At 46.5% G+C, this 56921-nt stretch carries 67 protein-coding genes (2 of these 67 only partly in view); 63 read left to right on the top strand and 4 right to left on the bottom strand.

Going from position 1 to position 56921, the window contains the following annotated elements:
• Positions 1 to 383 carry the 3' portion of a metallophosphoesterase gene (locus PTQ21_RS25680; RefSeq protein WP_090807405.1) on the top strand. 442 nt of this gene lie to the left of the window's left edge, so only the last 383 of its 825 coding nucleotides appear in the window; its start codon lies off the left edge, out of view; the stop codon is at positions 381 to 383.
• A 107-nt stretch (positions 384 to 490) separates the two neighbouring features.
• Here the strand turns inward: PTQ21_RS25680 and PTQ21_RS25675 are convergent, their stop codons facing one another.
• Complete coding sequence (locus PTQ21_RS25675) at positions 491 to 1399, bottom strand: polysaccharide deacetylase family protein (RefSeq protein WP_420800345.1); 909 nt, start codon at positions 1397 to 1399, stop codon at positions 491 to 493.
• Between the two features lie 121 nt (positions 1400 to 1520).
• Here PTQ21_RS25675 and PTQ21_RS25670 point away from each other — a divergent pair, with 121 nt between their 5' ends.
• From PTQ21_RS25670 to PTQ21_RS25590, 17 genes are all read left to right on the top strand, one after another.
• A complete protein-coding gene (locus PTQ21_RS25670; protein ID WP_053780665.1) occupies positions 1521 to 1877 on the top strand; it encodes a hypothetical protein in 357 nt (118 codons plus the stop codon).
• A gap of 187 nt (positions 1878 to 2064) precedes the next feature.
• Positions 2065 to 2679, top strand: coding sequence for a genetic competence negative regulator (locus PTQ21_RS25665; protein WP_063566746.1), 615 nt, complete (start codon positions 2065 to 2067; stop codon positions 2677 to 2679).
• A 43-nt stretch (positions 2680 to 2722) separates the two neighbouring features.
• Complete coding sequence (gene prsW, locus PTQ21_RS25660) at positions 2723 to 3418, top strand: glutamic-type intramembrane protease PrsW (RefSeq protein ID WP_063566747.1); 696 nt, start codon at positions 2723 to 2725, stop codon at positions 3416 to 3418.
• Between the two features lie 410 nt (positions 3419 to 3828).
• A complete protein-coding gene (gene ypeB, locus PTQ21_RS25655) occupies positions 3829 to 5175 on the top strand; it encodes a germination protein YpeB (protein ID WP_063566748.1) in 1347 nt (448 codons plus the stop codon).
• 154 nt (positions 5176 to 5329) lie between these two features.
• Complete coding sequence (locus PTQ21_RS25650) at positions 5330 to 5983, top strand: flagellar brake protein (protein ID WP_063566749.1); 654 nt, start codon at positions 5330 to 5332, stop codon at positions 5981 to 5983.
• A gap of 69 nt (positions 5984 to 6052) precedes the next feature.
• Positions 6053 to 6268, top strand: a complete 216-nt coding sequence (locus tag PTQ21_RS25645) for a hypothetical protein (protein WP_072735236.1) — start codon at positions 6053 to 6055, stop codon at positions 6266 to 6268.
• A 112-nt stretch (positions 6269 to 6380) separates the two neighbouring features.
• Positions 6381 to 7085: a (d)CMP kinase gene (cmk, locus tag PTQ21_RS25640; RefSeq protein WP_063566751.1), complete on the top strand. Its 705-nt coding sequence runs from the start codon at positions 6381 to 6383 to the stop codon at positions 7083 to 7085.
• Positions 7082 to 7669 carry a lysophospholipid acyltransferase family protein gene (locus tag PTQ21_RS25635; RefSeq protein WP_063566752.1) on the top strand — a complete coding sequence of 196 codons (588 nt, stop codon included), beginning with the start codon at positions 7082 to 7084 and terminating at the stop codon, positions 7667 to 7669. Before cmk ends, PTQ21_RS25635 begins: the two co-directional genes overlap by 4 nt.
• Positions 7670 to 7811: 142 nt before the next feature.
• Positions 7812 to 9026: a 30S ribosomal protein S1 gene (gene rpsA / locus PTQ21_RS25630; protein WP_063566753.1), complete on the top strand. Its 1215-nt coding sequence runs from the start codon at positions 7812 to 7814 to the stop codon at positions 9024 to 9026.
• Between the two features lie 184 nt (positions 9027 to 9210).
• A complete protein-coding gene (gene der, locus PTQ21_RS25625; RefSeq protein ID WP_063566754.1) occupies positions 9211 to 10533 on the top strand; it encodes a ribosome biogenesis GTPase Der in 1323 nt (440 codons plus the stop codon).
• A gap of 11 nt (positions 10534 to 10544) precedes the next feature.
• Positions 10545 to 11168, top strand: a complete 624-nt coding sequence (plsY, locus tag PTQ21_RS25620; protein ID WP_063566755.1) for a glycerol-3-phosphate 1-O-acyltransferase PlsY — start codon at positions 10545 to 10547, stop codon at positions 11166 to 11168.
• Positions 11161 to 12201 (top strand): NAD(P)H-dependent glycerol-3-phosphate dehydrogenase, encoded by a 1041-nt coding sequence (locus PTQ21_RS25615; RefSeq protein ID WP_063566756.1) that lies wholly within the window; start codon positions 11161 to 11163, stop codon positions 12199 to 12201. The genes plsY and PTQ21_RS25615 overlap by 8 nt, the downstream gene beginning before the upstream one ends.
• 99 nt (positions 12202 to 12300) lie before the next feature.
• Positions 12301 to 12576 (top strand): stage VI sporulation protein F, encoded by a 276-nt coding sequence (locus PTQ21_RS25610; protein ID WP_024630680.1) that lies wholly within the window; start codon positions 12301 to 12303, stop codon positions 12574 to 12576.
• A 169-nt stretch (positions 12577 to 12745) separates the two neighbouring features.
• Positions 12746 to 12925, top strand: a complete 180-nt coding sequence (locus tag PTQ21_RS25605) for a DUF2768 family protein (RefSeq protein WP_274567590.1) — start codon at positions 12746 to 12748, stop codon at positions 12923 to 12925.
• A gap of 83 nt (positions 12926 to 13008) precedes the next feature.
• A complete protein-coding gene (locus PTQ21_RS25600) occupies positions 13009 to 13626 on the top strand; it encodes a hypothetical protein (protein WP_274567589.1) in 618 nt (205 codons plus the stop codon).
• Positions 13627 to 13642: 16 nt separating this feature from the next.
• Complete coding sequence (locus PTQ21_RS25595; protein ID WP_063566759.1) at positions 13643 to 13996, top strand: 2Fe-2S iron-sulfur cluster-binding protein; 354 nt, start codon at positions 13643 to 13645, stop codon at positions 13994 to 13996.
• A 35-nt stretch (positions 13997 to 14031) separates the two neighbouring features.
• Positions 14032 to 14805, top strand: coding sequence for a hypothetical protein (locus PTQ21_RS25590; RefSeq protein WP_274567587.1), 774 nt, complete (start codon positions 14032 to 14034; stop codon positions 14803 to 14805).
• A gap of 153 nt (positions 14806 to 14958) precedes the next feature.
• Here the strand turns inward: PTQ21_RS25590 and PTQ21_RS25585 are convergent, their stop codons facing one another.
• Complete coding sequence (locus PTQ21_RS25585; protein WP_274567585.1) at positions 14959 to 15348, bottom strand: tautomerase family protein; 390 nt, start codon at positions 15346 to 15348, stop codon at positions 14959 to 14961.
• Between the two features lie 455 nt (positions 15349 to 15803).
• Here PTQ21_RS25585 and spoIVA point away from each other — a divergent pair, with 455 nt between their 5' ends.
• The 5 genes from spoIVA to PTQ21_RS25560 all read left to right on the top strand — a co-directional run bounded on the left by spoIVA (position 15804) and on the right by PTQ21_RS25560 (position 21702).
• On the top strand, positions 15804 to 17282 hold the full coding sequence (spoIVA, locus tag PTQ21_RS25580; protein ID WP_024630674.1) for a stage IV sporulation protein A: 1479 nt from the start codon (positions 15804 to 15806) through the stop codon (positions 17280 to 17282).
• Positions 17283 to 17501: 219 nt separating this feature from the next.
• The gene (locus tag PTQ21_RS25575; protein WP_063566761.1) at positions 17502 to 18599 is read left to right on the top strand and encodes a sugar ABC transporter substrate-binding protein; all 1098 of its coding nucleotides are present in this window, start codon (positions 17502 to 17504) and stop codon (positions 18597 to 18599) included.
• A gap of 109 nt (positions 18600 to 18708) precedes the next feature.
• Complete coding sequence (locus PTQ21_RS25570) at positions 18709 to 20226, top strand: sugar ABC transporter ATP-binding protein (protein WP_090951463.1); 1518 nt, start codon at positions 18709 to 18711, stop codon at positions 20224 to 20226.
• Positions 20223 to 21209 carry an ABC transporter permease gene (locus PTQ21_RS25565; protein ID WP_063566763.1) on the top strand — a complete coding sequence of 329 codons (987 nt, stop codon included), beginning with the start codon at positions 20223 to 20225 and terminating at the stop codon, positions 21207 to 21209. Before PTQ21_RS25570 ends, PTQ21_RS25565 begins: the two co-directional genes overlap by 4 nt.
• A 220-nt stretch (positions 21210 to 21429) precedes the next feature.
• Complete coding sequence (locus tag PTQ21_RS25560; protein WP_024630670.1) at positions 21430 to 21702, top strand: HU family DNA-binding protein; 273 nt, start codon at positions 21430 to 21432, stop codon at positions 21700 to 21702.
• A gap of 66 nt (positions 21703 to 21768) precedes the next feature.
• On the opposite strand, the gene PTQ21_RS25555 is transcribed toward PTQ21_RS25560, so the two are convergent.
• Positions 21769 to 21930 carry a hypothetical protein gene (locus PTQ21_RS25555; protein WP_157258423.1) on the bottom strand — a complete coding sequence of 54 codons (162 nt, stop codon included), beginning with the start codon at positions 21928 to 21930 and terminating at the stop codon, positions 21769 to 21771.
• 147 nt (positions 21931 to 22077) lie between these two features.
• Between PTQ21_RS25555 and mtrB the strand changes: the two genes are divergently transcribed.
• The 33 genes from mtrB to PTQ21_RS25390 all read left to right on the top strand — a co-directional run bounded on the left by mtrB (position 22078) and on the right by PTQ21_RS25390 (position 50228).
• Positions 22078 to 22299, top strand: a complete 222-nt coding sequence (gene mtrB / locus PTQ21_RS25550) for a trp RNA-binding attenuation protein MtrB (RefSeq protein WP_024630669.1) — start codon at positions 22078 to 22080, stop codon at positions 22297 to 22299.
• 98 nt (positions 22300 to 22397) lie between these two features.
• On the top strand, positions 22398 to 22949 hold the full coding sequence (locus PTQ21_RS25545; protein ID WP_063566764.1) for a hypothetical protein: 552 nt from the start codon (positions 22398 to 22400) through the stop codon (positions 22947 to 22949).
• Positions 22950 to 23050: 101 nt separating this feature from the next.
• Positions 23051 to 23914, top strand: a complete 864-nt coding sequence (locus PTQ21_RS25540) for a heptaprenyl diphosphate synthase component 1 (RefSeq protein WP_063566765.1) — start codon at positions 23051 to 23053, stop codon at positions 23912 to 23914.
• A 14-nt stretch (positions 23915 to 23928) separates the two neighbouring features.
• Positions 23929 to 24657 (top strand): demethylmenaquinone methyltransferase, encoded by a 729-nt coding sequence (locus PTQ21_RS25535; RefSeq protein WP_053780684.1) that lies wholly within the window; start codon positions 23929 to 23931, stop codon positions 24655 to 24657.
• A complete protein-coding gene (locus tag PTQ21_RS25530) occupies positions 24650 to 25516 on the top strand; it encodes a UbiA-like polyprenyltransferase (RefSeq protein ID WP_063566766.1) in 867 nt (288 codons plus the stop codon). Before PTQ21_RS25535 ends, PTQ21_RS25530 begins: the two co-directional genes overlap by 8 nt.
• A gap of 2 nt (positions 25517 to 25518) precedes the next feature.
• Positions 25519 to 26136 (top strand): UbiX family flavin prenyltransferase, encoded by a 618-nt coding sequence (locus PTQ21_RS25525; protein ID WP_063566767.1) that lies wholly within the window; start codon positions 25519 to 25521, stop codon positions 26134 to 26136.
• A gap of 339 nt (positions 26137 to 26475) precedes the next feature.
• Positions 26476 to 27450 (top strand): polyprenyl synthetase family protein, encoded by a 975-nt coding sequence (locus PTQ21_RS25520; protein WP_063566768.1) that lies wholly within the window; start codon positions 26476 to 26478, stop codon positions 27448 to 27450.
• 189 nt (positions 27451 to 27639) lie between these two features.
• A complete protein-coding gene (ndk, locus tag PTQ21_RS25515; protein ID WP_063566769.1) occupies positions 27640 to 28083 on the top strand; it encodes a nucleoside-diphosphate kinase in 444 nt (147 codons plus the stop codon).
• Positions 28084 to 28108: 25 nt separating this feature from the next.
• Positions 28109 to 28903: a CheR family methyltransferase gene (locus tag PTQ21_RS25510; protein ID WP_064636850.1), complete on the top strand. Its 795-nt coding sequence runs from the start codon at positions 28109 to 28111 to the stop codon at positions 28901 to 28903.
• A 246-nt stretch (positions 28904 to 29149) separates the two neighbouring features.
• A complete protein-coding gene (aroC, locus tag PTQ21_RS25505; protein WP_063566771.1) occupies positions 29150 to 30319 on the top strand; it encodes a chorismate synthase in 1170 nt (389 codons plus the stop codon).
• Position 30320: 1 nt separating this feature from the next.
• A complete protein-coding gene (aroB, locus tag PTQ21_RS25500; protein WP_274567568.1) occupies positions 30321 to 31415 on the top strand; it encodes a 3-dehydroquinate synthase in 1095 nt (364 codons plus the stop codon).
• A 5-nt stretch (positions 31416 to 31420) separates the two neighbouring features.
• Positions 31421 to 31798, top strand: coding sequence for a chorismate mutase (gene aroH, locus PTQ21_RS25495; RefSeq protein WP_063566773.1), 378 nt, complete (start codon positions 31421 to 31423; stop codon positions 31796 to 31798).
• A 28-nt stretch (positions 31799 to 31826) separates the two neighbouring features.
• Positions 31827 to 32009, top strand: coding sequence for a hypothetical protein (locus PTQ21_RS25490; protein WP_143813571.1), 183 nt, complete (start codon positions 31827 to 31829; stop codon positions 32007 to 32009).
• Between the two features lie 488 nt (positions 32010 to 32497).
• The gene (trpE, locus tag PTQ21_RS25485; RefSeq protein ID WP_090951455.1) at positions 32498 to 34069 is read left to right on the top strand and encodes an anthranilate synthase component I; all 1572 of its coding nucleotides are present in this window, start codon (positions 32498 to 32500) and stop codon (positions 34067 to 34069) included.
• An 86-nt stretch (positions 34070 to 34155) separates the two neighbouring features.
• Positions 34156 to 35178: an anthranilate phosphoribosyltransferase gene (gene trpD / locus PTQ21_RS25480; RefSeq protein WP_371121629.1), complete on the top strand. Its 1023-nt coding sequence runs from the start codon at positions 34156 to 34158 to the stop codon at positions 35176 to 35178.
• Entirely contained in the window at positions 35168 to 35959 is a 792-nt protein-coding gene (trpC, locus tag PTQ21_RS25475; protein ID WP_063566775.1) for an indole-3-glycerol phosphate synthase TrpC, read from the top strand. Before trpD ends, trpC begins: the two co-directional genes overlap by 11 nt.
• Before the next feature lie 107 nt (positions 35960 to 36066).
• Positions 36067 to 36693: a phosphoribosylanthranilate isomerase gene (locus tag PTQ21_RS25470; protein ID WP_063566832.1), complete on the top strand. Its 627-nt coding sequence runs from the start codon at positions 36067 to 36069 to the stop codon at positions 36691 to 36693.
• On the top strand, positions 36690 to 37889 hold the full coding sequence (gene trpB / locus PTQ21_RS25465; RefSeq protein ID WP_063566776.1) for a tryptophan synthase subunit beta: 1200 nt from the start codon (positions 36690 to 36692) through the stop codon (positions 37887 to 37889). The genes PTQ21_RS25470 and trpB overlap by 4 nt, the downstream gene beginning before the upstream one ends.
• The gene (trpA, locus tag PTQ21_RS25460) at positions 37886 to 38692 is read left to right on the top strand and encodes a tryptophan synthase subunit alpha (RefSeq protein ID WP_063566777.1); all 807 of its coding nucleotides are present in this window, start codon (positions 37886 to 37888) and stop codon (positions 38690 to 38692) included. Before trpB ends, trpA begins: the two co-directional genes overlap by 4 nt.
• A gap of 86 nt (positions 38693 to 38778) precedes the next feature.
• Positions 38779 to 39879, top strand: coding sequence for a histidinol-phosphate transaminase (gene hisC / locus PTQ21_RS25455; protein WP_063566778.1), 1101 nt, complete (start codon positions 38779 to 38781; stop codon positions 39877 to 39879).
• A gap of 27 nt (positions 39880 to 39906) precedes the next feature.
• Positions 39907 to 41001, top strand: a complete 1095-nt coding sequence (locus PTQ21_RS25450; protein WP_063566779.1) for a prephenate dehydrogenase — start codon at positions 39907 to 39909, stop codon at positions 40999 to 41001.
• Positions 41002 to 41664: 663 nt separating this feature from the next.
• Positions 41665 to 42258 carry an RNA polymerase sigma factor gene (locus PTQ21_RS25445; RefSeq protein WP_053780698.1) on the top strand — a complete coding sequence of 198 codons (594 nt, stop codon included), beginning with the start codon at positions 41665 to 41667 and terminating at the stop codon, positions 42256 to 42258.
• The gene (locus PTQ21_RS25440) at positions 42255 to 42890 is read left to right on the top strand and encodes an anti-sigma factor family protein (RefSeq protein ID WP_063566780.1); all 636 of its coding nucleotides are present in this window, start codon (positions 42255 to 42257) and stop codon (positions 42888 to 42890) included. The genes PTQ21_RS25445 and PTQ21_RS25440 overlap by 4 nt, the downstream gene beginning before the upstream one ends.
• Before the next feature lie 40 nt (positions 42891 to 42930).
• The gene (locus PTQ21_RS25435) at positions 42931 to 43530 is read left to right on the top strand and encodes a histidine phosphatase family protein (RefSeq protein ID WP_274567557.1); all 600 of its coding nucleotides are present in this window, start codon (positions 42931 to 42933) and stop codon (positions 43528 to 43530) included.
• 236 nt (positions 43531 to 43766) lie between these two features.
• Positions 43767 to 44885 (top strand): hypothetical protein, encoded by a 1119-nt coding sequence (locus PTQ21_RS25430; protein ID WP_274567555.1) that lies wholly within the window; start codon positions 43767 to 43769, stop codon positions 44883 to 44885.
• Between the two features lie 44 nt (positions 44886 to 44929).
• Positions 44930 to 45436: a gamma carbonic anhydrase family protein gene (locus tag PTQ21_RS25425; protein ID WP_063566783.1), complete on the top strand. Its 507-nt coding sequence runs from the start codon at positions 44930 to 44932 to the stop codon at positions 45434 to 45436.
• Positions 45437 to 45459: 23 nt separating this feature from the next.
• The gene (locus tag PTQ21_RS25420; RefSeq protein ID WP_063566784.1) at positions 45460 to 45639 is read left to right on the top strand and encodes an IDEAL domain-containing protein; all 180 of its coding nucleotides are present in this window, start codon (positions 45460 to 45462) and stop codon (positions 45637 to 45639) included.
• Between the two features lie 179 nt (positions 45640 to 45818).
• Positions 45819 to 46226 carry a DUF2487 family protein gene (locus PTQ21_RS25415; protein ID WP_274567553.1) on the top strand — a complete coding sequence of 136 codons (408 nt, stop codon included), beginning with the start codon at positions 45819 to 45821 and terminating at the stop codon, positions 46224 to 46226.
• Between the two features lie 193 nt (positions 46227 to 46419).
• Positions 46420 to 46962: a QcrA and Rieske domain-containing protein gene (locus PTQ21_RS25410; RefSeq protein WP_063566786.1), complete on the top strand. Its 543-nt coding sequence runs from the start codon at positions 46420 to 46422 to the stop codon at positions 46960 to 46962.
• A 15-nt stretch (positions 46963 to 46977) separates the two neighbouring features.
• Entirely contained in the window at positions 46978 to 47649 is a 672-nt protein-coding gene (gene qcrB, locus PTQ21_RS25405) for a menaquinol-cytochrome c reductase cytochrome b subunit (protein ID WP_017687726.1), read from the top strand.
• 21 nt (positions 47650 to 47670) lie between these two features.
• Entirely contained in the window at positions 47671 to 48552 is an 882-nt protein-coding gene (locus PTQ21_RS25400) for a menaquinol-cytochrome c reductase cytochrome b/c subunit (RefSeq protein ID WP_274567548.1), read from the top strand.
• 113 nt (positions 48553 to 48665) lie between these two features.
• Complete coding sequence (locus tag PTQ21_RS25395) at positions 48666 to 49292, top strand: DUF1405 domain-containing protein (protein WP_063566833.1); 627 nt, start codon at positions 48666 to 48668, stop codon at positions 49290 to 49292.
• A gap of 66 nt (positions 49293 to 49358) precedes the next feature.
• Complete coding sequence (locus PTQ21_RS25390; RefSeq protein WP_063566788.1) at positions 49359 to 50228, top strand: sporulation protein YpjB; 870 nt, start codon at positions 49359 to 49361, stop codon at positions 50226 to 50228.
• A 105-nt stretch (positions 50229 to 50333) separates the two neighbouring features.
• On the opposite strand, the gene PTQ21_RS25385 is transcribed toward PTQ21_RS25390, so the two are convergent.
• A complete protein-coding gene (locus PTQ21_RS25385) occupies positions 50334 to 51203 on the bottom strand; it encodes a YitT family protein (RefSeq protein WP_063566789.1) in 870 nt (289 codons plus the stop codon).
• A 173-nt stretch (positions 51204 to 51376) separates the two neighbouring features.
• Between PTQ21_RS25385 and PTQ21_RS25380 the strand changes: the two genes are divergently transcribed.
• From PTQ21_RS25380 to PTQ21_RS25350, 7 genes are all read left to right on the top strand, one after another.
• Entirely contained in the window at positions 51377 to 51706 is a 330-nt protein-coding gene (locus PTQ21_RS25380) for a nucleotide pyrophosphohydrolase (RefSeq protein ID WP_024630636.1), read from the top strand.
• 52 nt (positions 51707 to 51758) lie between these two features.
• Complete coding sequence (locus PTQ21_RS25375) at positions 51759 to 52283, top strand: tetratricopeptide repeat protein (RefSeq protein WP_236703321.1); 525 nt, start codon at positions 51759 to 51761, stop codon at positions 52281 to 52283.
• Positions 52284 to 52364: 81 nt separating this feature from the next.
• Positions 52365 to 53168 carry a 4-hydroxy-tetrahydrodipicolinate reductase gene (gene dapB, locus PTQ21_RS25370; protein ID WP_274567547.1) on the top strand — a complete coding sequence of 268 codons (804 nt, stop codon included), beginning with the start codon at positions 52365 to 52367 and terminating at the stop codon, positions 53166 to 53168.
• A 52-nt stretch (positions 53169 to 53220) separates the two neighbouring features.
• Complete coding sequence (gene mgsA / locus PTQ21_RS25365; protein ID WP_024630633.1) at positions 53221 to 53661, top strand: methylglyoxal synthase; 441 nt, start codon at positions 53221 to 53223, stop codon at positions 53659 to 53661.
• Positions 53658 to 54359, top strand: a complete 702-nt coding sequence (gene bshB1, locus PTQ21_RS25360) for a bacillithiol biosynthesis deacetylase BshB1 (RefSeq protein ID WP_063566791.1) — start codon at positions 53658 to 53660, stop codon at positions 54357 to 54359. The genes mgsA and bshB1 overlap by 4 nt, the downstream gene beginning before the upstream one ends.
• A 96-nt stretch (positions 54360 to 54455) precedes the next feature.
• Positions 54456 to 55616, top strand: coding sequence for an N-acetyl-alpha-D-glucosaminyl L-malate synthase BshA (bshA, locus tag PTQ21_RS25355; RefSeq protein ID WP_274567546.1), 1161 nt, complete (start codon positions 54456 to 54458; stop codon positions 55614 to 55616).
• 111 nt (positions 55617 to 55727) lie between these two features.
• Positions 55728 to 56921, top strand: the 5' portion of a protein-coding gene (locus PTQ21_RS25350; protein ID WP_274567545.1) for a CCA tRNA nucleotidyltransferase. 75 nt of this gene lie beyond the right edge of the window; only the first 1194 of its 1269 coding nucleotides appear in the window; the start codon lies at positions 55728 to 55730; its stop codon lies off the right edge, out of view.

Raw genomic sequence — 56921 nt, 5'->3', positions numbered from 1 at the left:
TGTGTCTGGTCGGAGTTGATTATCGTTCACAGCGAGGGGATTCGCTGCTTGCAGAATTGGACTCCAAAGAATGCAAGATTGCCATCGTGCACGATCCCCTAGAGGCTCTTCACTTGAATGGACCTGTTGATCTGATATTGAGTGGTCACACTCACGGTGGACAATTAGTATTTCCGGTCTTTGGCCCCGTCTTTCTTAACAAAGCGTACCGCTCTGTGTCTAGCGGGTGGTTCTCTTTGAAAAAGGATGGTAATGATACCGAGCAAGAAGGTAAAATGCTGGTTAGCAAAGGATACGGAACAAATCATTTGCCGTTCAGACTTTGTTGTCCCGCAGAAATGCATATCATTACTTTGCGAATGCTCTCAAACAAACAGCCTTGATCCGCATAGGACCAAGGCTGTTTGTTATAACTTTGTAAGTTCCTTCATGTCAATTCCAACTCATCAATTATTGATATTAAGCCGAATGCCGGGCAAATAATCGAAGCTCAGCGGGCTTCCAGTTCAATGGAGCGAGGATCGACAAAAGTGTAACCTTTCTGTTCAAGTTTGGTTAACAACTCATCCAACGCTTCAACTGTCCATGGCAACTCATGCATCAAAATATTACTGCCTGGATTTAATTGATCCAGCACATTCTGGATGACTTTATCCGGTTTGTTTTTGGTACTCTTATCCCAATCCAATGAGCCATTGGACCATGTCATATATAACATGCCGTTTTTCTTGACTGTGGCCTTTAATGCATCATTTCCAGAACCGAATGGCGGACGGAAGAACTGGGGTTCCACGCCAATCGTTTCTTTCACAATCTTTTGCACATCGGTGACTTGTTTGGCTGCTGCCGTAATGGACATTTTTTTCAGATCCTCATGATCCCACGCATGATTTCCTATTACCTGTCCACGTTCATGGATGATCTCGAGCAACTCGGGATGACTTTTCACTCGGTATCCGTTAACAAAAAATATCGCTTTCGTGTCATGTTTATCCAAGGTGTCGATTAATCTGTTTATCATTTTTTCTTCTTTGGGCCCATCATCAAATGTTAACAATACAACCTTGCTTTCGTTCGTTTTATCGTTGGGTTTGATGTAGTAATTGGCGTTCATATGATACGTTTTTTCAATATTAACTTCGGCTGCTTTTGTACCGAGGGCGTTATCAGTTTCTTCTTTTTCTGTCGAAGATGTTTCGTCATCACTTGGTGATTCTTGATCCGAATTTGAGTCCGTTGAGGACGGAGAATCCGTGGTTTGCTTTTCGCTTGTCCCAGTGGAAGTTGGCTCGTTCTGCTGCTCCTGCCTTGAAGTAACCGATTCATTGCTGGACTTTGTGGATTCAGGTGTTGTTTCGACCTTGGTTCCACAAGCTGACAACAGCATGCATGCGATCATAATTAAGGCGGTGGTGTGTCTAATCATGCTTTCAACTCGCTTTCCTGTATTTATGCGGAATGAGATGAGGCACTCCCGCAAACACTAGTTGTGATTTTAACATTAAAAGGAGGTTGGTGTAATGAAGGCGTCATCCTTTTTCTGGGGTGTTGTAATTGGCGTAGCAGCCAGTTCTTGGCTGTCCAAAGGTAAAATGTCAATGCTGTCTTCCGGTTCATCCCGCAACATGATGAATCAGGCCAAACACAAAATGATGGAGATGACGTTCCCAGGCATGGACGGATTCAGCTCCAAGCCAAACGAACAGAGCGGAGATTCCCACAAAAGCACGCATAAAAAAAGTGCAAAGCCGATCACTCCGCAGGAAAAAGAAGAGAACATGAACATGCTCAAAGATTTTATTCGCACCAATCCGGATGTTAAACATGAAGTTGAGCAAATTTTAACTCAAACAAACACAACAGTACCGGGTTTATAAACACAAACCTCCCATTAGAATCATCCACAGTCCTGTTTTGATGTGGAATGATTCTTTTTTTGTCGATTTTACTTCGTGCATTTGCAGGTATAAAATGATAACATAACTACATAGATTTATTTTCAGCACATATTGTTTTGTGCTTCATAATCTGTTATAAGACTTGCTTATAAAGGGGAGATCCTGTATGAAAATAGAACGATTAAGTCACGATAAGATACGGATTTTCCTGACCTTTGACGATCTGAGCGAGCGCGGAATACAAAAAGATGATATGTGGCAGGAAATACCTAAAGTTCATGAACTGTTCACTGAAATGATGGACCAGGCCTATTCCGAACTTGGATTTGATGCTACAGGTCCACTTGCTGTCGAAGTATTCGCACTTCCCGCTCAAGGGATGGTTGTCATTGTCACCCGGGGGAAATATGATCCGCAACAATATGGTTCAGGTAATGAGGATGATTTGCCTGAAGAAGTATATGAGATGGAAGTTACACTTGAGCAAAGCGATTCCATCGTCTATGCATTCAAAGATTTTGAAGTGCTGATTGAGGCTGCACATATGTTGCATCAGCACGTAACGGATGCTGGAAGACTTTATTCCTATAAAGACAAATGGTTTTTGCATTTTGAACCGGATGACTTGGATTCGACCAAACATGCAGCATTGATTGCATTGCTTGCTGAATTCGGTGAAGGATCTTCCGTTACCCCTGCCGTCATGGAAGAGTACGGAAAGGTTGTTATGCCTGAACAAGCGGTTGAGGTTATTTGCACCCACTTCAAGCGTCAGGAGTAAGCTCTAGTTGTAATCGCGTCTTTAGTCAGAGGAGGGAATTTCGGTGCTTTTGTTTTCGGTTTTAGCGGCAGCAGTAGCTCCGGGTCTCGCCTTGTTAACATACTTTTATCTGAAAGACCGTTATGACTCTGAACCTCTTCACATGGTATTTCGAGTCTTTCTCATGGGGATTCTGATGGTACTGCCTGTGATGATTATTCAGCGTGGCATGATGATCTGGCTTGGAGATAATCCTTATGTTGAATCCATCCTGATTTCAGGTGGGGTTGAAGAGTTCGTCAAATGGTTTGTGATATACCATATTATTTATAACCATACCGAATTTGACGAGCCTTATGATGGGATTCTATACTCCGTTGCTGTTTCACTCGGATTTGCTACAGTTGAGAATGTGTTGTATGCCTTTGCGGGGAATGCTTCCGTCTCAGCTATGTTCATTCGTGCATTGCTTCCTGTATCAGGTCACGCCATGTTTGCAGTAATTATGGGTTATTACATGGGGCGGGCCAAGTTTTCGGATGGCAAGAAAAAACGTTGGTTTCTTATGCTCTCACTGGTTCTACCGTTCTTCTGGCATGCGCTTTATGATGTCATTATGAATACCATGGTGAATCATTGGTTATGGTTCATTGCGCCATTGATGGCGGGATTATGGTACGGTGCGATGGGCAAAATTACAAGGGCCAACAATCGTTCTCCTTTTCGTTTTGTGAAGCGTGAGGAAGAGATTAAATTATAAAAATACGGACACACTGGTGGACATGGAGCGCAACCTGCGCCTGATGCCCCGGTGTGTTTTTTGTTGCAATAAAATAAAAATTCCCGGGGAAGACCAATAGAAACGGGGATAAGCGTGATGAGAATCAAAATTAAAATCAGATGCAAGCAATGTGGAGAACGTTTTACGCTGCGAGGTAAGAAAGAACGAGGAAGAATTGAGACCGGTTTTAAACAGTGTTTGTGTGATAATCGAGATCAGTTCGAAATTGAGGAAGATGGCGGCACAACCTGGGTACAATTGAATTAAATAGAACGTTTGAGACCATGCGTGACAAGCCCGTCATTGGACAGACTGGAAATCGCATGCATAAGAGGTCTTTCTTCGATCCACAATAGAGGTAGTGGCTTAGAAGAAAGGAGACTCTACCGATGTATAAACGTTTAAGTTCAGTTATGTTTCCGATATTTGCAGTTCTGTTAATCGGTGCTCTCGTATGGGGTTACCAAGAGAACCAGGAGAAAAATGCCATTCTGATCAAGGCAGAGAATCAATATCAGCGTGCTTTTCACGATTTATCTTTTCATATGGACAAATTGCACTCGGAGATTGGGAACACGCTGGCAGTCCATGCTACGTCCCAAGGGATGCATCGCAAAGGTCTAATGAACGTATGGCGACTCACTAGTGAAGCCCAGAATGAGATTAATCAATTGCCGCTTACAATGCTGCCTTTCAGTGAAACGGAGGAGTTTCTCTCCCGCATCTCCAACTTTGCTTATCAGGCGTCCATGCGTGATCTGACCAATGAACCATTAAGTGAAAAAGAAATGGGCAACTTGAAAAAACTGTATGCGAATTCATCCGAGATCACTAAAAATCTGCAGGATGTACAGCAGAAAGTCATTTCTGACCGTTTACGCTGGATGGATGCCGAGTCGGCTATGGCAACGGAAGAGCAAACGATGGACAACACCATCGTGGATGGATTCCGGACAGTCAACAAAAAGGTACAGGAGTATCCTGAACTTGACTGGGGTCCTTCAGTCTCCAGCATTTATGCCAAACGTTCGGTGAAGAAGCTGGATGGCTTACCGATGACCAAAGAGCAGATCCAAACTAAAGCTGCAAAGTTTTCCGATGCAGAACACGGTAAGATTCAAATACAGGAAAATGGTAAAGGTACAGATTGGGAATCGTATACAGCCACGATTGATCAGTCCAAAGACAGTAAATTAAGTATGGACTTCACACGTAATGGCGGTCTGCTCATCTCTTACAGTGATACTCGCCCAATCGGGACGAAGAAAGTAACACGTAAAGAAGCTATGTCAAAAGCAGATCATTTCCTTTCCAATAAGGGTTACAAAGATATGAAGGCAGTCAATTATGACGAGTTTGGCAATCTCGGTAACCTGACCTATGTGCGCAAACAAGGCGATACACTGATTTATCCAGAAAAAATGTCTGTTCGAGTTGGCCTTGATAATGGGAATGTTACCGGCTTCCAGGCAAGTGATTTTGTATATGAGCATCAGAAAAAGCGGGAGATTCCAAAAGCCACACTCACGGTAGAACAGGCCCGCAAAAAACTGAATCCGGAATTCAAGGAGAGCTATGCTCGCAAATCACTCATTAAGAATGATTACAGCAAAGAAGTTCTGTGTTACGAATTCGGTGGACGCATCAATGGTGCAAAATATAAAATTTACATCAACGCTGATACAGGTATGGAGGAAGCCGTTGAGGAGATCAAACCGGTGAATGAGACCACATAACACTAAGAAGCCGGCAGCCTGTTGAAGTGTAAATAGATTACGGAGCAGACCACGTGGTGGTCTGTTTTTTGTTGTTCACTATGAGAAAGGTCATGGTATAATAGTCCTTGTACATACGATACGAAGATAAAAAGCTAAGGTGGCGGTGAACAGCTTGTTTCCCAAAATAAATGAAGTTTTATACATCCAGATTGCCTCTGCAGATGAAAAAGAGGAAAGCAAAGAATATAAATCACGCATAGCGGATGTGGATGAAAACAGTTTTCTGATCGAAGTCCCGATGCAACAGGGAAGCAGTCGGTTGAAAAGGTTGTTTTTTGGTGAGGAATTGTCCATTTCTTATATTACGGAAGACGGGGTTCGTCATTATTTCAACACGTATGTGACTGGATTTGAAGAAGATGTAGTTCGGCTTGTACGAATTCGCAAGCCCTTGCCGGACGACATCACCAAAATCCAGCGTCGCAGTTTTCTGCGTGTTCATGCAAATCTTGAAATGGCTATTCAGGGTGAAGATCTTACCCGAGCCGTGGGCTTGACTGAAGATATTGGCGGCGGGGGATTGTCCATTTATGGGGAACCCAGTTTTGCTATTGCGGAAGGGCAAAAGCTGAAATGCTGGTTGCTTATTCCTTATCGGAATGCAGCGATTGAACATGCGAACTTTGAAGCTGAAGTGGTACGGATCAAAACACTGGAAACAGGCAGACAGCTATGCATGTTAAAGTTTGTGCAGATTACAGATTCGGAACGACAAAAGATCATCAAGTTTTGTTTTGAACGGCAATTGGATTATCGAACGAAATAAAGATGGTGATTGTCTGGGATAGAAAGGGACAGTGGTGGGCACTGTAATGGAAAAACGGAGGTTCAGCTTGTGAACAATCGCCATGCATCCCGCAGATACGAGCGCCTATATTATGTTTTATCCAAGCGAATGGAAAGAAGGGCTTTGATGCTGATTACAGCTCTTCTTGTTCTGCTTGTGATCTATCAGTTATTACTTCTTGTGCCTGATATGAAAAAGAATATGACCTCCATTGATCGGCTGGAAGGAACACCAATTCAGATGCAAACGGTACACGAACAATAGCATCACTGATTTGTCTGTTTTTGCATCCATGTGTATAGTGTGGTATAATTTTGACGATGCAGGCAATGCCTGTTTTTTTATTGAGGCTTATCGTTTGAGGAGGAATGCCCCGTTGGCAAGCCAGAACACATCAGAGAACGGGAAGATGAACGTTGCAATTGACGGACCTGCCGGTGCCGGGAAAAGCACGGTGGCCCGATTGGTTGCAGAGGCGCTCGCGTATATATACGTCGATACTGGCGCGATGTACCGTGCGGTAACCTTGCATATGCTTCGAAAAGGTATTTCACCGGAAGATGTGCCAGAGGTGCTTCAGGAAACCCAAAAGCTGGTCATTGATTTACAACCGGATCCCGACGGACAGAAAGTGTTCTGTAATGGGGAAGATGTAACCTCGGAAATCCGCTCCCGTGAAGTGACGGGAATCGTGTCCCGATATGCGCAAATCGAGGGGCTGCGTACGCAATTGGTGGATACACAGCGGCAAATGGCTTTGCGCAAGGGCGTCGTCATGGATGGACGCGATATCGGAACGACAGTATTGCCCGACGCGGAAGTGAAAATCTTCATGACTGCCAGTGTGGAAGAGCGTGCACTTCGCCGCTTCAAAGAACTGGACCCCTCAGAAGGACTGACGTTGCAGCAACTTGAGCGAGACATTGCCACCCGTGACAAATTGGATGAAAGTCGGGAAATATCCCCGCTTCGTTGTGCTGAGGACGCTACAGTGCTCGATACAACCGAGATGAGCATCCATGAAGTGGTTGACAAAATCGTGTCTTATTGCACAATGGTCAGAGGAGAGATCGGTCTATGATTTACACATTTTGCAGCACATTACTGCGGATCATTTACACCATTCTTTTCCGCCTAGAGGCAGTTGGACGGGAGAACATCCCGAAAGAAGGCGGCGTACTTTTATGTTCCAATCATATCAGTAACTTTGATCCTCCAACGGTTGGTATCAAGATTCGTCGTCAGGTGCGCTTCATGGCCAAAAGCGAATTGTTTGATATTCCGGTGTTTGGCCGAATTATCAAAGCCGTAGGCGCTTTCCCTGTTAAACGTGGAGGCGTCAGCAAGGAATCCATCAAGACCTCACTCAACATTTTGCGTGGTGGTGAAGTGCTTGGCATTTTCCCTTCGGGAAGCCGACACAATGATGGAGGCATCGGCAAAAAAGGGGCAGCGAGCTTCGCTCTCCGAAGTGGTGCTACAGTTATTCCTACTGCTATTATCGGTAACTACAAGGTTTTTCGTAAGATGAAAGTAGTTTATGGAGCACCAGTGAATTTGGACGAGTTCAAGGAAGATCCTTCCGGCGATGCGCTGGAAAGAGCGACGGAGAAGATTATGTCCAAAATTAACGAAATGGTGCAAACAGGCGTGCCGAGCAAATAACGGCATCGTCAGACTGCTGAGTGCATGTTTCCATATTTTTGAGGGAAGCTAAGGATGTTCATTCAGCGATGAAAGTGTTTTGAACTCTGCTACAGGCAGGTTTGAATATAATGGGGTTTTTGAATTGAGGAGGGTATTTGACATGTCGGAAGAAATGAAAAATCAAGAAGCAACCCAAGATGAGTTGGATCAATTCGTTTCCTTGAAAAAAGGAGATACCGTAAAAGGAACCATCGTCAAATTGGAAGATAACCAAGCCTATGTGAGCATTGGATATAAATATGACGGTGTAATTCCAATTCGTGAACTGTCTTCCCTACACGTAGACAGCGCGTCTGATGCAGTTGAAGTTGGACAAGAAGTTGAAGCTAAAGTACTTAGCATCGACGACGAGAAAGAAAAACTCGTTTTGTCCAAACGTGCAATCGACAGCGAAAACGCTTGGGATCAATTGCAAAAGCATTTTGAAGACCAAGACGTATTCGAAGTTGTTGTAGGTGACGTTGTTAAAGGCGGTCTGGTAGCAGACGTGGGCGTTCGCGGATTTATCCCTGCTTCCATGGTAGAGCGCCATTTCGTTGAAGATTTCAGCGATTACAAAGGACGCACATTGCGTGTTAAAGTGAAAGAGATCGACCGTGAGAACAACAAAGTGATCCTTTCCCAAAAAGACGTACTGGAGCAAGAATTCGAAGCAAACAAAGCTACTGTTATGGCTGGTTTGCAAGAAGGTCAAGTGATCGAAGGTACGGTACAACGCTTGACTCAATTCGGTGCTTTCGTTGATGTAGGCGGAGTAGACGGATTGGTTCACGTATCTGAGCTCGCTTGGACACACGTTGACAAACCATCGGACGTTCTGTCTGAAGGCGATAAAGTAAACGTAAAAGTGCTGAAAGTTGATCCTGAAAAAGGTAAAATCAGCCTGAGCATGAAAGCTGTTCAACCAGGTCCTTGGGAAACAGCTGGCGACAAATTCAACTCTAGCGATATCGTAACAGGTGTTGTAAAACGTCTGGTTGACTTCGGTGCTTTTGTTGAAATCGCTCCTGGTGTTGAGGGACTTGTGCATATTTCGCAAATCTCCCACAAACATATTGGCACTCCGCACGAAGTATTGAAAGAAGGACAAGAAGTTCAAGTTAAAATCTTGGACATGAATCCTTCTGAGCAACGTGTAAGCCTGAGCATCAAGGAAACTGAAGAAGCTCCTGCTCAAGCGCCAAAATCAGAAAGACCTGCAAGAAACAATGCTCCACGTGAAGAAATCAACAACCCGAACGTTTCCTTGAGCAATCAAGGTCTGAGCATCACGCTCGGCGAGCGCTTCGGTGACAAACTCAGCAAATTCAAATAAGTTATAAATGCATGGTTCTTAGTTATATACTGCATATTTTGCTGAACAATAAAAGCAAGATCGGCGAGCCCCAGCGGGTTCGCCGATTGTTTTTATTGCGAGTATAACGGCATGAAACGTTAGCCAAGACAGGCGTTTTTTGCTATGATGAGTATCGTAAGTATGGACAGGAGGAGTGGAATGTATGGCAAGACCCGTTGTGGCAATTGTCGGGCGACCGAATGTGGGCAAATCCACCATTTTTAATCGGATCATCGGCGACAGATTGGCCATTGTGGAAGACAAGCCGGGCATTACCCGTGACCGTATCTACGGAATCGGCGAATGGAACGGTAAACCATTTAGCATTATCGATACAGGTGGTATCGAAATCGACGGCGAGGACGTCATTTTAAAATCAATCCGGATGCAGGCAGAGCTCGCCATTGAAGAAGCGGATGTTATTGTATTCATGTGTGATGCAAAAGCAGGGATTACGCAATCTGATGAAGAAGTCGCAGAGATGTTGTACCGCTCAGGTAAGCCTATCGTTGTAGCCGTTAACAAAGTGGATAATATCGGGCGCAGTGAGCTCATTTATGAGTTTTATGGATTTGGATTTGGTGATCCAATCGGAGTATCGGGAAGTCATGGTACAGGTGTAGGTGATTTGCTCGATGCCATCGTAGAGAAATTGCCTGAACTTGAGGAAGAGACTTACGATGACGATGTCATTCGTGTAGCTCTGATCGGACGTCCTAACGTGGGTAAATCTTCATTGGTGAATGCCATTTTGGGCGAGGAACGTGTTATTGTCAGTGATGTTGCTGGTACGACGCGGGATGCAATCGATACACCGTTTGAAAAAGACGGTCAGCGCTATGTGCTGATTGATACAGCAGGTATGCGTAAACGTGGTAAAGTCTATGAAACCACGGAGAAATACAGCGTAATGCGTGCGATGCGTGCCATTGAGCGTGCAGATGTTGTTCTGATTGTAATTAATGGCGAAGAAGGCATTATTGAGCAGGACAAGCATATTGCAGGTTATGCATTCGAAGCAGGTAAAGCTTCCATGTTTGTTGTGAACAAATGGGACGTTGTAGAGAAGTCTGATAAAACAATGAATGAGTTTGAGAAAAAAATTCGGGATCATTTCCTGTTTATGACTTACGCTCCGGTTGTATTTTTGTCAGCCAAGACAAAACAACGCTTACAAAAATTGTTGCCTGTTGTGCAACGTGTAGCACAGCAGCATACTATGCGTGTTCAGACGCATCTGCTTAACGATGTAGTATCTGATGCAGTGGCTATTAATCCGCCACCAACAGATAAAGGACGCAGAATGAGAATCAACTATGTGACTCAGGTTGCAGTTAAACCTCCGACCATGGTTATTTTTGTGAACGATCCTGAATTGATGCACTTTTCTTACGAACGTTACCTGGAGAATAAAATTCGTGCAGCGTTTGATTTTGAAGGGACGCCAATTCGCATATTTACTCGGAGGAAGTCCGACGAAGGTTAGGGGAGAAGTTTGTGATTTTACAAATCGCAGCGATTGTACTGAGCTATCTGCTCGGTTCAATCAGCTTTAGTGTCCTCCTTGCAAAAGCACTACGGGGGATCGATATCCGTCAACACGGAAGCGGAAATGCAGGGGCTACCAATACTTTGCGGATATTGGGTAAAGGACCGGCAATTCTGGTACTGCTGTTGGATGTACTCAAAGGTATTGCGGCCGTTTGGATTGGGGTTTGGTTCAGCAATGGTTCCGATTGGATTCCTGCACTCAGTGGTATAGCTGCCATTGCAGGACATAACTGGCCGCTGTACTTCCGTTTTCGCGGAGGAAAAGGAATTGCGACAGCGATCGGTGTGCTCGTAACTCTTGCACTTATTCCTGCGCTATGCGCCGGTGTATTTGCCATCCTGTCCATCGTATTGACACGATATGTTTCATTGGGTTCCCTTATTTTTGTAGCTTTGACACCGCTCTTCATCCTTGTGTTACCCGGATATTCGATGAGTATCTTCTGGGGAAGTCTGATTATTTGTCTGTTTGCGTTCTGGAGACATCGTACCAATATTGCGAAGCTCGCCAAAGGACAGGAAAATAAATTGGGATCGAAAAGCCCTGGAGGGGGAAAACGCGTTGTCTAAAAAAGTTGCTGTTCTGGTTGCGGGCAGTTGGGGTACTGCACTTGCCAGTGTATTAGCTGCCAATCAACTGGATGTGATCATGTGGACACGTGGTGAAGACCAGGCCACAGAAATCAATAATAAACATACAAACCAACGCTTCCTTCCCGATGCAGAGCTGTCACCTCGTATTCAGGCAACCACGGATATGGCGACGGCAGTAGAAGGGGCTTCTGCTGTGTTAATTGTTGCTCCTTCATCGGCGATGCGTTCGGTTGCTCATCAGCTTAAGGCCTATTACAAACCGGAAATGTTAATCATTCATGCAACCAAGGGATTTGAGACAGAAAGTCTAAAACGCATGTCCACAGTCATTTCGGAAGAACTTGAATGTGAAGAAGGACATATCGTTGTACTTTCTGGTCCAAGCCATGCGGAAGAAGTGGTTAAGCGTTGCCCAACGACGGTTGTTGTGGCATCACTGGATAAAGCTTCTGCCGAGGCCGCCCAAGGTTTATTTATGAATGCTTATTTCCGTGTGTACACGAATCGAGATATGATCGGTGTAGAATTGGCGGGAGCGTTTAAAAATATTATCGCGCTGGGAGCAGGTATGTCAGACGGCCTTAACTTTGGTGATAATGCCAAAGCAGCGTTGCTAACACGCGGGCTGGCCGAGATCACACGCATCGGTGTGGAGATGGGGGCGAATCCGCTTACGTTCTCCGGACTTGCAGGGATCGGTGATTTGGTCGTGACCGCGACTAGTCAGCACAGTCGTAACTGGAGAGCAGGTTCCTTGCTGGGCAAAGGACAGAAGCTGGACGATGTATTGAATTCCATGGGCATGGTTGTGGAAGGAATTCGGACCACACAGGCCGCCCACTTCATTTCTCAGAAATATGGTGTGCAAATGCCGATTGCAGATCAGCTTTATCACGTTCTTTTTCAGGAGAGACAGCCGCGGGATGCGGTTGAAGCTTTAATGGGACGCGATCCCAAGACCGAAATGGAAGTCATGACGCTTGAAACCTGGGAGCAGTGGCATTCCTGATGGTAGCGTAGGCAGCTTTCCAGAAATGAGAAGCTTATTCACCTTTTTTGCGGTGCACTCATATTATACACATGAGTATTGCCGGAGGAGGGGAGACGAATGGCTAACAACATTTCCAAGGAAGCGCTGAAAGCGATCAACAAAAAAACAGGGAAATCGATTACGGAAGGTGCCGTCAAGAAATTGGCGAGTACAGTAAAACCGTCCACCATGCAGAATGAAGCTCAGTTGCGCCAACTGATCAAGCAAGTATCCGCCATGGCAAAAGTGCCGGTATCTGAGGATACAGTTCAGGATATCGTGAGTGCCGTCAAAAAAAGCGGATTAAACCCAAACAGTATGGAATCATTAATGAAAATGATGATGAAAAAATAATAGATCGCGCCTGCATGCAGGCGATCGAGCAAGACAAAAAGACAAGTCGGCATTTGCCGGCTTGCTTTTTGTCTTTTTTTTGGAAAGCTGAGCAATGTTTCGTGTTATAATAGTTGCATTGTCACAGTGTCAGTGATGAATTACGGACTGAAGGGGAGAACTCTGGATTATGAACGCGATGGACAAGATGTGGCTTTCATTGGTCGCAATCCTCATTATGGGACTAGCTGTATTCCTAATTACGTTTGCTCGCTCCAAAACGAAAGGCGTTGTACGGGGCATTCTTTCTTTAATCGCTTTTCTCATTATGCTGATTGGCCTTTTCGGCGGAATAGCTTCTCTGACCTGATCTTTCTCGCCTGAAAGATAACATCCGCATAAACACATCATAAGAACTGACACAACGAAAACGGATGAAGGGAAGGTGAGCCGATGAGGTCGCATGAAACGGAGGATCGGACAGAGCGCTATCCGGAATTACACGCGGCTTTGCTGGAAACGGCGAAAGCTTGGGATGCAGAGCCTTATACGTGGCTGCTTGGGGGAAGCTGTGGGTTGTTGCTCCAGCAGGTGGAATTACAGCTGGCTCCCAGAGATATTGACATTTACGCTGATATCACCGCCGCGAAGTTGCTGCATAAATCTGCGCCTGGAATGGTACTGGACGAGCCTGTCGTAGATAAGACGGGACCTTATGCCTCGCTACTCAGTCATTATCAGGTAGGGACTTGTGCCTTGGAACTGGTTGGGGGTTTCGAAGTGTGGTCACGTAAGAGTTGGTACCGCATTGAAATTGAGCATGTATTGGCCGAGTATGCACCTGAAGCCAAAGTAGGCTCTTACACATTGCGTCTAATGCCGCTTGCTCATGAGCTGTTGTTCAATCTAATGAGAGGCCGTGCCGATCGTTACGAACCCATTGCAAGGCAGATTCGGCAGATGCCTGAATCACATCAACCTCTAATGACTTTATTGGGGAAGCAAAATATATGGACAAGCCGATTCAGAGCAGAAGTGGAAGAGCTCGTTGGCTTCGAATGGCCTCAGTAAGTTAGGAGGAAGAATGATGGATTACAATATTACATTTTTACCGCAAAATAAAACGATTCGGCTAAAGCCAGGGGTAACGCTGTTAAATGCTGCACGCCGTGCAGGGGTTAAAATAGCAACGCGATGTGATGGAAAGGCAGCCTGCCTGATGTGTAAGGTGAAAGTAGATTCGGAACATCTAGCAGCGCTGCATCCACCAACAGATGCGGAGAAGCGTAAACTAGGTTCACTGCTGGATGCAGGCACTCGACTGTCATGTCAGGCGAAGGTGCGGGGATCGGTGACGGTTCATGTTCCGGAGGACCCTCTGAAGGCAGCGATTCGTAAACAGTTGGAGCGTCAGCAGCAGGAAGAGGACGATTGGTTCTAAGAATACCTGAGTGGAACGATTCAAGGAGGATACGGATGAACGTGAATATGACGAAGAACGTGAAACCAAGAAGGCAGAGGCGTCATTTGCAGAAGATGTCCTGTCTACTCTTATTCCTATTATTTGCTTTTACAGCAACGGGGTGTATGTATCAATCCCAGAGTAATCCCGATCCCAAAATAGCTTATAGGGAAAGCGTAAGCCGTATTCAAACTGCGGTAGAAGCATTCCAACAGGATCAGGGGATTTTGCCCATGGTCAACGCAGATATGGAAACACCGAAATATGAAAAATTCAGAGTTGATCTGTCCAAGCTGAAACAGCAGGGGTATCTGGATGAAATACCCGGCACGGCGTTTGAAATTGGTGGGAGCGCTTACTTTCTCATTCAGGATGAAGAAGTGAACCCGACAGTCAAAGTCATGGATCTTCAAACGGTACAGAAAGTAAATGATGTTCAACGAATGGTCAATCAGTACAAGTCCGTACATAACAATCAACTACCAAGTGGGGAAGAACTGTATCCGGGGCTATACGCTGTAGATATGGAACAAGCCGCACAGGCTGGTGCCCCAGCGGTTACACTGAATAGTGTATATTCGGGTCAGGAACTGCCTTTCATGATGGATGACGAGGGCAATGTCTATGTAGATTATGCTTTTGACATTATGCAGGCTGTAGAGAAGTCAGATAATGCTCCAACAAAAGTGGAAGATTTGCGTGAATTCTTGCTGGAGCATTCTTACTTTGTCCCTGTAAAATCAGTCGCCTATACCTGGCAGAATAACACCCCGATTGCAACAAAGTAATAATGAGCGTTAATTCGATTCGAATGCACGCAATCCATTGATTGTCCTTAAGGTAAAAAAAAAGAGATATTCCGCATCACGGGATATCTCTTTCTTATAAGTTGGTTTATAGTCACATCATATGGTCCATAAGCTATATTCAGATTACTTTGTTCAGACCTCCACTTTATAACTCAAGTCAAGTTCATCACCGGGTAATCCCCGAATACCCCAATGACTGCGCGGTGTTTCATATATAGTAATCTCCACATCATTGGGCGACAATTTCAACTGTTCGTTCATCCGTGTGAATAATTGCTGAATGAGTTCTTTCTTGACTTGATCTGTTCGGCCTTCGAACATGCTGATTTCAATAATGGTATACCCTGCTGAACGATCAGAGGGAAAAAGAAAATCATCCGTGTTCATGGGAAAGTAACGTTGAAACTTCTTGTTCTCCGGTAATCCCACAACATCCACCATAACGGAGTGTATAACTTGTGAAAGCTGCTCTTTCAATGGGTTCAAGTGCTCACCTAGTCCATATACTTTGATCTGTGCCACGCTCATCTCACCTTTCTCAGCTCGTTATCTCTGCTCTTCTCTGCTAAAAAATGCCTTACCCTCACAGTATACCTTCTGCACGGCTTGAACGGTACCACGAGAACCAAATGAACGAACCGGCATAAAAGCTTCGGCACGCTCATAAAGTAGATTGTAATAAAGACGCGCAGTCCGAGAGCGGGGCGATTCTCTTAAGGCAACTACCTTGAGAAAAAAACAAAAAATACGCGTCATAATGCTGCATACGGATACATAAGATGATACTAGTCCAATTGCATGTACGAGTTAACGCCGCTCTCGCCGATTTCATCAGAATGCAACGTTCGGCGGCGGACGACTTCCGGGCACTCACAAAGGCGGCTCTACCGTTGCAGGGATTTCAGTCTTCTGATTGAAAAAACGAAGCGGATGCTCTTTAGCATTTTTCCTTCGGAGTAATTTAGGGAGGGATTTCATTGGAGAAAGTGGACATTTTTAAGGACATTGCCGAGCGGACCGGAGGGGATATTTATCTCGGGGTTGTCGGCGCAGTCCGGACGGGGAAATCAACATTTATCAAACGTTTCATGGAAACAATCGTCTTGCCGAACATTACAAATGAGGCAGACCGTGCGCGGGCAGTGGATGAACTGCCACAGAGCGCAGCTGGCAAAACAATCATGACTACGGAGCCAAAATTCGTACCGAATAATGCGGTTCAAATCAAGGTCGCCGAGGGACTTGATGTCAATGTGCGCCTTGTGGATTGCGTAGGCTACGCAGTGGAAGGAGCCAAGGGATACGAGGATGAGAATGGACCACGCATGATCTCCACGCCTTGGTTTGAAGAACCAATTCCTTTCCAGGAAGCCGCCGAAATTGGCACACGCAAAGTCATTCAGGAGCATTCCACACTGGGTGTGGTGGTTACAACAGACGGCACGATCGCTGAGATTGCCCGGAGTTCCTATGTGGAATCAGAGGAACGCGTTATAGCCGAACTGAAGGAAGTAGGCAAACCGTTTGTACTGGTGATCAACTCGACTCGCCCTCGCAGTGAAGAAGCGCTGCAGTTGCGCAGTGAGCTTGCTGCCAAGTATGACATTCCGGTTATGACACTCAGTGCAGCTACAATGACAGAAGATGATGTCACAGGTGTGCTTCGCGAAGTGCTGTATGAGTTCCCTGTACATGAAGTAAATGTGAATTTGCCGAGCTGGGTGATGGTGCTGAATGAAAACCACTGGCTGCGCAGCAACTATGAAAATTCCGTTCGCGACACGGTTAAGGATATTCGCAGGCTGCGTGATGTGGATCGAGTTGTTGCTCAGTTCATGGAATACGAATTCATCGACCGAGCCGGTCTGAGCGGCATGAACATGGGGCAGGGTGTAGCAGAAATCGATCTGTATGCACCGGATGAATTATATGATCAGATCCTCGTGGAAGTTGTTGGTATTGAAATTCGAGGCAAAGATCATCTGCTGCAATTGATGCAGGAATTCTCCCATGCGAAGAGGGAGTACGATCGCTTCGCTGAGGCGCTGGAGATGGTCAAAACGACTGGCTACGGCATCGCGGCTCCATCCCTCGCCGAAATGGCATTGGATGAACCTGAACTCATCCGGCAGGGTACCAAATTCGGCGTCCGCCTGAAAGCAACCGCACCATCCATTCACATGATCCGGGTCGATGTGGAATCGGAGTTTGCACCGATTATCGGAACGGAAAAACAGAGTGAGGAACTGGTGAGGTACTTGATGCAGGACTTCGAGAACGATCCGATCAAGGTATGGGATTCAGATATGTTCGGTCGTTCACTGCATTCCATCGTGAGAGAAGGCATTCAGGGTAAAATTGCGATGATGCCAGACAACGCACGATACAAATTGCAAGAGACGCTGGGACGTATTATTAACGAAGGTTCCGGTGGATTAATCGCTATAATTCTGTAAGTCCAAAAGGCCGTAGGGGTACCCCTCGCGGTCTTTTTCTTGTTTTATTTTCATGATTCTGGATGAACTGGATAAGATACTTTAGTTTCGAATAAAAACTTAGCGAGTTTTAGCTTTAAATTACTAAAACCCATTTACATACTAGGGATTAGCCGTTATATTAATATTCAACTATTGTGATCGAGATCACAGAGAGAGTGTGAACAGGGGGAGAAAGAGATGAGAAGTAAAAATACAAAATGGGTATGGTTGAGTGTGTTGCTTGTATTTACATTGGCGCTGTCCGCTTGCGGAATTAAAAAAGAGCCTGCTTCAACTACAGCTTCCGGCGCAGCAGAGGACAAGCCTCAAACCGAAGCAGTAACAGGCCCACTCAGTGGAAAACGAATTGCACTGATCATGGAATTTAACACAGGTACGTTCTCACAGCAATATGTGCAAGGGGTTAAAGAAGAGATCGAAAAATTCGGTGGACAATTGACTACGTTTGTCGCCGATAATGATAAAGCCAAAATGGTATCGTTGCTCGATAGCGCAATTAACCAGAAATTCGATGCCATTCTAACGGATCATGGGGATTCCTTGCTGACGCCGGGCGTGAAAAAGGCAGTAAAACAAAACATTCCGGTTGTTGTGTTCGATGCAGACATTAGTGTTCCGGGAGCAACAGTGTTGTCCCAGGATGATCAAAAGATGGCTGAACTTACGCTGGAGCAAATGAAAAAAGATATCAACGGACAAGGCAATATCGTAAAAGTATGGGTTGCCGGCTTTGCACCAATGGAACGTCGTCAGGTTGCTTATGGCAAGTTCCTGAAAGAGAACCCGGATATTAAGGAGATTGCAACGTTTGGTTCAGCTCAGAACCCGGCGCTGGATACACAAGCCAAAATGGAAGCGATCCTGAAACAATATCCAAAAGGTGAAATCACAGCGGTATGGACTGCATGGGATGAGTTCGCCAAAGGTGCAGCGCGTGCCATTCAGCAAGCAGGACGTGACGAGATCAAGGTATATGGTATTGATATGAGTGATGAAGATTTACAGATGATCCAAGATCCGAAAAACCCTTGGGTAGCTTCCGCAGCGGTTGATCCAACAGACATTGGACGTGTACAAGTCCGTTATGCATACCAGAAGCTGAACGGGGATGATACAGAGGATCAAGTGGTTCTCAACCCGGTTTATGTACAGCGCGATGCGCTGCCTGACAAACAAATCTCCACTTCAGAGCTGTCCGAGTATGTTGAGGGTTGGGGAGGTAGTACACAGGGAATCAAGGAATGGATGTCGGAATACGGAGTTACTGCTAAATAAAACAGCGTAACGGAGGCGCGCCGCAAGGCGCGCTTTTTCCAACCATGATGGAATATAACTACATGAGAATAGTGACACTCCCGGAGGGGAGCGATTGGAGGTTGGCGTCATGAGTACTGCACCGATTCTGCTTCAAATGGAACATATCCACAAGCAGTTTGCAGGCATTCCTGCACTGAAAGACGTGGAGTTCTCCGTGAAAGGCGGAGAAATTCATGCGCTGCTAGGTGCGAATGGTGCCGGCAAGAGCACATTGATGAAAATTCTATCTGGTGCCTATCAACTGGATCAGGGTACTATCCAATTAAGTGGGCAAACGCTTCATCTGAATTCACCAGGCGATGCCAAAGCGAGTGGTATTCACTGTGTGTATCAAGAGGTGGATGCTGCGCTGGTTCCCCAATTGACAGCTGCCGAGAACATTATGCTGGATCAATTAGCGTCGCCGAGTGGAGGTTGGTGGAAAAGCCCGCGGAAACTGCAACAGCGTGCGGCTGAAGCTTTGCAGCAATTAGGAGCGGCTATATCCGTTCACAAAAAAGTAGCCGACCTGACGCTCGCGGAGAAGCAGATGATTCTGCTCGCACGTATCCTGATTCAGGATGCCAAGGTCATTATTTTTGATGAACCAACTGCACCGCTGAGCCAGGAAGAAACGGATGCTTTTTTCCGAATTGTACATTTGTTGAAAGAACGCGGAGTGGCGTGTATTTTTATTACTCACCGTCTTCCTGAAGTTACAAGTCACTGTGACCGCGTCACCGTGATGAGAGATGGACAACATGTGTTCACGGGTGAGGCAAAAGAGCTTACGATCAATGATCTGGTGACACAGATGCTCGGAAAACCGTTTGAGGAAGAGTTTCCCAAGACAGAAGCACCGGTAGGAGAAGTGTTGCTGGAAGCAAGAGGACTTCGGCGTGGAGTCCGAGTCAAGGGTGTGGACCTATCTGTTCGTCGAGGCGAAGTGCTTGCTGTAGTAGGGCTTGTAGGTGCGGGGAAAACGGAATGTTCCCGCTTGTTGATTGGTGCAGATCGGTTGGAGAGTGGAGAGATTCGGCTTAACAATCGTGAACTTCGTCTTTCCCAACCTGCTGATGCTGCTGCTCTGGGAATTGTCTCCGTGCCTGAGGAACGGCGGAAACAGGGGATTTTGATTGAGGAAAACGTGGAGCGGAATTTGAGCCTGCCTTTGCTTGGACGTCTTAGTAGATTAGGTTTTGTAAGTCGAAAGCGAGAGCGTGAGAATGCGGAATCTTTAGTGCAGCAACTCGGTATCAAAACATCGTCAGTGCGACAGGAAGTGAAGTATTTAAGCGGTGGCAATCAACAAAAGGTGGCCATTGGCAAATGGCTGAATGCCGACGCAGACGTCTTTATCTTTGATGAGCCGACAAAAGGTGTGGATATCGGCGCCAAAAGTGACATTTTTCGCATCATTAACGAACTGGCTCTGGCGGGTAAAGCTGTTATCTATTTCACGTGTGAACTGGATGAAGGATTGGGCATTGGTGATCGGATTGCAGTCATGTGTGAAGGGACGATTGTAAAGGAATTCAAACGGGGCGAGACCAATCAAGAACAGCTGCTATACTATGCAAGCGGTGGACAAGAGGTGGAAGAATGAAGGATAAATCATTAGATTTCGCGTTCCGTTATGGCGCAATTATCGTTATTATTGGTGTTATAGCATTTTTCGGTATTAAATTGCCTTATTTCTTCACGTACAGTAACTTGACCGATATTTTGGGTTCAATCTCTATCGTGACATTTGTGGCGATTGGTGTTACCTTATCTCTCATTGTTGATGGATTTGATCTTTCGGTGGGGGCGACCGTCTCGCTGACTACTGTCGTTACCGCTTCATTAATGATTTGGTATCAGCAGCCGCTGGCAGTTGTCATTATCGTCCCACTGATTATTGGGGCTGTGATTGGTTGGCTTAATTCCTTGCTAATTGTGAAACTGCGTATCCCGGATCTACTCGCTACACTTGCCACGATGTACATTATCGGTGGAATTCACAAAACGTATGCTCAAGGGTACACGATCTATAACCATATGCAGTTTCCTGACGGAAGCAAGGCTGCCGGAGAGATGGACCCCACATTTCTGCAGCTTGGGCAGGGAAAATGGCTGGGAATGCCGATTTCGGTCATTCTATTGCTCATTGCGGTTATCGGTGTGCATATCTTTTTGACGTATACGAAGTATGGGCGCCAGATGTACGTTACGGGGGGCAATGAAGAAGCGGCACGCCTATCCGGTATCAAGGTGAAAAAGGTGCGTACACTCGCTTATGTAGCTGCTGGAGTGTTTGCTGCAATCGGCGGTATCATCTATGCATCCAAAGTAGGTTCAGGGCAAATTGATGCGGGTTCTCCGTTGTTAATGGAATCCGTAGCCGCGGTATTTGTCGGATTCTCCGTATTTGGTGCAGGTAAACCAAACGTGATCGGAACATTCATTGGTTCGGTTCTGATTGGTGTACTGGTGAACGGTTTGACTATGATGAATGTTCAATATTTCACGCATGATATTGTAAAAGGTGGGGTGCTCGTGCTTGCCCTGGCGGTTACATTTTACGTGTTAAACCGCAACCGCACTTGAAATTGTGTGCTGTCTGTATTAGTATAAAATTTGTTCGGCGTCTGAAACAACCTTTGTTTCAGGCGACATTCTGCCGGAAATGACTGTTGACCGCAGGCCGAGATTTCTGTTCATCACGCTCAAGATGTACGTAGATTTTTTGTGTATGAACGTATATTTCGCTATAAAACGGAAACACAGTATAACATTCAGGACATTGATTCAGGAGGTGAAAAAACAAATGAACAAATCAGACTTGATTACACACGTGTCCGAAGCTACTGAATTGTCCAAAAAGGATGTAACGAAAGCGGTTGATGCCGTATTCGAAGCAATCTCTGAGGCTCTTCAAAGCGGAGACAAAGTACAATTGGTTGGTTTTGGGAACTTCGAAGTTCGCGAGCGCTCTGCACGTAAAGGACGCAACCCGCAAACAGGTGAAGAAATCGAAATTCCTGCGAGCAAAATTCCTGCATTCAAACCAGGTAAAGCGCTCAAAGACGGAATTAAATAAGATTTCTACATATTCCATATGTCGACAAAAAGACCGTGACTTGTTCACGGCCTTTTCTTTTGTCCTTTAATCATTTTTCTTCCTGCCGTCTAGCGACTCCGGCTCATCCGGTTGCTGCGCATAGGCAATCAGAATCAGTTCTTCTCCAGCAGCTGCGGACAGATGCTGTTCAGTTTCTTTTAACTGGTGAATATGCTCGTCTGTCAGTGCTGCGGGAATGTACTTCATAGAGACTCTCCTTTCTGTGGCTGGATCACTTGTAGTATGACCTGGGAGTAACAGATTATTGCGCTCCATTCACATAAGGGCTGGTTGACAAATGAAACAATATTTATCATCATTAACGCTATTGAACTAGGAGAGGGGATGTGCGTGATGGATCATCCAACCGGCAGTGATTATATCGTAATTAAGGCGGAGGAGAACGGTGTTCAGGTGATCGGCTTAACCCGAGGTCAGGATACCCGCTTCCACCATACGGAGAAGCTGGATAAGGGAGAAGTCATGTTTGCCCAATTTACCAATCATACTTCCGCCATTAAAATCCGTGGAAAAGCCACGCTGATCACCAAGCATGGACAAATTCAGTCGGAATAATGAAAATTGCAGGCATAGCCTGCTTTTTTTCATTGTACAATGAGGTATGAGCCTTTACCGGACAGACTACACTAACAGGTAAGGGCAGGGAGGCATTTATGAAACCGCGGATGATCGTGACTGCTTCACTGCTGGCAACGGTTGCGGCGGTCCTTCTGCTTGTTGCCATACAAACCTTACATATGCGTACCTTGGGCGGTGAAAACGTACAACCCGTTTCTGCGGCGCAGCATCCCGTCCAGCTAACAGAAGACAATCTGGTGGACGTGCTGAGCACCATGAAATTATCGACACCCATTGCCAGGGTGGAGTGGAAACGATCCATTTTGACGCTCGATCTAAAGGTTACCGGAACCAGCACAAGTTACACCGAAATCTATGGTAATATGGCTGCTGTGGCAGATCTAGGATTTCGAAGTCTGGATAACGTGGAACAGGTGATGCTACGTGTTATGGCAGAGGATGAATGGCTTCACAAAAGACATTTGTTGCTCGCTGCCGATTTTCGGCGTGGGGAATGGCCAATGTACGCGATCGAAACGCTTCGAGACTGGAATAGTCCGATCCTCTCGGACGAATTGAAGGACTGGTTTCACATGATGGAGACCGAACTTTGGAAGAAGCAATTCGAAATGTCAAGTCCGGGGTAATAGAATAGCATGATTCAGTGCGTGCCCGATAAACATATGCTATAATATATAAGATTGTAGTGCAGAAATGGTTTAACAATGCAAAGGCTCGGAGGCTGAGAATGAATTCATATCGCGTACCCCAACTAGCAAAGAAATATACGGATTACGACATGATTCGACAACATACGGAAATCCCATCATTTCCGGATAGCCGGGCTCGTCTGCTACAGGTATTTGTGGGCCGCACAGACGAAAAGGTTCATGATGAGCTATACGCTCTCGCAACCTCGCTCGTTCAGTTGGCCATGGATACGCATGATCGAATCGATACGATATCCGGAGAGCGTAGAGAACTGGAGATGCGTTCACGCCAGCTGAACGTGCTTGCCGGAGATTATTTCAGTAGCCGTTTCTATCAGTTGCTTGCCCATGCAGGCAAAATTGAAATGATCGGTAAACTTAGTGGTGCTGTATCCGAAGTGAATGCACGCAAGATGACGCTGTATGAACGGATGAAAAAGCTTCTCGTTTCGGCTGAAGAATACTTGCGTGAAACAGTACAGCTGAAGATGCAGCTGTTTCTTTCTTTTACAGGCATGATCCGCGATAACGAAGCATCACTATGGAACGACCTGTTGGCCGAATTCAGCTACTGCGAGGCAATTATGGAAGAGCTGCATCGGATGAATGACGAACAGAACTTTTATCACAGTTATGCTTTCTGGCATATTTACGAGTATGGCAATGACGACGAGCGCAATACGCTGCGTCAGCCGGAGCCTGATACAAGAGCATGGAGTGGTATGGTGCATAAGTATCGGATCGGCGAGTTTTTGCTGGACAAGCTTCGTGAGTGTACACACCGTATACAACTGTTGCTGCAAGACGAGGAAGATCAACTGGGCCTGCAAGAAATTGATGCAATCCTGGAGCCTTACTTGACGTATTTGCAGCCTTCACATGCGGCAGTAAGGGAAGATTGAGGGGGAGACAACGAATGGGGAGCGGAGAGACCAAACCTAAAGAAGAATTTGTCCATTCTGTTTTTCAGAGTATAGCAGGTAAATATGACGTCATGAATGATATCCTGAGTTTCCGCAGACACAAGGCTTGGCGCAAATTTACTATGAAGAAAATGAATATGTCCAAAGGCGATACCGGTCTTGATTTGTGCTGCGGCACATGTGATTGGACGCTTGCGATGGCTGAAGCAAGTGAAACAGGTCACATGCATGGACTGGATTTCAGCAGCAACATGTTGGAGGTTGGACAAACCAAAGTTGACGCTGTAAATCGGCAAAAACAAATTACGTTGGTACAGGGCAATGCAATGTCACTTCCCTTTGAAGACAATTCATTCGATTATGTAACGATTGGATTTGGACTGCGCAATGTACCGGATCTTAGACAGGTTCTGTCGGAGATGAAGCGTGTAGTGAAACCGGGTGGCATGGTGGTGTGTCTGGAATTGTCCAAGCCGACATGGCAGCCGTTTAAAGGTATTTATTATTTTTATTTTGAACAAGTATTACCCAATCTTGCCAAATTGTTTGCCAAACGTTACGAGCAGTATAAATGGCTGCCCGACTCACTTGCACTTTTTCCAGGAAGGAAGGAACTGGCCGACATTTTCGCTGAAACTGGATTGCAGCAAGTGCAGGCCTACCCTCTAACCGGAGGCGTCGCGGCACTGCATATTGGAACCAAGGAGAATCAGCATGTTTAGGAAAATTCGCATCTTTTTAGAAATGATCAAAATTGAACACACGCTTTTCGCTTTACCTTTTGCATTTATGGGAGCCATCCTCGGTTCCATGGTAGTGAATGATACATTCCCGACCTGGATGCAGATTATGTGGGTATTACTGGCTATGATTGGTGCAAGAAGTGCTGCTTTTGGCTTGAACCGCATGATTGACCAGGCCATAGACAAGAAAAATCCACGTACCGCGATGAGAGCAATTCCGGCCGGTTTGTTGAAAAACGGTGAGGTCGTTATTTTTATCATAGTATCATTTGTGCTCTTGTTCTGGGCCTCATCCAACCTTAACGTGTTATCCATGCAGCTGTTGCCGATAGCTGTATTTATGCTGGTTTTGTATTCATATACCAAACGTTTCACCTGGTTGTGCCACGTAGTGCTCGGTATGACCATTGGTCTGGCTCCACTTGGGGGTTGGGTAGCAGTAACGGGTACGATGGATTGGACAGCGATTGTGCTGTACGTTACGATTGTGTTCTGGACTGCAGGGTTCGATATCATCTATGCATGTCAGGATCTGGATTTTGATCAGGGCGAGGGCCTTCATTCCATACCTTCCCGTTTTGGTCTTAACAAATCATTGCAGATCGCAAAGTTCTTCCACGTGATTACAGCAATCGGTTTTCTTGCTTTGTTATTGTTGACCGATCTGAGCTGGTGGTATGGAGCCGGAATGCTGATAACTTATGGTATCCTCTTCTATGAACACTATATTGTATCGCCAAATGACATGAGCCGTGTACAAACAGCATTCTTTACGATGAACAGTGTGCTGAGTTTAGTGGTATTTACGTTTACCCTGATTGATTTGGCGGTGAAATAAAGATGCAGCAGCCGGACAATAAACGACTTGTTGTCGGAATTACCGGGGCCAGTGGAAGTATATATGGCATCAGATTAATTGAAACGCTGCTTGATCTGGAATACACTGTGCATCTGGTGATCTCCAATGCCGGGTGGCGTGTATTAAAAGAAGAAATGGACTGGGATGTTACGAATCGGGACCGTGTGCTGGAAGAAAAATTCGGCGGTCGTGCGGGTTCCCTAATCTATCATCCCGTTAGTGATATTGGTGCCTCCATCGCGAGTGGTTCTTTCCTGGCAGAAGGCATGATTATAATGCCATGCTCCATGGGTACTCTTTCATCCATTGCACAAGGGTCATCGGACAATCTGATGTCCCGGGCTGCTGATGTCATGATGAAAGAGGGAAGAACGCTGATTCTGGTGCCACGTGAGACGCCACTGCATGCAATTCATCTGGAAAACATGCTGAAACTCTCACGGCTTGGTGTCCGCATGATACCGGCCATGCCTGCTTTTTATTACAAACCCCAAACGATGGACGAGTTGATTCTGTTTCTAGTGGGTAAAGTGCTCGATAGTCTGCGCATCCCGCATCAACTGTTTACCAGGTGGGGAGAACCGGATGAACGGGGATAGCTTATGAGCTTCCTGCAATTTTGAATCTGCTGACCGAATTGCAGGGGCAATTTGCTGTCCCCCAATCCCGGGGTATTGGTGAGCGCTGATGGTGATGTTTGGAAGGAACCACAGCCTTGACCCATGCTCCGGCAACTTCTGTACTTTTGTTTCAGAACAAGTCGCAGAGTTTAATTCCCGGATGTCGGCCTTGACATTCGAAGAAGATTAGTACGTCTCAGAAGAACACAAGCAGGAAAGGCAAGCCCTGGTTTTTCGTTATGCCTGCAGGCCCGACTTGCTGGAGGGGAAGGTAAGCATGGATTTATGGACTGACAATACGCTGACACGGGTGAACGAATGAAACTATTGGATATTTTCGGGTTGTTAAAAAAAGACATGGACTACATTGAAAAAGAGCTGTATCGCAGTGTTCAGGGAGAACAGAAACTGCTAAGCGAAACGTCACTTCACCTGCTCAAGGCAGGGGGTAAGCGTTTGCGTCCGGTATTTGTGTTACTCGGTGGGAAATTTGGTACATACGACATTGAACGTCTGAAGCTGGTAGCGGTTCCGTTGGAACTGATTCATTCGGCTTCTCTGGTTCACGATGATGTTATTGATAATGCGGCGACACGGAGAGGTAAACCAACGGTGAAGTCCAAATGGGATAATCGGATTGCCATGTACACCGGAGATTACATTTACGGCAAGGCGCTTGAAATGACTGCGGGCCTGTCCGATCCAGCTATACACCGTATTCTGGCCAAAGCGATGGTTCAGATGTCCATTGGTGAAATGGAGCAAATTCGGGACTTTTTCAACACGGGACAAAGTGTACGTAACTATCTCTTGCGAATTCGTCGCAAAACGGCGCTTCTTATTGCTGTCAGCTGCCAGCTGGGGGCGCTTGCTACTCGTGCGCCGGAACATGTATCTTCGTTGCTGTACACCTACGGTTACAACGTGGGTATGGCGTTCCAGATTCAAGACGATGTACTTGATCTGGTTGGCACCGAAAAGCAACTCGGCAAGCCTCCAGGCAGTGATATGAAGCAGGGGAATATTACGCTGCCTGTACTGTATGCATTGCAGGAACCTAATTTGCGTGAACCTTTGCTGAAGGAGATAGCCCGCGTTCAGCACGAGGAGGGACGGGCGAGTGCATCCGATGCAATTGGAATGATTCGCCAAAGTCAAGGAATTGCTAAAGCAGAAGCCCTGGCTGACCGATATATGAAGAAAGCGCTCGATGCTCTGGATCAACTGCCTAACATCAAGACCACCAAAAACTTGCGTGATATCGCTCATTTTGTGGTCAAACGTACGCATTAATATGTTTGAACATAGACTGCTATGGACGGGCATCTTTTCATGAATGCAGTTCCTCGTGTAGCTGTCTCACTCAAAAAATAACATTCATGTGATATTCCTCATTGGGAGGATTTGGACATGTATGTTACAATCAAAGGGATTGCGTTTACATAATGAAATAACTTTGAACCGTGAGTGAGGAGTGAGCCTATGGATCGTACATTTTTGATGGTGAAGCCGGATGGTGTGCAGCGTGGTTTGATAGGGCGTATCGTTAGCCGTCTGGAAGACAAAGGATTTAAGTTGGTGGCAGGCAAGCTGGTGCAGATGTCTGAAGATCAGGCCAAACGCCATTATGCTGAACATGAGGGGAAACCGTTCTTCGATGATCTGGTTCGTTTTATCACATCTGGACCTGTATTTGCTATGGTCTGGGAAGGTGACGACATCGTGGCGCTTGCGCGCATCGTAATCGGGAAAACCAATGTGAAGGAAGCGGCTCCGGGTACAATTCGCGGAGATTTCGCCAGCCACACACCGCATAATCTGATTCATGGGGCGGATTCACCGGAAAGCGCCACTCGTGAAGCAGCGAACTTCTTTACTCCGGATGAGCTGGTAACGTACGACAAGAGCATCGCAGCCTGGTTGTAATTTTTTTAGCCAGAAGGGTGATACGATGCTGGAGCAGGAACAACTACTAGACCCGGATTACACCGGATTTATTCGGAAAATCAAAGAGAGCACAGGCATTGATCTTGCTCAATACAAGGAAGGCCAGATGAAAAGAAGGCTGACCACACTTCGTAACAAAAACGGATTTCATACGTTTTCTATCTTTTTTGATGCCATGCAGAAGGACAAGTCTCTGTTTTATGAGTTTCTGGATCGCATGACCATTAACGTCTCGGAATTTTGGCGTAACCCTAATCGCTGGGAAGTACTGCGGGATGAAATCCTGCCTGAGTTGCTGGGTCCGAAGCGTGGCGTTAAAGTGTGGAGTGCCGCTTGTTCCACAGGCGAAGAACCTTACACTCTGGCAATGATTCTGGACACGATGGGCATTCTTAAGGGAAGCTCCATTACGGCAAGTGACTTGGACGAAGGAGCTCTCGCTAAAGCCAAGGAAGGGCGTTATATGGAACGCTCGCTCAAAGATGTACCGAAGGAAACAGCAAATCGATACTTCAAGCAGGATGGCTTGGTGTACCGTATTGATGAACAACTGAAAAGTTCAGTCAAGTTCATGAAGCAAAATCTGTTACTCGATCGTTTTGACGAAGGATATGATCTGATTGTGTGCCGCAATGTCATGATCTATTTTACCGAGGAAGCCAAAAACCTGTTGTATCACAAGTTTGCAACAAGTTTGCGTCCAGGTGGTATTTTGTTCGTGGGCAGTACGGAACAGATTTTTTCCCCGGGGCAATATGGTCTGGAAACAGCGGAAACATTCTTTTATCGCAAAAAATAATTTCAATTATTTCATAACCGTCTGGCGTGCACATGTATATGTGTCCAGGCGGTTATTTGCATAATGGATGAATGGATATTTCTCAGACACGTCGGAATCTCAATCAATCACCATTCGAGTCCAATCCAATTTAGGACAAGAAACGACCGACTTTCTTGTCAAAGCCGGTCAGCTATACTATAATAAGCAAAGAAATTATGGGATTTTAGCAATGTGAAGTTTAACAGTTTAAAGGGGGAACGTATTATGAGTTTACGCTATTTAACCGCAGGGGAAACGCACGGACCCCAATTAACCGCAATTATTGAAGGATTGCCAAGCAATCTGAATATTGACTTTGAAGAGCTGAATTTTCAGCTTCACCGCCGCCAAAAGGGATATGGCCGTGGACGTCGCATGCAAATTGAGAAGGATCAGGCCAATTTCGTTGGTGGTATTCGTCACGGATATACAACAGGTGCTCCTGTAGCGTTGGTTGTTCAAAATAATGACTGGAAACACTGGCAGAATATTATGAATATTGAGCCGATTGAAGGCAGTGACGAAGAGAAACGTCGCGTTCATCGTCCACGTCCGGGACATGCTGATTTGAATGGCGGGCTCAAATATAACCTAAAAGATTTGCGTAATGTGCTGGAGCGTTCCAGTGCGCGTGAGACAACGGTACGTGTAGCATGTGGTGCTATTGCACGTCAATTCCTTGCTGAATTCGGAATCAAAGTAGCTGGACGTGTGTTGCGTATCGGAGAAATCGAAGCTCCTTATCAAGATCTGCCGATTGATGAACTGATCGAAGTGACAGAAGCTTCTTCCGTACGTGTAACTGATGCAGAAACCGAGAAGAAGATGGAAGCTTACATCGACCAGATCAAGCAGGAAGGCGACTCCATCGGTGGAATCGTGGAATGTATCGTTGAAGGTGTGCCTGTGGGTCTTGGTAGCCATGTACAGTATGACCGCAAACTGGATGCAAGGATTGCTCAGGGCGTGATGTCCATTAACGCATTCAAAGGTGTGGAAATTGGTATCGGGTTCGAAGCCGGAACGATTCGTGGTTCTCAGGTGCATGATGAAATCGTGCATAGTGAAGAGCGTGGTTACCACCGAGCTACCAACCGTTTGGGCGGATTCGAGGGCGGAATGACTAACGGTATGCCAGTAGTGGTACGTGGGGTTATGAAACCTATTCCTACGTTGTACAAACCGCTTCAAAGTGTGGATATCGATACAAAAGAAGCATTTACAGCTCAGGTTGAGCGTTCTGATGCATGTGCTGTTCCGGCAGCTAGTGTAGTAATGGAGCATGTGGTAGCCTGGGAAATTGCAAAAGCTTTCCTTGAGAAATTTGGCGGAGACTCCATGGAGGAAATCCGCGCGAACTTTGCCAACTACAATAATCAACTGGAGAATTACTAAGATGCGCCAGCTGACAGTGCAGTTGGAGGAGCGCTCATATCCAATCCTGATTGGCAGCGGCCTGTTGGCTCAAGCGCCTCAATATTTTGAGCAATATGGCTTAACCAAAAAAAGCCCCTTACTCATTATTACTGATGATCATGTGGCACCCAAATACTTGTCCGATCTGGAACAAACACTGCGTACGGCTGGTTTTACAGTCGTCTCCGCAGTTGTTCCATCTGGTGAAACATCGAAATCCCTTTCGGTATATCAGGATATGATGACGGCCGCCATCGAAGGCAAACTGGATCGCAGTTCGGCAATTGTTGCTTTAGGCGGCGGTGTAGTAGGGGATCTGGCTGGTTTTGTTGCTGCTACATATATGCGTGGAATCAAGTTTGTACAGGTGCCTACGACGATCCTGGCGCATGACAGCAGTGTTGGCGGCAAAGTAGCTGTCAATCATCCGCTGGCTAAAAATATGATCGGTGCATTCCATCAGCCAGAGCTGGTGCTCTATGATGTGGCTACTCTTCAAACCTTGCCGCCACGCGATGTCTCTGCTGGTTTGTCAGAGATGCTGAAGCACGGACTGATTCGGGACGAAGCTTTTGCATACTGGTGTGAGGAGCATGCGGATGAACTGCTTGCCCTTGATCCGGAGGCTTTGGGATATGGCTTGGAACGAGGCTGTGGTATCAAGGCAGAGATTGTATCGCGTGACGAACGTGAAAATGGAGAACGTGCATTGTTAAACCTGGGTCATACGATTGGTCATGCCATTGAAGCGATTGCCGGTTACGGCGAATTTCTGCATGGAGAAGCCATCTCGATTGGTATGGCGGGTTCGGCATTGCTCGGCGAAAAGTTGGGAGCCCCAGCAGGACTCTATGACGATACGGTTCGCATGTTGCGTTCATTGCGCCTGCCGGTGACGATGCCAAAACATTTGGATACGGATGCATTAATGGATGCAATGATGCACGACAAAAAGTTCCGTGAGGGCCATATGGTTTTCATTATTCCTGACCGGATCGGCGCTGCCAGAATTGTGAAGGATGTACCGGTATCGGCAGTACGCGACGTCATTGAAATGCTCAAGAAGGGAGATTAAAAGTGATGGTTACTCGGGGAATTCGCGGGGCTACTACGGTCACGCATAATAACGAAGAACATATTTTGAAAGAAACGGCTGTACTATTGCAGGAAATCGTGGATCGTAACGAGATTCAACCCGAAGATATTTGCAGTGTGTGGATTACGATGACTGGAGATCTGGATGCAGCTTTCCCAGCAAAGGCAATTCGTCAGTTGGATGGCTGGGAGCTTGTACCTTTGATGTGTGCGCTGGAAGTTCCGGTTGCAGGTGCCTTGCCACAGTGCATCCGTTTTATGGTACATGTTAACACTGCAAAAGGTCAGAATGAAATCAACCATGTGTATCTTAACGGTGCACAGTCTCTGCGTCCCGATTTGGCGGCACCTTCCAATTCGTAAGATTAGAGTGGTTGTCAAATCATTCTGAATGATGTATAGTGAGAACCAGTTGAGTAGAGTAGAGATTGAGCTGAGAGCAGCTGAGATGAGTGGAGTATATAGCAGAGTCCAGCGGGTGGTAACCGGAGTAACAGAAGCCGGTCAACTGATTCGCGGTACGTCGAGCTACGGAATTATTAGAAACAGGATGAAGGAATGCAAACGTGTCTAGCGACATCGTTTTGTTTAGGTATAACACGACCGATATCCTCTTGCATTTCATGAAAGAATGAGTGCTATGGGTGAGAATCAGTGTATGCCGGTACATTTCCTTTTTATTTGATGGATTTGTATTACATCCATACAACAGCCTGTGTGATAATTCGGTAAGTATGCATGTATAGGGACTTGTTATTTATGAAGCACCAACCTGTTGAAACAGCTTATAACCAAACCTCTACCTGATGGTAGAGGTTTTTTTGTTGTATATTGAATTGTTTCTTCTACCCATATAGGTTCAACTAAACTTTTTACACAAAAACGGAGAGGACAGAAATAACCTGAAGAAGCGGAGCGTTCGCCTTTATCACCGGATTTTCCCTTTAGAAAGGGAATCAAAAAATCTGGGGATAACAGCGATCGGAAGGTTGTTCTGTCATCGGAGTGCTCAGTGTAAACCTCTTTAGTTGAACTTATATAAATCTGAAAGGACGTGATCTGATGATAACGCCAAACGTTAATCAAGTACTGAAAATGTCGAATGAATATAATCTGATTCCGGTAGTCAAACGGATTCTGGCAGACATGGAGACCCCGATTCGGATTTTCCGCCGTTATGCTGACAACGACCGGGCATTTCTGCTGGAAAGTGTGGAGGGTGGAATTCAATGGGCGAGATATTCCTTCATCGGTACAGATCCGTTCCTGATGATCTCCGCCAAAAAAGGCCGGATCGTGGTAGAAGAAGCGGGCCAGATTCGAGAACTGCCAGGCAAGCCGATTGAAGAACTCAAAGCTCTGCTGCGTAAGTATCGCAGTCCGAAGGATGATGAACTGCCGCCATTTACAGGCGGGGCCATCGGTTTCTTTGGATACGATCTGCTGCAATATTATGAGAAGCTTCCGGCCCACGCGCTGGATGATCTGAAAATGGATGATATTCGCTTCATGTTCTGCGACCAGATTATCGTGTTTGACCATGTGAAGCAGCAGATGCTGCTTGTGGGCAATGTGCACGTGAAGGACGGTGCAACGGATGATGATATCCGTCAAGCTTATGCTTTAACTTCTGAGAAGCTGGAACAGGCGGCTGAACGCTTGCAGCAGCAAGGACCAGGGGAGAACTTGAACCCGCGTTCCATCCCAGGAGACGTGGAACTGGGGGATATTCGATCCAATCTCACGAAGGAACAGTTTATCGGGAATGTAGAGCAGGCCAAAGAGTACATTCGGGCTGGAGATATTTTTCAAGTGGTATTATCCCAACGTTTCCACATTGATACCGAAGTATCTCCGCTGCATGTATATCGCGTGCTTCGAACGTTGAATCCATCACCCTACATGTATTATCTGAAGATGGACGATGAAATTATTGTGGGGACTTCACCGGAAGCGTTGGTAAAAGTGGATGGAAACCGCGTAGAAACACGGCCGATTGCGGGTACACGTCCAAGAGGAGCTACGGAAGCAGAAGATCGTGCATTGGCGGCAGATCTGCTGCAGGACGAGAAGGAACGTGCGGAACATCTGATGCTTGTTGATCTGGGACGTAATGATCTGGGACGTGTGTCTAGCTTTGGAAGTGTGAAATGTGACATGTTCATGGAAATTGAACGATATTCCCACGTCATGCATATGGTGTCCAACGTTACAGGTGAGCTTAGAGAAGACAAGGATTTCTTTGATGCATTTCTTTCGTGTTTGCCGGCGGGTACGGTATCCGGTGCGCCGAAGCTACGTGCGATGGAGATTATCGCGGAACTGGAAAAAGAAGCACGGGGTGCTTATGCAGGTGCTATCGGTTATCTTGGTTTCTCGGGCAACATGGACTCCTGTATTACAATCCGAACGATTATTTTCAAAAAGGGAAAAGCTTATGTGCAGGCTGGAGCCGGAATCGTATGGGATTCGGTGCCTGAGAATGAATATGAAGAAACCGTAAATAAAGCCAAAGCGTTACTTAAGGCGATTCGTACAGCAGAAGCGATGTTTCCTGCCAAAGAGAAGGATCACACCTTGAAACTTGCCAACGCCGATTATTTTGTTACCCCAGCCACGGCTGCACAAAACTGAGAGAGGAGAGACCGGAAATGAATATGAACCCAGTCATGAATGAAGAATCAGAGCGATTTGTAACTAAAGTTAGTCATGCGGAAGGAATGAAGAATGGCCTTGCCAAAATTTTGGAGGGCAGCCATCTGGAGCAGGCGGAAGCGCGTGACTTGATGTACTCCATCATGAGAGGTGAGGCCACTCCGGCTCAAATCGGAGGTTTGCTTATGGGCTTGCGGATGAAGGGGGAAACGGTGGATGAAATCACGGGGTTTGCCGAAGCCATGCGTGGACAGGGCGGACGGATCCTGACCGACGGCAATGGACTGCTGGACACCTGTGGAACAGGTGGTTCAGGTATTCATAAGTTCAACATTTCAACAGCATCGGCGATCATTGCTTCAGCAGTCTCTGTCCGGGTGGCGAAGCATGGAAATCGCTCTGCCTCAGGCAAGGCGGGCAGTGCGGATGTACTTGAAGCATTGGGCGTGAATATTCATCTGGACGGAGAGCAGGCGAGACAATGTCTCGATGAGATCGGAATCTGTTTTTGTTTTGCTCAGGTGTACCACCCTTCAATGAAACATGCTGCTGCGCCAAGAAAAGAGCTGGGTGTGCGTACGATCTTTAACATGCTCGGACCTCTAACCAATCCTGCGGGAGCGGATCGACAATTGCTTGGTTTATATGACCGCAGCCGGACACCAATGATCGCTGAAGTGCTGAATCGTCTGGGGCTGAAAAGAGCTTTGGTTGTAGCGAGTCATGATGGACTGGATGAAATCAGCATCTCCGCACCTACCCAGGTATCCGAGCTGCGTAATGGTGAAGTGCATACGTATGACATTGATCCACGTGATATGGGATTATCGTTACATCCGCTGGAATCGGTTCTTGGAGGAGATGCGGCTCAGAACGCCGAAATTATTAAAAGGATCTTCCAGGGAGAACGGAGCGCATACCGCGATGTCGTTCTGTTGAATGCCGGGGCGTGCATCTATGTATCCGGTCTAGCAAATACCATTGCAGAAGGTGTGTTGATGGCGACAGACGCTGTAGACTCCGGCAAGGCTGCCGGGAAGCTGGAACAGTTAATTCATACAACGGAGGCGTACAGTCATGTATCTTGATCGAATCGTAGCAACCAAACATAAAGAAGTTGAAGTTCTGGCACAAACATTTCAGATGGACGATGCGCTGAAAAAGATAGAGGCATTACCCAATACTCGTGGATTCGAACGTGCTCTATCAGAGAGACGTAACCGTAAACTGGGTCTCATTGCCGAAGTGAAGAAGGCTTCTCCGTCCAAAGGACTGATTCGTCCTGATTTTCATCCAGTAGAAATTGCTTCCGCATACGAACGGGCTGGAGCGGATTGTATATCCGTATTGACCGACGTTTCTTATTTCCAGGGAAATAGCGAATACTTGCAGGCCATTCATGAAGCTGTGAACATACCGCTACTGCGCAAAGATTTTATTATAGATGAACGACAGATTGCCGAGGCAAGGCTGCTTGGCGCGGATGCCGTTTTGCTGATTGCGAGTATTCTGACACCCGAACAGATGCGTCAATATCTGACGTTTGCCAAAAGTCTGGGCCTTGATGCATTAATTGAAGTACATGACCGTGCTGAACTGGAGCAAGTACTCGATATTCCGCAGGCAACGCTTGTGGGCATCAACAACCGCAATCTGAAAACGTTCGAAACCAGTCTCAACACCACGTTGGATTTGATGAACTTGATTCCGGATGGTGTCACATTAATCAGTGAAAGTGGAATTGACGGCCCTCAGCCACTGGAATCTCTTATTGAGGCAGGTGTGCATGGTATCCTTGTTGGGGAGCATCTGATGCGTAAGGACGATGTTGAGGCAGCGGTATATGAACTGATGGGACCAAAAGCATGAATGCATTCAATCATGACGGCACAAACAGCAGAGACGTGGATCTGCGAACCCGGCCGGCAGCGGCTGTAAAAATATGTGGACTTCAGGACGTTGAAGTGCTAAAATCGATGATAAACTTGCCTGTGGATTACGTTGGTGTTGTTTTTGCCCCATCCCGTCGCCGTATTACGCCTGAACAGGGTGCCGAGCTAAGAACGGTTCTCTTGGACTGGACGATGTTTGATCGGCCGAAGCTGGCGGGTGTTTTCGTGAATCCTACGCTCGAAGAGCTGGAAAGCATCATGCAGATTTCAGGCCTGGATGTCATTCAGCTGCATGGACAGGAATCGCCGGAATTTTGTGAACAGGTGAAGCAGCACTTCGGTACCGAAGTGTTCAAGGCTTTCTCTTTTCCCAAGGATGAAACAGGTTCATTAGCTGACGATACTGCCTTATTGGCACTTGATCCATATAAAAATGTGGTGGACGCCATATTGCTCGATACGTTTGACCCGCTCTATGGAGGGGGCTCCGGTAAAACCTTTGCCTGGGAACGAATTCCTTTCTACGCCGAGTGGGCAAGAAAACATGGAATCGCGTTGTTCGTGGCAGGAGGTTTACAGCCGGATAATGTGCAACAACTGATACAGACATATGCACCGGACGGCGTCGATGTATCCAGCGGCGTAGAGTCCGAAGGTGTGAAGGATATTGCGAAAATTACAGCATTTGTAGAAAGGGTGAAGCAGGCATGACACATCAATTGCCGGATCAACACGGGCGTTTCGGTCCCTTCGGAGGCCGCTTTGTACCTGAGACACTAATGAACGCTCTGATCGAACTGGAGGAAGCGTATAGCCACTTCTCTGAAGACGAGGAATTCAACAAGGAACTGAATTACCTGTTAAGCGAGTATTCTGGCCGGGAAACACCTTTATACCATGCAGAGCAATTATCCCGCCGCTTGGGTGGACCTAAAATTTATCTGAAACGTGAAGACCTGAACCATACGGGAGCGCACAAGATCAATAACGCTATTGGACAGGGATTGCTGGCTAAGCGGATGGGAAAAAAGAAAGTCATCGCCGAAACAGGTGCAGGACAGCATGGCGTTGCCACCGCAACAGTTGCTGCATTGCTGGGGCTTGAATGTAAAGTGTTTATGGGTGAAGAAGATACGCAACGGCAACAGTTGAACGTATTTCGGATGAAGCTGCTTGGGGCGGAAGTCATTCCGGTGACATCTGGCACGCGCACATTGAAAGATGCAGGAAACGAGGCGCTCCGCTACTGGGTTAGTAATGTGGAAGATACCTTCTACGTGCTTGGATCGGTAGTCGGTCCTCATCCGTATCCAATGATGGTACGTAACTTCCAGCGAGTGATCGGTGATGAGACACGGCGCCAGATTCAGGAGATTGAAGGACGGTTGCCAGATGTGATTGTTGCAGCTGTAGGAGGCGGAAGTAATGCAATCGGTATGTTCTATCCGTTTATTGGCGATCAGGATGTGAAGCTTGTTGGAGTTGAAGCAGCAGGTAAAGGGGTGGACACCGAGTTCCATGCGGCTACGATGAGCAAAGGGACACACGGTGTATTCCAGGGTTCGATGAGTTATTTACTGCAAGATGAATATGGACAGGTTCAGCCAGCTCATTCCATTTCAGCGGGACTTGATTATCCGGGTGTTGGTCCCGAGCATTCCTATCTCAAAGATATTAAACGTGCAAAATATGTTCCGATTACGGACCAGGAGGCATTGGATGCCTTGCAGTTGCTGAGCCGAACAGAAGGCATTATTCCCGCTTTGGAGTCAGCTCATGCTGTTGCGCAGGTTGTCAAGCTTGCGCCTGAACTCAGCGCTGATGATATTGTTGTGATCTGTCTTTCCGGTCGTGGTGACAAAGACGTTGAATCCATTATGAAATACACAGGAGGGGACTTGGCATGAACCTGATGGACCAGACCTTCCAACAATTGAAAGAACAGAACCGGACAGCACTTATTCCATTCCTTACGGTTGGAGATCCAGATGTGGACACCACGGTGGAAATCATTAAGGAATTGGAACAGGCGGGGGCAGACATTTTGGAACTCGGTGTTCCCTATTCTGATCCGCTCGCAGATGGACCGGTAATCCAGCGAGCTTCCGAGCGTGCATTGAAAAGTCAGATCACGATTCGGACTTGTATGGAGACAGCAGCAAGAGCGCGTGCGGAGGGTGTGAAAATGCCTTTTGTCCTGTTCACCTACTATAATCCAGTATTACAGACGGGATTGGATGTATTTTTTGACGAGTTGGTCAAACATGAGATCAGCGGCATGATCATCCCGGATCTTCCGATTGAGGAAGCCGAGGATATGCGACGCCGTGCGGATGCTGCAGGTGTGCATTTGGTTCCGCTTGTAGCCCCTACGTCCAACGCGAGAATCGAGCGTATTGTCACGGGAGCACGTGGTTTCATCTATTGTGTCTCTTCTCTGGGTGTCACGGGAGAGAGAGCTTCCTTTTTCGATGGGGTAGAGAGCTTCATTGAAACTGTAAAGAGCCTGACAGATATTCCTGTCGCTGTTGGCTTCGGCATTTCCAGTCACGAGCAGGTAGCTCGTTTCTCCCGCATCTGTGATGGTGTTGTTGTTGGTAGTGCTATCGTTCGTCAGGTGGAAGAAGCTATACCTCTTCTTGGAAACCCGGATACGCGTCAGGCGGGACTGTTGCAAATTCGCAACTTTGTGGCACAATTAAAAGGATAGGGATTAAATGATGTTACATCCCCGGGGCATGCTCAGCACAGGCTGAGGCATGTCCATAACTATTTCAATAAAAGGAGGCGGTCGGGTTGAAACCGAAGTCCCAGATTGTCAATCTGCCTGTATATAAACCGGGCAAACCGATTGAAGAAGTGAAACGTGAACTGGGTTTGGAGCAAGTGATCAAGCTGGCCTCCAACGAAAATCCATATGGAAGTTCGCCTGCTGCACTTGAAGCGATCACCAGAGAGCTGGTCAATGTAAGCATATATCCGGATGGCAGTTCCACGGAACTGACTGAAGTGCTGGCGAAGCATCTGGGGGTAGAACGGGATAATCTGATCTTTGGTTGTGGATCGGATGAAATCATTGCGTTGATCACTCGTGCATTCTTCCTCCCGGGAGACGAGAACATCATGGCTGACCAGACGTTCTCTGTATACAAAAGTAACGCTGACATCGAGGGTGCTGTCAGCATTGAAGTGCCACTTAAAGATGGAACTCATGACCTAACTTCCATGCTGGCACAAATCAATGATAAGACCAAAGCAGTCTGGGTATGTAACCCCAATAATCCAACGGGTACAATTATCTCTGAGCAGGAATTGACGGCATTTATGGATCGTGTACCTTCTCACGTCATGGTTGTGCTGGATGAAGCCTATTATGAATTCGTAACGGATGAGGCGTATCCACAAAGTGTCTCTATGATTGAGCGTTATCCTAACTTGGTCATTTTGCGGACATTCTCCAAAATCTACGGCCTGGCTTCATTGCGTATTGGATACGGTATTGCACGCCCGGAAGTGATCGATCTGATCAACCGCGTGCGTGAGCCGTTTAATACTTCACGATTCGGTCAGGCTGCGGCGAAAGCTGCACTTGAGGATCAGGCTTTTGTCCAAGAATGTGCGGAGCGTAATGCAGTAGAACGAGCGTATTTGCAAAATGAGTTCACACGGTTAGAACTGCCGTTTTTCCCTTCGCAGGGTAACTTCATCATGGTTGATCTGGAGATGCCTTCTGCAACGGCATTTCAGTCGCTATTGAAACAAGGCATTATTGTTCGTCCTGGATTCCATGTATATCCAACATACATTCGTGTGTCCGTAGGAACATCAGAACAGAACCGTGCGTTTGTCACGGCACTGGAGAACACGCTGGCTGAGAAGGCGGTAGCACGCCCTTAAATCTGGCGATGAAAAGAGTGAGGACCCATGAAACTAAAAATTGCAATGATCGGTGTAGGGCTCATCGGCGGTTCATTGGCGCTTTGCTTCAAAGGCAAGCCTGGTGTAACGGTGATGGGCTATGCCCACCTGCCTGAACTGAAGGACAAGTACATAGCGAGTGGTGTAGTGGATGATGCTACGCTCTCTCTGGAGGAAGCGGTACAGGATGCTGACTTTATTTTTTTGTGCGTACCTGTTGGGCTGCTCGAATCCTATTTTGGACAATTGGCCAAGCTTCCCTTGAAAAAGGGATGTATTATTACGGATGTAGGAAGCACAAAGGCGTCCATCGCAGCCTGTGCTGAGCATGTCCGCATGAGTGACGCATACTTTATCGGCGGGCATCCGATGGCCGGATCTGAGCGTGCAGGTGTAGATGCAGCCTCGGCAGTATTATTCGAGAATGCATACTATGTCTTGACCCCTTCAGAATATGTACCTGAGGAAGCTTATGACAGGTTATCTGATCTTCTTGCGTATACACGTGCCCAGATTGTACGTGTAGAGCCGCTGCTGCACGATGACATTGTGGGGGCGATTAGTCACTTGCCACATGTTATTGCAGTTGCGCTGGTGAACCAGGTGCGCGAATATAATGAATCGAACCCTTTGTATAAAATGCTAGCTGCAGGCGGTTTCCGGGATATTACTCGGATTGCCTCCAGTGATGCCATTGTATGGAGAGATATTTTGCTGAGCAACCGTGAGGTGCTGTTGGGCTTGCTGAAGGACTGGAACGGCCAGATGACGGCTTTCACCGAAATGCTGGAGCAACAAAATGGTGAGGGCATTGAGGAGGCGTTTCGTCAGGCACGCGAGTTCCGCAGTGTGCTGCCAGAACGACGGAAAGGCATGATCTCGTCGTTGTTTGATCTGTATACGGATGTACAGGATGCACCGGGGATGATCGGCAAGATTGCCACCGAGCTTGGGGCGAATGATATTAACTTAAGCAACATGGAGATTATTGAGAACCGGGTCGATGTACCGGGCATTATGCGTTTGTCGTTCCGGCAAGAAGAAGAGATGGAACGGGCCAAAACGTTGCTGGATTCCCTAGGGTATCAAGTGTGGATTTAGGTTTTTAGAAGGGGGCGAAGGCCCTCTTTCTTTGTGTTGAAAACTAACTGTTACAGGACATGTTCTAAAAAAGGACAAAAAAAAGACCGCTTACATAAGCGGCCATTGCTCACGTGGAGCAATACAGTTATTGGATAGGAGTGGAGAGAAACCATACTGTACTTTTATTATATGTATCCGTTTTCATTTTGTCAACACTTTGAGTAAAATTGTTTGAATTAATTATAACATTCGTAAATTAAGGAAATATAATCCTTGCATCAAAGTGGAATAGATCTTCATTTGGAAATGAAATTTTCAATTAATTCTATATTCACACAAACTTTTTGAGGCCTTCGTTCGTCCAATATAAGAGTGGCTTCACAAAAGGGATAAAATTGAAGTCATGGACGAGAAAACGGCCGCATAATAATGACTGGTCGGGCTTCAATGAAAGCCATGGATTTGCCAGGACGATGCAGACCGTTGTACAATAAATACTGTTAATGTAGAAACGTTGGGGAAATTGCCATTACATAGGGGAATTTGGCGGGAAGGCCTGTTTTGGCGCTGAACGCTGTTTTATGCGGTGAAAACCGCAACTTTTTTGTGCCTGTTCGGTAATACATGGATAGAGTCGAACGGGGAGAAGCACATGGATGGGCGAGGAGGGGTCGCACTCAAATGACGGATTCCCAGTTGATTCGAGAGATCAAGGAAGGTAACCTGGAGTTATATTCCGAGCTGATGAGTCGTTATCAGCGTAAAATACTGGCTTTCGTATATCATATGTTGAAAAGTTCTAATATGGAGCTGCTTGCGGAAGATCTCTGTTCTGAGACTTTCTATAAGGCGTTCCGCAGTCTGCACTCATTCCGAGAGGTGGATGCCTCATTCTCAACCTGGTTATATACCATCGCGAGAAATACGGTACTGAGTGAGCTTCGCAAACAGCGTAGTGGGAGTGTTCCACTTGAAGAGAGCGGTATTGTACCTGTTGCTCCTTCTGAGAATGCGCCAGAGCATGCTGTATTGCGCAGTGAGCGGGTGATGCTGGTTAGGGATGCAATTAACAATTTACCGGAGAAGCAGCGTTCTGCCATTATACTCCGAGAGTATGATCAACTAGATTACCAGGAGATTGCAAATATTCTTGGGCAGAGCGTCAGTTCTGTAAAATCGTTATTGTTCAGAGCAAGGTCAAGCGTAAAAACGCAATTGGAACCTTATTTCTTCGAACCGGTCTACGAGCCATATGAAGGGATGAAGAACAGATGAATTGCAATGAAGCCCAGGAACTGTTTGCACTGGTCTGGGACTTGCCGGAAGCTCATCCTCAGCGAATTGCATTTCATGCTCATCTCGCTGGTTGTGAAGATTGCTCGCAGCAATTTGAGGTGTGGGAAGAAGCTCAAATTCTGATGCACAGCATACCGGTCCCAGTGACAGAACAACAAGCAGAGAAAGTGAACCGTAATGTTATGGACCGGATCTATGCGGAGTCTCCATGGCTACTGCCGGAAGAGGCAAAGGTTAATCGTTTCTCTGCTGTAATCCGCAAGCATATGTCTTTGTGGATTGCTGCGTTCCTGGCAATTTTTTTATGCAGCTTTCTGTACATGGCGATGTTTAAGCCAGACGTATCAGAAGCTGAGCAGACCAACGTGGTCTCTACGGGCATTTTGGAGACAGGAGTAGCGGGCAGTGAGCCTTCTTCCTCCGGATTGTACAAGTACAACATGACGGGAGCGGACAGAGGTAGTATTATTGAGCCCTTCGTTGTGAGCATGGGCCCAGCGTATCCTCAGTACTGGATGGCGTTGTCGCTGCTTGCAATAGGTATGGCTCTGTTCTCTCTTGGACGGATGCATCGTACAACGAACAAACGCAAACAAGGTGCACGTGCTTAGGTAAAGCTTTCGTTCACCGTATAGAGAAATGAGGGATGAGATGCGGATCGGGCTTATTCGTCACGGTCTAACCGACTGGAATGCGGCAGGACGTATTCAGGGACAGACAGACATACCTCTGAATGCAGAAGGTCGTGAGCAAGCTGAGCGTCTGGGTAGACGTTTGCTTACCGAAGAGTATCGCTGGGACCACATCATTACGAGCGGGCTGTCCAGGGCTCAGGAGACGGGAGAGATTATCTCCGGGCTATTGAATGTTCCTTTGCTGGAGCCAGATGCACGCTTGAAGGAGCGTGCCTTTGGTCAAATTGAAGGTCTGACATCCGAAGAACGTGTTGCTCGCTGGGGCGCTTCCTGGGAGACGCTGGATTTGGGGCAGGAACAGATTGCTGATATTCAGACACGTGCATTGGGCTTTCTGGAGGATTTATGGGAGGCTCATCAGGACCAAAATGTGCTGATTGTCTCCCATGGCGCTTTTTTAGCCAATCTGCTATCAGCTTTGTATAAAGACCGCTATACGGAACGAATTGGAAACCTGTCGCTTACGATCCTGGAGAAGGAACGTGAAGATTGGAGTCCACTGCTTTATAACTGTACAAGACACCTTTCATTGGATCTGGCAAAACAACCTGAGTAATTAACTCAGGTTGTTTTTTTGCGTTATAGCAATTTATAACTGTCATTCTATATGATTTTGAACCTCTCATTCTTCTTCTGAGCAGGCAACTTCGGGCATAGTATGGTTAAAACATAAAAGATTTGCAAAAAAGAGGTTTAGATCATGGGAATTCCGTCAACGATATTTACAAAACCAAACTACTCCAGGCCCCGAATCAACAGCCAAAAAGTAGTCAAGGGCGAGGCGATGGACCCATGAATCTAGCGGATATGCTTACTTTTGCCGATATCGGCCAGCTTAATCGAATAGCAGACTATTACCAGTGCGAGTGTAAGCCCAATTCCAAACATGAACTCATCCAGAGTATTCTCACTACATTGGGCAGCAGACCTTTTTTTGAGCAGCAGGTTCGTGAACTAAACCAGGTAGATCTGCGATTTTTGAACAACTTGCTGTTTGATGCCCGTCAATACTTCGGTATGGAGGAACTTGTCGCCATTGCTCGTCAATCGATGGATAAAAAAGATAGCGAGGCTGGAGCCAGTCCACGTGATCTTATCGTACGCTTCACGAAGAGTGGATGGTTGTTCAATGGCACAACTCAACAGACCAGGTATCTGTATCAGGTACCCCAGGATTTGCAATTGAGGTTTCGGGATGTGTTATCCACTCACCTGAAAGCCGGCATTGCACAGACGAGCGAGCCGCCCATTTACCGGGATGAATACCATCTACTCGCAGATGATCTGAAACTGTTTCTACAATTTGTCCAGCAGCATGAAATAGCACTAAACGCAGAAGGCATGATGTATCGTCGTTCTCAGCAGCAGATCATGGAGCATTTGCATGTGAGTGAGGCGCTGGTGAGTAAGGCAGGATGGAGATTTGGTTATGGTCGTTCGTTCAAAGACTACCCCGACCGATTTGCGTTCATCTATGACTACGCTTTTCATCATCGTCTGGTCCGCGAGGAGCAGGGCACGCTGAAATTGTCACCTTCCGGTGAAGACAAGCTGGGGGCAGAGAAAACAGCTGAGATGATACAGCTATTTCGGTTTTGGTTAAGACTTTATAAAGGTGCTATTCCCAATCTGTCCTCCATTGTGTACTGGACAGGGGAATGTGCAGCTAGCTGGTCCACAGCAGAGTCTTTGTTCGGACAGATTGGTCCCTACATTCAGCCGTTCTATTATGACACTGCAGAGACGATTTATGACAACAGGATACTCAAAATGATGCTGCACCTAGGCATGCTTCGCATTGGAGAGCATGCAGATGGGCGAACAGTACAAATGACAGCATGGGGTTCACGTCTTGCGTCATCCTGTCGCTCGCTATCCGGGGATATTACCCCCGTTATGTTTGACAAGTGAAGGACAAGTTGCTAAAATCACTCCCAAATTAAGGAGTGATACTTATGATAATTCCATACAAAGGTATGCAACCCCAGTTACACCCTTCGGTATATATGGCTGAAGGCGCCAAACTTATAGGTGATCTGACAATGGGTGAAGAATCTACGATCTGGTTCAATGCTGTGCTTCGCGCCGATCTGGCACCCATTGTGATTGGACGGCGCTGTAATATACAGGATAATGCTGTTGGACACGTCAACACGGATCAACCTTTGATTTTGGACGACGATGTGTCGGTAGGACATTCTGCGATTATCCATGGATGTCGTATCGGAACAGGTTCGCTGATTGGTATGGGCGCTATCCTTCTCAATGGAGCCGAAATTGGTGAATATACGCTGATCGGGGCCGGTTCTGTTGTTACTGAAAATACTAAAATTCCGCCCTATACCCTTGCTTTGGGCACACCAGCCAAAGTGATACGTGAGTTGACTGATGCAGATCTTGAGCGGATGTCGAGAACTACACTAGGTTATGTTGCCAAAGGAAAGGAGTATAGGAGCTCTTAAATCCGTTTTGGAGGTGCATCCTATTGGATAAAATGAAAGTTACGTATGAAGTCATGTTGGGGCTGGCTGCTGAGATGGTGTGGGACGACGCGCTTCGTAAACAGCGCAGCGAGAAGCTGTATATGGAAATCGATAATGCATTGGCTACCGGAGACGAAGTAGCTTTCCGGAATCTGACGGATGAACTGAAGGCCATAAACTGATGAGCATGTAAAAATAAATATATAACACAGGAAATGCGTGAAACACGCATTTCTTTTTTTCGTTCACGACCATTCCTGCACGGAAAAAGTATCAATCTCTGGATTTATAATATAAGCTCATATATAATATGGGAATAAAATGGATAGAGAGGGGAATTAGGGAATTGAAATTCAGTGAGATGACTCAAGACAGCTGGGCGGAACTGCAACTCTATCTGGATACATGCCTTATTCCATATACAGCCCTAACGGGCAAGCAGTCTCCAGTTGAAGCAACTGAAGCGTTGGAGCGGCTTAGAGATTTTTTGGATCTAGTGGAGATTCCGTTTAAAGGGCGTATCATGACTTACCCTGCATTCCATTATGCGTGTCCGGATATGTCAATGGCATTAAATACCTTATCCGAACAACTCAAATCTTCCGGTTTCAAATATGTGGTTATAATGTCATCTGATAGTGTATTGGAACAGACCCAAATTACTTCTGCAGATTTGGTATTAAGTCGTTCTATTTTAATTCAAGAGGTTGGAGAAGAAGGGATTTCGCGTTTTGTCGGGGAAAAAATCCGTGAGTTATGGAAAAGATGACCTACCTGTGACAAATGTGACAATTTACCAACACTTTTTTAATAACGCTTACAAATGAACCTTAAAAATGTGTGACAAATTCTTGACGGTGTTCTAGGGCTACTATATGATTATGTATGTTCTAGTAAGTCGTGGAATTTCTGATAATGAAAACGATTAAGAGAGTTGGCTGAAAAAGGGGGTTGGAGACAGTATGAGCAGTGAGCATGACCAGCACGAAGCTTCGATGAAATTGCCAAGCCGCATGGAAATGTCACGCAGGCAGTTTTTGACGTACACGCTTGGTGGAGCTACAGCCTACATGGCCGCCGGTGCAATACTTCCCATGGTCCGTTTTGCGGTGGACCCGATTTTGCAGCACAAGGGAGAAGGCACCTCTGTCAAAGTAGCGGAAATCAGCAAAATTACGAATGAACCTCAAGAATTTACGTTTGAAGTGAAACAGCAAGACGGTTGGTATTTGAGCAATGCTTCGTTAATCGCCTGGATCAGGAAAGATGAACAGGGCAAAATCTATGCGCTTTCACCCATTTGTAAACATTTGGGATGTACCGTAGGTTGGAACAGTGATAAGCAGTATCCCGACGAATATCATTGTCCGTGCCATGGTGCGCATTATACCAAAGAAGGCAAGAATCTTGCCGTAGCCCCGAAGCCGCTGGATGAGTATGTGGTTAAGGAAGATCAGGGTTGGGTTTATCTGGGCGACATTGTTCCGAACACCCGAGTCAAATAGGAGGCGTGAACGCAGATGTTTAAAAATGTCTATGACTGGATTGACGAGCGTCTCGATATCACGCCAATTTGGAGGGACGTTGCGGATCATGAAGTTCCAGAGCACGTAAACCCGGCTCATCACTTTTCCGCATTCGTGTACTGCTTTGGTGGATTGACGTTCTTTATCACTGTTATTCAAATTTTGTCAGGGATGTTCCTGACCATGTATTATGTGCCTGATATTATTAATGCTTACGCCAGTGTCGAGTATTTGCAGACCAAAGTAGCCTTCGGCCAAATTGTACGCGGGATGCACCATTGGGGAGCCAGTTTGGTTATCGTTATGATGTTCTTACATACGATGCGTGTATTCTTTACCGGCTCTTACAAAGCACCACGTGAGATGAACTGGGTTGTCGGCATGCTGATCTTTTTTGTCATGCTGGGTCTCGGGCTTACCGGGTACCTGTTGCCATGGGATAACAAAGCTTACTTTGCAACCAAGGTTACTCTGGAGATTGCGAACACGGTTCCTTGGCTGGGGCCGATCATTAAGGAATTCCTGCAAGGCGGAACTATTGTAGGTGCGCAGACGTTAACACGGTTCTTTGCCCTGCACGTCTTCTTCCTTCCGGCTGTGCTTCTGGTGCTTCTGGTCGGTCACTTTATTATGATCCGCAGACAGGGCATTTCGGGACCACTATAATCTGAGAAGGGAGGAATCGACATGGCTCACGGACACAAGTCAGATGACCAGGAAAAGATTATCTTCGTCGGGGACTCACGCGTCCGTAAAGGAGCGGGGTTTATAACTCCACCGGATTACACGGCGTATCCCGGCAAATCAGAGGCTTTTATTCCTAACTTCTTGCTGAAGGAATGGATGGTTGGTGTTGTTGTACTGGTTGGTATTCTAGTATTAACGATTTCAGAACCTGCACCACTGGGCTACCCGGCCAATCCAAGTGCATCGGTTATCCCGATGCCAGACTGGTACTTCCTTTTTCTGTATCAGTATTTGAAATACCCATATGCCTCAGGTGATTATGTCCTGCTCGGGGTACTTGGAGTCAGTGGAGTTGCTTTCGGCGCTTTATTACTCGCTCCTTTTCTCGATACAGGCAAGGAGCGGCGTTTCTACAAACGTCCGATTGCATCATCACTTATGATTCTATCGGTGATGGCCGTTTTCTACCTGACCAATGTTGCATGGACACACTACTCGCATGAGTTGGAAGCAAGCGGCCAGAAGCCGGAACATATTCAGCGTGAAGAAGAAGCGCGTGAGAAACACGCGCAGGGTCTGCCTACCTCCAATGCGGCAGGTCAAAAAGAAGAAGTGGCGATCGTTGAGAAGGATGACCCTGCAATGGAAACCTTCAAAAAGGCCGGATGTATCGGATGTCATGCGGCTGATATGAAGGGAGCAGGAGGACCTTCGCTTCGGGGTGTGGGCGACAAACACAGCCAGGAAGAAATCCTGACGATTATCAAAGAAGGATATAACAGTATGCCTGCTCAGTACGACAACGCCATTGCTCAAGGGCTGACAGATGATGACATTAATAACCTGGCAGAATGGCTTGCGAAACAGAAGGCAGAACAGTAAAATCGAAATAAGCAATGAAACCTGATCGTTTATGCGGTCAGGTTTTTTTGAGGCGTTTTTCGCAAAACCTATCTTTGGAACGCAGAACACATATGATGGAAGGGGCAGAGAATGTGGCTTTATCGTATTTTTGGAGCCGGGAATTTCTAACGAACCGTTATTTCCTGTGGCTTCTTTTTTGGTGTAATGCATTAGGAACAGTATATGGATACATATGGTACGGGGATCAATTGGAATATACGCTGGCACAGCAACCACTATGGCAAATTGTGTTTGTGCCGGACAGTCCGACGGCGAGTCTGTTTTTTACACTATCCTTGTTGTGGATTTTGTACAAGCCGAAATCGATGCTTCTGAATCAGATTGGACATGTCATACAGGCGCTTGCTGTGGTTACTTCGGTAAAATACGGTGTTTGGGCAGTCTCCATCATTTTTGCAGGCTGGATGCAGGGGGGCGCACAGAACTGGCAGGATTGGATGTTAATTGCGTCGCATAGCGCCATGGCTATTGAGGCTCTGCTGTATGTGCGGTTCTTTGGGTTCCGTTGGGGTGCTCTAGTAATCGCTGCATTATGGACGCTGTTAAACGATACGATGGATTATACTTATGACATCTTCCCTTGGCTGCCCGCATCGCTGATGGACCATCTGGATGGTGTACGCAACTTCACCGTTGGACTGACGCTTGTGAGCATTCTCTGTGCATGGCTTGCATTGAGACAGGCCAAACGGACCTGATTTCCTAATGTAAGCTTGTTCTAAGGAACTCCGGCCCGCCATACATTGATGGTGGGAGGGATGTCCATGAAGAGAACGTTCAGGATCAAAACTGGATTTATGGTGGTGTCGTTCATGACTCTACTGTTCTGGACGAACTTGTCATACAGCGTATCAGCGGAAAGTACAGGTGCGAACGGAAATACAGATCAGCAAGTATTAGCCAAAAATTCAATTCAGCAATTAAATGAAGAAGCGGCCCTGCTGTATCGACATGCCTTGGAGAATGATATTGAAGAGGTTAGAGGCAGTATTTTGCGAATCAGTAAAGGTCTGGAGCATATATCCTTTGAGGGTCAGACGACAGTAGAAGGCATTCATGCCCTATCCGAGACCATTGTTGAAGTGAAAGAAGCTGCGGTCAGGGTGAAAAGTGATGATGCATCTCTGCAGCAGGCCTCTGCCAAACTTCGACTTGCGGCAGACAGTCTTGCGAACCCGGCCAAACCTTTATGGCTCCAGTATTATAAAATCGTAAAAAATGATATTGATGCGCTATCAACCGCGGCAGATCAACAGTTAAGTTCGGCAATAATAGCAAGCCGCTACGCCTTGCTGGAGGAGCATTACGAGACGATCCGGCCTGCGGCGATGATCCGCCGTGAACCTTACCAGATCGCCCAACTGGACGCCTGGTTGTCTCATACCAAGGGTCTGACTGCGGCCAAGCAGACTGACATCGCACAATTGAAGAGTATGGTAACCCACGGTGAAGAGTTGGTGAACCAGTTGTTTGGTCGGGAAAAGGACGAAAGTGCCTTCGTACCGTTTGTTCAGGGGCCCAATCGCAGGGCAGCCGGATTGCTCATTACTTCCATAATCATAGCAACGCTAAGTTATGCGGGTTATCGTAAATATCGGGCACAGCAACAAGGGATTTTTCCTTTTCGGCGTTAAGCCATTACTGTTATCACGATATGACAAAGACCTCTTTCTACAAGGCAGGCCATTCCGTGGCCTTCTCTTGGGGAGAGAGGTTTTCTTTTTTGTAGAAGTAAAAGGTCAACTTTCCTTAAACCCTTCTCCATGTACATCATGCACATCGCTAATAATAACAAATGCTCTAGGATCAACCGAACGCACAATCGTCTGCAAACGTCGGAATTCCTGCCTGGAGATGACACAGTAAGCAACATGTTTGGCCTGCTTCGAATATGCACCAATGGCGGGAATGAGCGTTACACCGCGGTCCATATCACGGGTAATCAAATCTGCAATCTCAGGTGCATGGTCACTGATGATCATAAATGCGCGAGCCGAATAGGCTCCTTCCTGAATGAAGTCGATCACTTTAGAAGCGATAAACACAGCTACAAGGGTATACAGTATTTTTTCTTTGGGGATGTAGACGAGGGAGATACCAATAATGATGAAATCGATACCTAATAGTACACGTCCCATACTCCAGCCATATTTTCGATTAAGAATGCGGGCAATGATGTCAGAGCCACCTGTCGTTCCACCCCAGCGGAATACGATGCCAAGTCCTGCTCCCAATGTAACTCCAGCGTATAGTGCTGCAAGTAAAAGATCATTCTGGGTATGCAGCGGTTCAATCCAACCAAGATGAATCATTTTTTCAAATAACCACAGGAACACCGTAAGTGCTCCTATACCCACGCCTGTATAGATCATCTGTCTGCCGCCCAAAATCTTAAGCCCCACCAGAAAGAGTGGAATATTAACAACCAAGGTTGTAAGCGAAGGAGAGATGTTGAATGCATAATTTAGCAGGACCGTAATCCCGGTTACGCCGCCTTCCATGAGCTGGTTGGGGATGATGAAGTACAGAAGTCCAAAGGCATATAATGCCGTACCCAATAGGATGGGGAGAATCAATTTGAATTGAACCCAGGTTTTGGAAGTGCTCATAAGTTCCCTCTCCATTTTACAAATTAGAATGAGAAAGCAATCATTCCCATCTTAGTATACCTGTTTATCGATTCTTTAAAAATGATTTGTCGTTTATGATGGTGGAAGTGAATCTAAATAACTGATATATTAGGAACAAATACGACACAATTTCAAAAGGAGAATCCGTTCTCATGGAGAAAAGCATTGCAGAAATGCAGCGTGAGGTTGATCTGTATATTTCCCAGTTCAAAGAAGGATACTTCAGCCCACTGGCCATGCTCGCCCGTATGTCTGAAGAGGTGGGAGAGCTTGCAAGGGAAGTGAATCACGAGTTCGGTGAAAAACCGAAAAAATCTTCCGAAGCAGACAATTCCATTGAGCTTGAGCTCGGTGACATTTTATTTATCACGATTTGTTTTGCTAATTCTCTCGGGATCGACCTGGCAGAGGCGCACGACAAAGTCATGCATAAATTTAACACACGCGATGCAAATCGGTGGACGCCAAAAAACACCGATTAGGCGTAGATTACATATGCTGTACCATCACCTCAATGAGGGAGGGACAGCTTGGATGATGAAACCGGAAGAGTATATGCAGCATGCGTACCGCTGTATTTTGCAAAATGATTTTGAGCAGGCGATTCGTTGGTTCGAATCTGCCATTGATGCTCACCCGGAACATGCGGAGCTCTATTATCGTTGTTCCATTACACATGCCCGCAGTCAACACTTGGCTCCAGCGCTTGAATATGCGCGTAAGGCTGTTGAACTGTCACAGGGGATAGAGGAATATGTTTTGCATTTACAGACCCTAGAAGCCAAACAGATAAGCCTTCAGGCCAAGGTGTTGCTTGAGCAGGCAGGAGACGGAACGCATGAACGATATGTGCAGGCGGCCGATCTGCTGAAACAGGCAGTTAAACTTGACCCGTTATATGTGGAAGCGCATATCATGCTTGCTCTTGCTTACAGCGATCTGAATGAGTTCGACCTTGCAACCCGTTCCGTTCGTGACGCATTGTTGCTGGACCCGCAGAATGATCAACTGCATCTATTGTTACAGGAAATTAAGCAGCGTATGAAATCCATTCAATAAGATGCCATTTCATAACGGGATGGAAATCGTTTGAACTGGATTCAACCAAATGAACCAACATAGTGAGGAGATGCAGTCAAGATGAGTGAAGTAATAAGAGTTGCCGTAATCGGAGCGGCTGGCCGGATGGGCCGTGAAGTAGTGAAACTGGTGCTTCAAGATCCTGAACTGGAGCTCGCCGCAGCGGTCAACCGCTCCGGAGTAGGCACGGATGCCGGAACACTTGTCGGTCTACCCGAATGTGGGGTGCTTTTGACCGATGATATCGAGATGGCTTTTGCAGAGACTAAACCACAGGTTATGGTGGACTTCACAGTCCCTCAATATGCCTTTTCCCATACAGAGATTGCCATTCGTCACGGAGTAAGACCTGTTATGGGTGTTACCGGCTTTACGCCGGAGCAGATCGAACAGCTGGACAAGCAGTGTCAGGACAAAGGCATTGGAGGGTTGATTGCCCCGAACTTCTCAATCGGTGCTATTCTGATGATGAGATTTGCCGCACAGGCTGCCAAACATATGCCGAATGTTGAGATCATCGAATATCACGGGGATCAGAAGCTGGATGCTCCTTCGGGTACAGCAATCAAAACAGCCGAGCTAATTGCAGCAAACCGCGAGGAACTTCGTCAGGGTAATCCGAATGAAGAAGAGACGATCGAAGGATCGCGTGGCGGATATTATAATGGATTCCGAATTCATAGCGTACGGTTGCCGGGAGTGTTCGCCCAGCAGGAAGTGGTATTTGGAGACTTTGGCCAATCCCTCAAAATTCGTCATGACTCCTATGAACGTGCAGGTTATATGCCTGGTGTTAAGATTGGTGTACAGAAGGTTATGGAATATACAGGACTTATCTACGGATTTGATCACTTTATCGACTAAAAGAGGTAGTTCAAAAAGTCAACTTTTGAACACACACTAAAAGGAGATTGTCATGTTGAAAATTGCATTTATTGCCCATGATCGCAAAAAAGAAGAGATGGTTAACTTCGTGACAGCCTACGAAAATGTATTTACAGACCATCAACTATACTCGACAGGTACAACAGGTCTTCGCATTATGGAAGGAACCTCTTTACAGATCCATCGGTTTGAATCCGGTCCACTGGGCGGGGATCAACAGATCGGAGCCTTGGTTGCGCAAAATGAGATGGATTTGATTATTTTTCTGCGTGATCCATTGATGGCACAGCCTCATGAACCAGATATTAACGCTTTGCTGCGTTTGTGCGATGTACAGGGGATTCCGCTTGCTACGAATATTGCAACTGCAGAGATTCTCGTTAAAGCGCTCGATCGCGGTGATTTTGGCTGGAGAGAGCTTGTACATAAATACAAGCCTGAGGGTGGATTGAATTCGGGTGATGCTCAATGAGTTTGGACATTCTCATATTTGGTGCACACGCGGATGATGCAGAGATTGGGATGGCAGGAACGATTGCCAAACATACTGCAGCTGGACTGAAAGTAGGCGTGTGTGATCTGACCCGGGCGGAGATGTCTTCCAACGGGACGGTAGAGCGCAGAGCCGAGGAAGCGGAGCAAGCCTCCCGCGTCCTCGGTCTTTCGTGTCGAAGCAATCTCGGTTTGCCTGATCGGGGGCTGTATATTACTCCAGAACACATCGAGGCTGTGACTGCCGAGATACGGCGTCATGCCCCTCGAATCGTGTTTGCGCCATATTGGGAGGATCGTCACCCGGATCATGTGATGTGCAGCAAACTGGTGCAGGAGGCTGTCTTTAATGCCAAGCTTAGAAACTATATGCCGGACATGCCCGCAGTTCAGGTGAAAGAATTGTATTTTTACTTTATTAACGATATCGGACCAACGGATTTGATTGTGGATATTACGGAACACTATGAGCAGAAGGAAAATTCATTGCTCAGTTATCGATCTCAGTTCGAATTGGGAGAAGGCGCAGTTGCCACTCCATTGACTCAAGGATATATTGAACGTGTGAAAGCTCGGGATTCTTTGCTCGGACAGCGGAGCCTTATTCCATTTGCAGAAGGATTCGCTAGCATTACACCTTATGTAGTTCATCAATTTGGCCAAGCAGCCAAGTCATAAAACGATCGAACTTGCTCGTATAAATCATTTATCAATTGCATTTCCGTTGCATTACATCAACCTGCACATGCGGGAGATTAAAGGAGCGTCCACCGGATGGATCAAAAGCTAAAAATTGGTATTACCTGTTATCCGTCCCTCGGAGGGTCTGGCGTTGTCGCAACGGAGCTGGGCAAATTGCTTGCCGAACAGGGTCACCAGGTTCACTTTATTGCTAATAGTATCCCGTTTAGACTGGGTACATTCCAGAAAAATATTTTTTATCATGAAGTTGAGGTCAACGATTACTACGTCTTCCGTTATCCACCTTATGACCTGTCATTGGCCACGAAAATGGCGCAAGTAGCCAAAGCACAGCAACTGGATCTACTACATGTACATTATGCAGTTCCACATGCGGTGTGTGCCTTTTTGGCAAAACAAATGGTTGGTGAGGACTTAAAGGTGGTTACAACGTTACACGGAACAGATATTACTGTGCTGGCGCAGGATGAGTCGTTGAAGGATTTGATTCGACTTGCCATCAACGAGAGTGATGCGGTTACGGCCGTATCCCAGGATTTGATTCGTGAAACGGTTGAGTTGCTGGATATAAGACGTCCAATCGATCTGACCTATAACTTTATTGATAAAAGAATTTATTATCCACGTGATGCAGCAAGTCTGCGTAGAGACTTCGCAGCACCTCACGAAAAAATACTGATGCATATCTCTAACTTCCGTCCTGTGAAGAGAACACAGGATGTGGTAGAAGTGTTCCGTCAAGTACAGGAGCAAGTACCTGCCAAGCTGTTATTTGTTGGAGAAGGACCGGACTTGCCGAAGATTCAATGGAAGATTAATGAGCTTGGACTGAATGACAAGGTTCATTTCCTAGGTAAGCAGGATGATATTGCTCAAGTCATTTCGATGGCTGATGTGCTTATGCTGCCGTCTGAGAAGGAAAGCTTTGGACTGGTAGCACTCGAAGCCATGGCTTGTGGTGTACCTACTATTGGATCACAGGCAGGGGGTATTCCTGAACTGGTATTGCACGGCAAGACCGGATTTTTGTCTCCAATTGGCGACACGCAATCGATGGCGGAGAACACGATTCGTTTGTTGACTGACGACCGTTTGACAGCAGACTTCAGAGAGGCGTGTTTGAGACGGGCCCATCATGATTTCTGTAATGATGCCATTCGGCATGAATATGAACAAATATACTACCGGGTGCTGGGACGTGAAGTTCCGAATCTGAAGCCGGTTTGTGGCTGATTGTCAGATAGGATTGTTCCATCTTGGAAATATATCTGTGTAAGCCACACCAAGCAACACGTAGTTATGGGGTGAGAGTAAGTGGTTCAATGGACACAGGTAGATCATGAAATGGCAAGACAAAGTGAACAGGTACTGCGAACATTAAATGAAACAGGGTACGAAGCTTATTGGGTCGGTGGTTGTGTGCGTGATGAACTGCTGGAACGTAGCGTGGATGATATGGATATCACCACGTCCGCTTCTCCTGAGCAAGTCATGGAACTGTTCGCGGATTGTATTCCTACGGGCCTCCAGCATGGAACGGTTACTGTACGTTCAGGAGGTTTTTACTTTGAAGTTACAACTTTTCGCACTGAATCTGAATATAAGGATAATCGAAGACCCACTGCCGTTCAATTTGTGCAGGATGTCAAAGAAGATTTGCAGCGGCGTGACTTCACAATGAATGCTCTCGCTATGGATCGTGACGGTAATATCGTTGATCCTTTTGGTGGACAATCGGATATTCAGGATGAACGGGTCAGGTGTGTGGGATCGGCGGCAGAACGGTTTGGAGAAGATGCGCTGCGGATGCTTCGCTGTGTTCGTTTTGCTTCAGTATTTGATTTCAAAATTGCCTACAACACCTGGAAGGGGTTAGTTCGACAAAAGGATCTGCTACAACATATCGCCATGGAAAGAGTACGTACCGAAATGGTGAAAATGATGGCAGGCCCCCATCCACTGCGCGGTCTGGAATTGCTGTTTCGCAGCCAGGCACTGGAGCATGTGAAGGCACCAATCTCCATGGAGCGATTCAATAAAGCCCTCATGTCCAATATGGAACAATTGAACCAAGAAAACGTTCTATTGCGCTGGTCCATGGTGCTGATTGCAGGCCATTATACCAGGGATGAAGCAGATGCTTTACTTCGAAAATGGACGTTTTCTAATGACGATCGTTCCCGCATTAATGGAGTTCTCCAGGTCGAACAGTTGATCCAGACTGTCGTACAAGAGCAGAAGGATGAAGAGACACTTCGATCAGAATGGATCGTAACTGTGCTGTCTGGAGGACGTCAGGCAACAGAGGACTGGCTCATCATTCAACAACTGCTACCAACTGGTTGGAGGGATCAAGAGGTTCTGCACGAAGAACAGATCGTATTAATACAATCACGAGGTGCAGCATGGAGTCAATCCATGAAGGTGCATGAACTGAAAGATCTGCATATTACGGGTGAGAACGTTTTGCAGTTACTTGGACGCAAGGGCGGACCATGGCTGGGACAACTAATGAAGCATCTCTTAAGAGAGACTGCG

Origin of the sequence: Paenibacillus marchantiae (assembly GCF_028771845.1) — a bacterium.
Taxonomy (GTDB): Bacteria; Bacillota; Bacilli; order Paenibacillales; family Paenibacillaceae; genus Paenibacillus; species Paenibacillus marchantiae.
This window is presented reverse-complemented; position numbering and strand designations above follow the sequence as displayed.

Bases quoted from the DNA above. Each gene is read 5' to 3' on its own strand.
- PTQ21_RS25675 (WP_420800345.1), bottom strand. From the start codon at position 1,399: ATGATCGCATGCATGCTGTTGTCAGCTTGTGGAACCAAGGTCGAAACA.
- PTQ21_RS25670 (WP_053780665.1), top strand. From the start codon at position 1,521: ATGAAGGCGTCATCCTTTTTCTGGGGTGTTGTAATTGGCGTAGCAGCC.
- PTQ21_RS25665 (WP_063566746.1), top strand. From the start codon at position 2,065: ATGAAAATAGAACGATTAAGTCACGATAAGATACGGATTTTCCTGACC.
- ypeB (WP_063566748.1), top strand. From the start codon at position 3,829: ATGTATAAACGTTTAAGTTCAGTTATGTTTCCGATATTTGCAGTTCTG.
- PTQ21_RS25635 (WP_063566752.1), top strand. From the start codon at position 7,082: ATGATTTACACATTTTGCAGCACATTACTGCGGATCATTTACACCATT.
- rpsA (WP_063566753.1), top strand. From the start codon at position 7,812: ATGTCGGAAGAAATGAAAAATCAAGAAGCAACCCAAGATGAGTTGGAT.
- der (WP_063566754.1), top strand. From the start codon at position 9,211: ATGGCAAGACCCGTTGTGGCAATTGTCGGGCGACCGAATGTGGGCAAA.
- PTQ21_RS25610 (WP_024630680.1), top strand. From the start codon at position 12,301: ATGGCTAACAACATTTCCAAGGAAGCGCTGAAAGCGATCAACAAAAAA.
- PTQ21_RS25605 (WP_274567590.1), top strand. From the start codon at position 12,746: ATGAACGCGATGGACAAGATGTGGCTTTCATTGGTCGCAATCCTCATT.
- PTQ21_RS25600 (WP_274567589.1), top strand. From the start codon at position 13,009: ATGAGGTCGCATGAAACGGAGGATCGGACAGAGCGCTATCCGGAATTA.
- PTQ21_RS25595 (WP_063566759.1), top strand. From the start codon at position 13,643: ATGGATTACAATATTACATTTTTACCGCAAAATAAAACGATTCGGCTA.
- PTQ21_RS25590 (WP_274567587.1), top strand. From the start codon at position 14,032: ATGAACGTGAATATGACGAAGAACGTGAAACCAAGAAGGCAGAGGCGT.
- PTQ21_RS25575 (WP_063566761.1), top strand. From the start codon at position 17,502: ATGAGAAGTAAAAATACAAAATGGGTATGGTTGAGTGTGTTGCTTGTA.
- PTQ21_RS25570 (WP_090951463.1), top strand. From the start codon at position 18,709: ATGAGTACTGCACCGATTCTGCTTCAAATGGAACATATCCACAAGCAG.
- PTQ21_RS25565 (WP_063566763.1), top strand. From the start codon at position 20,223: ATGAAGGATAAATCATTAGATTTCGCGTTCCGTTATGGCGCAATTATC.
- PTQ21_RS25560 (WP_024630670.1), top strand. From the start codon at position 21,430: ATGAACAAATCAGACTTGATTACACACGTGTCCGAAGCTACTGAATTG.
- PTQ21_RS25555 (WP_157258423.1), bottom strand. From the start codon at position 21,930: ATGAAGTACATTCCCGCAGCACTGACAGACGAGCATATTCACCAGTTA.
- mtrB (WP_024630669.1), top strand. From the start codon at position 22,078: ATGGATCATCCAACCGGCAGTGATTATATCGTAATTAAGGCGGAGGAG.
- PTQ21_RS25545 (WP_063566764.1), top strand. From the start codon at position 22,398: ATGAAACCGCGGATGATCGTGACTGCTTCACTGCTGGCAACGGTTGCG.
- PTQ21_RS25540 (WP_063566765.1), top strand. From the start codon at position 23,051: ATGAATTCATATCGCGTACCCCAACTAGCAAAGAAATATACGGATTAC.
- PTQ21_RS25535 (WP_053780684.1), top strand. From the start codon at position 23,929: ATGGGGAGCGGAGAGACCAAACCTAAAGAAGAATTTGTCCATTCTGTT.
- PTQ21_RS25530 (WP_063566766.1), top strand. From the start codon at position 24,650: ATGTTTAGGAAAATTCGCATCTTTTTAGAAATGATCAAAATTGAACAC.
- PTQ21_RS25525 (WP_063566767.1), top strand. From the start codon at position 25,519: ATGCAGCAGCCGGACAATAAACGACTTGTTGTCGGAATTACCGGGGCC.
- PTQ21_RS25520 (WP_063566768.1), top strand. From the start codon at position 26,476: ATGAAACTATTGGATATTTTCGGGTTGTTAAAAAAAGACATGGACTAC.
- ndk (WP_063566769.1), top strand. From the start codon at position 27,640: ATGGATCGTACATTTTTGATGGTGAAGCCGGATGGTGTGCAGCGTGGT.
- PTQ21_RS25510 (WP_064636850.1), top strand. From the start codon at position 28,109: ATGCTGGAGCAGGAACAACTACTAGACCCGGATTACACCGGATTTATT.
- aroC (WP_063566771.1), top strand. From the start codon at position 29,150: ATGAGTTTACGCTATTTAACCGCAGGGGAAACGCACGGACCCCAATTA.
- aroB (WP_274567568.1), top strand. From the start codon at position 30,321: ATGCGCCAGCTGACAGTGCAGTTGGAGGAGCGCTCATATCCAATCCTG.
- aroH (WP_063566773.1), top strand. From the start codon at position 31,421: ATGGTTACTCGGGGAATTCGCGGGGCTACTACGGTCACGCATAATAAC.
- PTQ21_RS25490 (WP_143813571.1), top strand. From the start codon at position 31,827: ATGATGTATAGTGAGAACCAGTTGAGTAGAGTAGAGATTGAGCTGAGA.
- trpE (WP_090951455.1), top strand. From the start codon at position 32,498: ATGATAACGCCAAACGTTAATCAAGTACTGAAAATGTCGAATGAATAT.
- trpD (WP_371121629.1), top strand. From the start codon at position 34,156: ATGAAGAATGGCCTTGCCAAAATTTTGGAGGGCAGCCATCTGGAGCAG.
- trpC (WP_063566775.1), top strand. From the start codon at position 35,168: ATGTATCTTGATCGAATCGTAGCAACCAAACATAAAGAAGTTGAAGTT.
- PTQ21_RS25470 (WP_063566832.1), top strand. From the start codon at position 36,067: ATGATAAACTTGCCTGTGGATTACGTTGGTGTTGTTTTTGCCCCATCC.
- trpB (WP_063566776.1), top strand. From the start codon at position 36,690: ATGACACATCAATTGCCGGATCAACACGGGCGTTTCGGTCCCTTCGGA.
- trpA (WP_063566777.1), top strand. From the start codon at position 37,886: ATGAACCTGATGGACCAGACCTTCCAACAATTGAAAGAACAGAACCGG.
- PTQ21_RS25450 (WP_063566779.1), top strand. From the start codon at position 39,907: ATGAAACTAAAAATTGCAATGATCGGTGTAGGGCTCATCGGCGGTTCA.
- PTQ21_RS25445 (WP_053780698.1), top strand. From the start codon at position 41,665: ATGACGGATTCCCAGTTGATTCGAGAGATCAAGGAAGGTAACCTGGAG.
- PTQ21_RS25440 (WP_063566780.1), top strand. From the start codon at position 42,255: ATGAATTGCAATGAAGCCCAGGAACTGTTTGCACTGGTCTGGGACTTG.
- PTQ21_RS25435 (WP_274567557.1), top strand. From the start codon at position 42,931: ATGCGGATCGGGCTTATTCGTCACGGTCTAACCGACTGGAATGCGGCA.
- PTQ21_RS25430 (WP_274567555.1), top strand. From the start codon at position 43,767: ATGAATCTAGCGGATATGCTTACTTTTGCCGATATCGGCCAGCTTAAT.
- PTQ21_RS25425 (WP_063566783.1), top strand. From the start codon at position 44,930: ATGATAATTCCATACAAAGGTATGCAACCCCAGTTACACCCTTCGGTA.
- PTQ21_RS25415 (WP_274567553.1), top strand. From the start codon at position 45,819: ATGACTCAAGACAGCTGGGCGGAACTGCAACTCTATCTGGATACATGC.
- PTQ21_RS25410 (WP_063566786.1), top strand. From the start codon at position 46,420: ATGAGCAGTGAGCATGACCAGCACGAAGCTTCGATGAAATTGCCAAGC.
- qcrB (WP_017687726.1), top strand. From the start codon at position 46,978: ATGTTTAAAAATGTCTATGACTGGATTGACGAGCGTCTCGATATCACG.
- PTQ21_RS25400 (WP_274567548.1), top strand. From the start codon at position 47,671: ATGGCTCACGGACACAAGTCAGATGACCAGGAAAAGATTATCTTCGTC.
- PTQ21_RS25390 (WP_063566788.1), top strand. From the start codon at position 49,359: ATGAAGAGAACGTTCAGGATCAAAACTGGATTTATGGTGGTGTCGTTC.
- PTQ21_RS25385 (WP_063566789.1), bottom strand. From the start codon at position 51,203: ATGAGCACTTCCAAAACCTGGGTTCAATTCAAATTGATTCTCCCCATC.
- PTQ21_RS25380 (WP_024630636.1), top strand. From the start codon at position 51,377: ATGGAGAAAAGCATTGCAGAAATGCAGCGTGAGGTTGATCTGTATATT.
- PTQ21_RS25375 (WP_236703321.1), top strand. From the start codon at position 51,759: ATGATGAAACCGGAAGAGTATATGCAGCATGCGTACCGCTGTATTTTG.
- dapB (WP_274567547.1), top strand. From the start codon at position 52,365: ATGAGTGAAGTAATAAGAGTTGCCGTAATCGGAGCGGCTGGCCGGATG.
- mgsA (WP_024630633.1), top strand. From the start codon at position 53,221: ATGTTGAAAATTGCATTTATTGCCCATGATCGCAAAAAAGAAGAGATG.
- bshB1 (WP_063566791.1), top strand. From the start codon at position 53,658: ATGAGTTTGGACATTCTCATATTTGGTGCACACGCGGATGATGCAGAG.
- bshA (WP_274567546.1), top strand. From the start codon at position 54,456: ATGGATCAAAAGCTAAAAATTGGTATTACCTGTTATCCGTCCCTCGGA.